The following is a 57,671-nucleotide window of genomic DNA, read 5'->3' as shown; positions in this document are numbered from 1 at the left end:
CTTCCAACTTGGAAGGTAGCATTACCACTTGTTCAGTCAGGCGCAGATAGCACAGTGTTTTACTGGAGAGCCCGCTTTGAGACCTATGCCACTGGGGAGGACACCGTTTGGGCAGAAAGTTCTTTCCGATATATCAAAGGCGGTTCAAACGGTTGGTCGCAGAGCCACGGAGGGCAGTTTGCTAAGAACTCACTGCGCAATATCGAAGTGAAAGAAGAAGGTGTTCAGTGGAATTTTAACAAGATCTTCCTTAACCTAGAGATTCGCACTTTAGGTGGTGGTGGCAATAACCGTTATACACAACCTCCTTATGGCATCTTCATTAATGGTGCATCGGAACTACAGAACGCATGCGGAAACTTTATAGGTACTTCTACAGCCAGGATGTATTTTATTGTGTACAACAATCTTGATCTGACAGCGGTGACTTCCATTCCGGATCAAATTGGCTGTACGGCTCAACCTCATGTATTTGAATTTGGTGATATGAATAACACAATAAATCAGGCAAGGGCACAGAAGTTTCTTGAGTCTATTCCTGATAATTATTATGTTATAGCGGTCTCAGTAAATAAGGTGCCATTCAATACCTTTTTACCGGAATTAAAAGCTGCCTTTAAGGGAATCGGTTCTAGAATCATTGATGATTTACAGACCGGATATCCTTTTGCAATAGTAGGGCAGAAAGGAGCGGCCCCAGGAACTGCTATTGAAGTAACTGCTGTGGCTACTAATGAAACACCTGCTGAGCTTCAAAGTATAGTGCTGAAGAAGACCCTTCAGGCAAATCAGGTGGAAGGCTCTATCACTTCTACTTTGATCGGTCCGGCGCAGAGTTGGGGTACATTGCACCACAACATCGAGCGCCAGGGTAGCGGAAATGATGCTTATACGTTGAGTGTGATCGGTATCAATGCAGAAGGCGAGGAGCAGACGCTGGTGGAGCAGGTATCAGGTAAATCCTACGATCTGTCCGGAGTAGATGCCAAGCAGTATCCGACATTGCAGTTGAAAGCATCTGTTTCTGACACAGAGAACCGCACTGCCCCGCAGCTGAAGCAGTGGATGGTATACTACGAGGCTGTTCCGGAGGGTGTGATCAGACCTGACCTGGTGAAGGTGAGCGAAGAGATTCTCTCGGAGCAGGCCTCAAGAGGAAGTATAACCGTGCCGATGGCATTCCAGAATATTACCTCCATTGCCTTTAAAGATTCTATTGTTGTAGAAGTAACCGTATCAGGCGATGGCCTGCAGCCTACTGTGTCCCGGTTCAAGATTGCGCCATTGCAGGGCAACCAAACGGCTTACTTCAACTACAGCATGCCAACCAGAACGTTTGACGGTAACTACAGGCTAAGCCTCTTTGTGAACCCGCGGGTGCAGGCGGAGCAGCAATACCATAACAACATTTATGAGGTTCCATTCAGGGTAAATGCAAAGCTGCACCCGGTGCTGGACGTAGCCTTTGATGGGGTGCACATCATGGATGGGGAGCTGGTGTCGCCAAGCCCGCTGATCAGCATCACCGTGAAAGACGAGAACAAGCACGACTTCCTGAAAGATCCGTCTACCATGTCTGTTATTCTGATCAATGGGGAAGAAGAACACGAGATTTCCCTGATGGACAATCCGCAGGAGGTGCGTTTCTACCCGGCAGATGAGAAGAATGACTTTAAACTGGAGTATAAACCGGAGCGACTGGAGAATGGTAACTATACATTAGAAGTGAGAGCACGCGATGTGGTTGGCAAAGCATCGGGTATTTCGCCGTACCGGATCAACTTTATGGTGGAAAATGAGTCGAAGATCACCAACTTCTACCCGTTCCCGAATCCGTTCTCTACCAAGACGCAGTTTATCTTTACGCTAACGGGCAGCACCATACCGCAGAACATGAAGATCCAGATCCTGACCATAACAGGTAAGGTGGTGAAGGAGATCATGAAGGAAGAGATGGGGCCGCTGCGCATAGGCAATAACAAAACAGCGTATGCCTGGGATGGTACCGATACCTACGGCGACAAGCTGGCCAACGGCGTGTACCTGTACCGCGTGGTGATGACGCAGGAAGAAGAGAAGATGCAGCACATGTGGAAGAAAGGCGACAAAGCCTTCAAGAACGGCTATGGCAAGCTGTACATCCTGCGCTAGAAGTATAGATAGCAATAAAAAAGGAGCACATACTTGTGCTCCTTTTTTTGTTTACCTTGGCTTGCGTCGAAGCTCTATGAAGGTATAAGGGTACTTATTTTTTTCGTCCGGCTCGTGAGGGGCGGCAGATATTTGCTCCCATTCCGCCTCGTTTAGCTCCGGGAAAAACGTATCGCCATCGAACGTATGGTGCACGCGGGTGAGGTAGATAACATCGACAAACGGAAGCGCCTGCTTGTAGATTTCTGCTCCGCCAATAATGCTTACCTGTGGGTCCAGCTCTTTTGCTTTTTCAAGGGCTTCCTGTATCGAATGTGCCACTAGACAGCCCTCGGCTGTATAATCCTCCTGGCGGGTAACGATGATGGTGGTGCGGCCCGGCAGCGGCTTGCCAATCGAATCAAACGTCTTGCGACCCATGATCATGGGATGGCCCATGGTCTTCTGCTTGAAATGGCGCAGGTCGGCAGGCAGGTGCCAGATCAGTTGGTTGTCTTTCCCGATAACGTTGTTGTCGGCGATGGCTACTACGATAGAGATCATCGGCTTATGCGTTAAAAGTATAACCTCTCAGGAAATCCTGTACCAGCATGCGCTTTTTGCCTTCCATCTGCAGGTCAAGTATGGAAATGACTCCGGCAGCCGTTTGCACGTGCAGGAAGGTTTTGTTGTTGGTCTGCACCTGTCCGGGCTCTAAAGTATAAGCGGCATTATCCAGTGCTTCTACTTTAAAGATCTTAAAGGTCTTGCTTTCGAGACGGGTCCAGGCGGCCGGGTAAGGAGAGAGGCCGCGGATAAAGTTGCGTACCTGCTCCGCTGGCTGGTTCCAGTTGATCTCGCAGGTGTCTTTGAAAATCTTAGGCGCGTGTTTGGTTTCGGCGGTAAGTTGCTGCGGTTGCGGATGTACTTCGTCGCGCTCGATCGCCTGCACCGTTCTTAAAGCAAGCTTAGCGCCTTCATACTTTAGTTTCTCATACAGGCTGCCAAAATCATCCTTCTCCAGAATCGGCACGCGCTCCTGAAAGATCAGATCACCAGTATCGATCTCGTGTTTGAGGAAAAAGGAGGTGACGCCTGTCTCTTTCTCGCCGTTGATGATGGCCCAGTTGATAGGAGCGGCACCGCGGTACTGCGGCAGCAGCGAAGCATGTATGTTGAAAGAGCCAAGCTCCGGCATCGCCCATACTACCTCCGGCAACATGCGGAAGGCCACAATGATCTGCAGGTTGGCCTGATAACTACGCAGCTCTTCCAGAAATGCCTCTGATTTCAGGTTGGTAGGTTGCAGCACCGGAATGTGCTGCGACACGGCATACTCCTTTACCGGCGACTGCTGAATCTTCTGCCCGCGGCCAGCCGGTTTGTCCGGTGCCGTGATCACGGCTACGACATTATACTTATGCTCTACAAGTATCTGCAGGGTAGGCACGGCAAAATCCGGCGTACCCATAAACACGATGCGCAAATCTCTTGGCATGGTCTTATTCAAAATCAGGGTATAGTAAGTACTGCTTGCGAAGCGATTTATACTTGGACAGGGCAGGCTCCCAGCTTGCCCGAATCTCTGTTTCCGTTTTCCCGGCCTTTACCTGCTCGCGCAGTGTAGCGGTACCTGCCAGCTTTTCGAAGAAGCTGTTGAAGAACTTGTCCTGGTTAGTTGAGTTCTGGTACATATCCAGCAGATAAGCCAGGGTAAACGGTTGCGCCGTAGAAGGGTCCGTCAGGTCTTTGCCATAGCATCGCTGTCCTTTGAAGGGCGGGTCGGTGGCTCCAGGCGTGCTTACCGGAACAAAGGAGAAGTCTTTATACTTGTAGTACGGGCTGCCGATCACCTGGAAAGGAGTAGGGGTGCCGCGGCCAACGCTCACAGTAGTACCTTCAAAGAAACAGATGGAAGGGTATAGGGCAATTGCCTGTGCGTTTGGCAAATTAGGAGATGGCTTTACCGGCAGGTCATAAGCGGTCTGGTGCGTGTAGTTGGCAACCGGAATTACGGTAACATCGCACTTGTGCTGGCCTTCCAGCCATTTCTCCCCGTTGATCATGTTGGCCAGTTCACCCACGGTAAGGCCGTGTACGATCGGGATCGGGTGCATGCCTACAAAGGATTTATACTCCGGCTCCAGTACCGGGCCATCTACATAATGCCCGTTCGGGTTAGGCCGGTCCAGGATCAGCAGCGGCTTGTTGTTCTCGGCACAGGCTTCCATCACGTAGTGCATCGTGCTGATGTAGGTATAAAACCGTGTGCCTACATCCTGAATGTCGAATACCAGTATATCGAGGTTCTGGATCTGCTCCGGGAGTGGCTTTTTGTTTTTACCATAAAGGGAAATGATCGGCAGACCGGTCTTAATATCTTTCGAATCCTTTATCTGCGCTCCGGCATCCGCATCGCCCCGGAAACCATGCTCCGGCGCAAATATGGTATGGATCTTTACGCCCAGGCTCACCAGCGAATCCACAAGGTGTGTGTTTTCGATCGTAGAAGTCTGGTTAACAACCAATCCTACACGCTTGCCCTTCAGCATAGGCAAATACTTTTGTATCTGGCTGGCACCGGTCATCAACGGTTTGGCTTCGGATGTCTCGGCCGGTGTTGCAGCAGTTTGTGGAGCAGTAGTTTCTGGCTGAACAGGTGTGGTGGCGGCCTGTTTCGGGGCACAACTGCTCATGCTGAGCAACAAGGCGGAGTAAAGTATAACTAGAGGCTGTGTCATCGTAATAGAGTGGAATTCAAATTTCATACCTATCTTTAAGGCGGTTTAGAAGCAAGCGAGTGAACATCTCCAAGTATATATCACGAAAGATATCCGAAGTACAGTCCGGCTCGTTTACGTCGTCGGTTACAAAAATAGCAATTATAAGCATAGCTGCGGGCATTGCTATCATGATTGTGTCTTTTGCTATCCTGGAAGGCTTCCGCAACGAGATCAGGGCCAAGATTTTCAGTTTTGGGGCGCACCTGCAAATCAGCAAGTACGATACGAACAACTCTTTTGAAGGAGCTCCGATCAGCACGTCTACCGGCATCAACAGCACCGACGATATACCGGGCATTCTGCATATCCAGCCTTTTGCCCGCAAAACAGCCATCATCAAAACAGAGGATGAAGTGCTGGGCGTGGTGCTGAAAGGTGTTTCGAAAGACTACGACCTGAGTGCCATGCAAAAGAACCTGGATGCGGGTAAACTGATCTCTTTCAACGATACGGCATCTTCCAAAGACGTGATGCTGAGCCGCCGCATTGCCAACAAACTCCGGTTAAAAGTAGGCGACGAGGCGATATTTTATTTTATCCAGCAACCGCCCCGGGCACGCAAACTAAAAGTATCAGGTATCTTCAATACCGGGCTGGAGGAGTTTGACGAAGTGTTCGTGATGGGTGATCTGAAGCTCATTCGGGAGCTGAATGGCTGGCCCGATACGCTGGTAGGGGGCGTTGAAGTGGTGCTGAAAGATTTTGACCAGATAGATGTGGTGGCCGACCAGGTGTTCGATAAGATGAACTATGACTTGCAGCTCGAGAAGATCACCGACCGGCACGCGCAGCTGTTCGATTGGCTGAAGCTGCTGCGCAAGAACGTGATCATTTTCCTGGTGCTCATCATCTTTGTGGCAACCTTTAACATGGTATCGACGGTGTTTATCATGATCATCGAGCGCATCAACATGATTGGGGTGCTGAAAGCTATTGGAGCCACCGACCGACAGATACGGCAGGTGTTTTATTTTCGTGGCCTGCGCCTTACCCTGATCGGTATGTTCTGGGGTAACCTGATCGGGCTTGGCTTCTGCGCCGTGCAGTACTACTTCAAACTCATTCCGCTGGACCCGGAGAATTACTACATGAACACCGTACCGATCAGCTGGAATTTCGGGATCATCATTGCACTGAATCTGATCACGCTGGTGCTGACCATGCTGGCTATACTTATACCTGCCGCCATGATTGCCCGCATCAAACCGGTAAAAGCCATCAAGTTCGACTAACAGTTAAATAAGTATATCTTTAAAGCATAAAGCGGCAGCACCTCCATCAGGTGCTGCCGCTTTATGCTTTATACTTGCCAGCGTTACTTTCGGGCAATGTTGTGCTGGTCAAAGGCAGCTTTTACTTTTTCATTCAGGCCCCAGTACAGGTTCCAGTAATCGTCTTTGTTTGCCCACAGGCGCATACTTAGGGTCAGGGAGCTTTCAGCAAGGTTTGTCACTACAATGACAGGCGCGGGGTCCGGCAACACGCGTGCGTCACCGGCTATTTGTTGCTGCAGGATCTGGCGCACCAACCCGATGTCATTGTTTAGCCCTACCGTAAAAAGGAGCTCTACCCTTCTGGTCTTCTCTACCGAGTAATTCACCACCACACTCGAAGCCAGCGGGCCGTTGGGCATGTAGATCGTTTTGTTATCGGCTGTTTTGATCACGGTGTTGAAAATGTTGATCACGCGCACGGTACCCGCCTGCCCCTGTGCTTCAATATAATCGCCCACCCGGAAGGGCTTGATGGTAAGTATGAGCACGCCGCCGGCAAAGTTGGAGAGGCTGCCCTGCAGCGCCAGGCCAATGGCAAGACCGGCAGAACCCAGCACGGCTATGAAAGAGGTCATCTCAACACCCAATTGCGCGATTACCAGTACGATGAGCAGGATGCGGAACACGATGGCCAGCAGGTTGGCCAGGAAAGGGCGCAACGAAATGTCCACCTCCTTTTTCACCATCAGGTTGTAGATGAGCTTGTTGAGGCGGTTGATCACCCAGAGGCCAATAAGCAGGGTGAGCACTGCTGATACCAGCCGCATGCCATACACCATCACAAAGTTGGTAATGGTAGTGCCGTAACGTTCAAAATCAAGGAGATCAAACATGGGGATTGAATAACTGACAAAATTTAAATGGCTCCGGCGCATACTTGCAAGTATGCGCCGGAGCCAAATATGGTCAAAAATCTAAGTATAGACAACTACAGGGGCAGGTGGCGGCTCTGCAAAATCAGGTTCGGGTTCGGGCAAAGGAGCCTGTAACGCTCTTTTTCTGCTGTAGCAGCCACACCCGGAAAGTCGCCGGAGCGTCCTTCCATATCGGCCATCACCTGGAAGTGCAGGTGCGGCGGCCAGTCGCCATTTTCCGGGTACGGCCCTACGGTGGCAATTACTTCCCCTTTACTAATGTACTTTCCAACTGTTAAGCCTTCCAACGAAGTCCGGCTCAGGTGGCCGTACAAGGTATAAAAGGTTACCCCCTCCAACTCGTGTTGCAGGATGATGGTCGGGCCATAGTCGCCGAAGTTTGCGTTATCCTGAAAGCTGTGCACCACTCCATCCAGCGGAGCGTATACTTCCGTTCCCGCCTCAAGCCACACATCCACTCCCAGGTGCAGGCTCCGGTTTTGCGCGGCACCGTTGAAATGGGTACTGCGGCTATAGACAGCGCGGTTCTCCAGGTAACCACCCACGCCAATGGTAGCTTGCTTTTCGGCCAGCATGTGTTGTACGGCCTCATCAAAGGCTGCGGTGTCGCGCAGGTCGGTATGCTGCAGCCTTGTGTTGGCTGCCGTAAAATCCAGGAGGCACACGTTATCGGCACTTAGGTCGGTGTCAAACACCGGCGCAAAGGCATGCGCGTTCCTTCCCAGGATCTCGCTGAGTTTTTTGTCTGTATTCATGAAAAGTCTCGGACGGAAAGTATAGCCGCCCCTGCAAGTATAAGAAGAATCAGGTAAGTTCTTCTACATACTTGGTAAGAGTTTTCAGGCTCTTGGTTTTACCAAAAAGCTCTTCGGACTTTTTGCTGTAGGCAAGCGCTGCTTCCTGCAGTGTTTCGAAGGTACCCAGGTTGATGCGCTGCTTGTTGTGGTGGATGATCGCCCGGTATTTCTGCGCTTCTTTATGCACACCACGCACGCCAAGTTTGTTTTCGGTTTTGGAGGTGTTACGAACAATTTTGCAGAGCGGTGCCCATTCCAGGTTTTCGCGGCGGCAATCGAGTTTGTTGCCATTCTTGAAATGAACGTAGAGACGGATGTTGCTTTCAGGTTTTTCCAGCAACTGCTCCCCAATCATTTTGTGCAGGTAAATAGTTTCGTTGCGGTACTTTCCGTTTTTCAGGGGCCAGTTTTTCTGAAAGAAGGCGTACCCATTGGAGTGGATGCGCAGGTGCTTCAGGAATTCGATCTGCTGCAGGTACGCATTTTTTTGGATGTACTCGTAGGTGTGGTCGTCTACCACTACGGTTTTTTCACAGTTTTTGAGAGTCAGTTTGTAGAGCATTGTTGTTTTCAATGAATGTGATTTCTAAGAACGGAGATACGGGAAAAAGTGCCTTCCCGTTAGGTGTTGTGATTACAACTTGCTGTAAAAATGCAGCTTTTTTTTTAATCTTCGTTTCTCCTCGTTGATTGATTTGTCCGTGTACGTATACTAAGTTCAAAAGCGCTAATTTTTATACGAATCTTTCCGGTAACAGAATAGATTGTCGTAACTTTCAGCCTGGAAATATGGTTAGTAAAAATCCTTGTAGAGCCAAACTATAGAAAAAATGAGTAGCCCTTATATGAATCTGAAAGTAGTGGATATTACCCGCGAAACTTCAGATGCCATTACCATACATTTTGAACACCCCGAGAAGCAAACCATACCTTACAAACCCGGTCAGTTCCTGACCCTGATCTTACCGATTGAAGGCAAAGAAATTCGTCGTTCTTATTCGCTTAGCAGTTCGCCAAACGATACCCGGTTATCAGTTACAGTGAAACGTGTGTCGGGTGGTGTGATGTCTAATTACCTGCTGGAAAATGTGAAAGTAGGGGACGAGATCAAAGTGATGGAACCGCTTGGCAACTTCTGCCTCGAATGCGATGCCGCCAAACAGCGCGACGTCGTACTCCTGGGGGCAGGCAGTGGTATAACGCCGCTCATGTCTATACTTAAAACGGTGCTGCAACAGGAGCCCGGCAGCAGAGTTACGCTGCTGTACGGCAACCGCAACGAAGACACTGTGATCTTTAAAGAGCAACTGCAGCAACTGCAGCAGGCAAACCCGGACAGGCTAAAGGTTGAATACATCTACAGCCAACCCAACCAGGCATGCGACCACCGCGGCCGCATGAACCAAAGCATCGTCCTTAAAATTCTGGAGCGCCTGAAAATTGCCAAGTCAGCAGATGCGCTGTATTATATGTGCGGACCTGAGGGCATGATGGAAGAAGTGCGAAGAGCTCTGAACGTGTTGCATGTTCCGGCTGATCGTATTTTCCGCGAGAGCTTTGTCAGCAACAAATTACTTGAGCAGCAACAGGAGGAACATCACGGGGATGTTTTAGCCACAGACAACGACGGTGAGATAACTACCCAAACGGTTACCATCATTTACGAAGGAGCGGAGTACAGCGTGGAGGTGCAGCCAGACCAGACTATTCTGGAAGCTGCTCTGGACCAGGACGTTGACCTGCCATACTCCTGCCAGGCTGGATTGTGTACCGCCTGCCGGGGCAAGTGCCTGAGCGGTAAAGTGCATCTGGATGAGCGCGAAGGTTTGTCTGATGCCGAGCTTGAGGAAGGATACGTGCTGAACTGCGTAGGGCACCCGCTCACCAGCGATGTGGTGATCGAAATCGGCTAAAGATATATTGTTTGATAAAAAATGCAAGCCATACCTTTAAAAGGTATGGCTTTGTTTTTGCACTTTCAGGAGAAGTAACTAAATTACCCGCTTATTCACCTAGAATTAAGCTATGAACAAATCTGAATCTACTATACAGGTACCCGAGCGTAAGAAGCGCGTGTATTTGTCAGAGGATTTTAAAGTAGATACCTGGGAGACGATTCAGCCATACTTTGAAGAACTAAAAAGCCGCGAGATAAACTCGGTAGAGGAGTTGGAAAAGTGGATGGCTGACCGAAGCGAGCTGGAAAGTGTGCTTTCGGAGGACTTGGGATGGCGCTACATCCGCATGACCTGCGATACCCAAAACGAAGAGATAACAAAAGCCTTCCAATATTTTGTATCCGAAATAGATCCTAAAGTAGCTCCTTATGACCACGAGCTGAACCAGAAACTGATGCATTCACCGTACGTGAATGGCTTGGATCAGGAGAAGTACAGGATCTACCTGCGTGGTGTGGAACGGGCGCTGGAAATCTTCCGTGAAGAGAACATCCCCCTGAACACCGAGATCAGCACCAAACAGCAGCAGTATGCCGCTATAACCGGGGCCATGACCGTGACACTAGATGGGGAGGAGATGACCCTGCAACGGGCTGCCGATCGCCTGAAACTGAACGACCGTAGCAAGCGCGAAGAAGCCTGGAAAGCCGTGCAGGAGCGCCGCATAGAGGACCGCCAGAAGCTGGACGATCTGTTTGATGAGTTGTTGCAGTTGCGCAACCAGGTAGCCAAGAACGCAGACTTCGATAACTTCCGCGACTATATGTTTGCTGCCTTAGGCCGCTTCGATTACACGCCAAAAGACTGCTTCGACTTCCATGCTTCCATCGAGCAAACCATTGTACCGCTGCTCATGCGCATTGACGAAGAGCGAAAAAAAGAACTGCAGGTGGATGAACTTCGCCCCTGGGACCTGGACGTAGACACAAGTGGAAAAAAGCCGCTGGAGCCGTTCAAAACAGGAGAGGAGTTGCTGGAAAAAACCGTGCAGGTGTTCTACAAACTGGATACCTACCTGGGCGACTGCCTGGCAACGATGCGTGCGATGGGCCACCTGGATCTGGAGTCAAGAAAAGGCAAAGCGCCGGGCGGCTACAATTATCCATTGGATGAAATTGGTGTGCCGTTCATCTTTATGAATGCGACTTCCAGCCTGCGCGATGTAGTAACGATGTTGCACGAAGGTGGCCATGCTGTGCACTCCTTCCTGACCCGCGAAATGAGCCTGAACGCGTTCAAGCACCCGCCGTCAGAAGTGGCAGAACTGGCCTCTATGTCAATGGAGCTCATCTCAATGGATTACTGGGATACTTTCTTTGAAAATGAGGATGAGCTACGCCGCGCCAAGAGAACATACCTGGAAAGCGTGCTTGAAACCTTCCCGTGGGTAGCTACCGTGGATAAGTTCCAGCACTGGATCTACGAACATCCGCAGCACACGCAGGAAGAGCGCCATACTGAGTGGGTGAACATCTTTGAGACGTTTAACCACAAGATTGTGAGCTGGAAAGGGCTGGAGAAGTATAAACCCTTTGTCTGGCAGAAACAGCTGCACATCTACGAAGTGCCGTTCTACTACATTGAGTATGCCATGGCTCAGCTTGGCGCCATTGCCGTTTGGAAAAGCTACAAAGAGAATCCTGCGGTAGGACTTGCAGCCTACAAGCGTGCACTTGCTTTAGGTTACTCTGTATCTATTGGCGAAGTATACCAGGCAGCCGGCATCAAATTCGATTTCAGTACCGATTACATCAAGAGCCTTGCTGACTTTGTGCAGGAGGAGATGGAGAAACTGTAGAAAGTATAAAGTAAAGAGCAGAAGCCTTCTCATGTACTTGAGAAGGCTTCTGCTTTTATAAAGTCTTATATACTAGTGTCTAAATTCTAACGTCTCTTATAACGGCTTAAACTGCTCAAACATTTGCCTGCAGTTATTGCAGTAGTGCATGGAGCGGCAAAGGGTAGGGCCGAAAGGTGTTCTGAGGGTTGTATCTTCGCTATCGCAGTAAGGACACTTTACATGCTCCAAAATATCCAGATCCAGGATCAGGTCATACTTGGGTGGCGGGGCCAGGCCAAACTCCTTCAGGTGCTGGCGTCCCTTCTCCGTAAGCTTGTTGCTGTCCCAGGGCTTGTCGAAAGTCATGTTAACAGTATACTTGCTGATGCCATGCTTTTCGAGCGTGCGCTCCACGTCCTTCTTCATGTAATCCATGGCAGGGCAACCGGCAAAGGTAGGCGTCATGTTCACAGTAACGTGGCCTTCATCCGAAATCTCTACGCCCGTGATCACTCCCAGGTCCACCAGTGACAACACCGGTATCTCAGGGTCTTTTACCTCCTCCAGCAGGGTTAATATGTCTTCCTTGGTTAAACTCATGTTATTGTTTCTGGACAAAGGACTTGATGACAAAAGACAAAGGAGATTATTCTTTATTGAATTGTCTTTTGTCCTTTGTCAAACTGTCCTTCATCAAAGAATTACCACTCAGCAGTCGGATCGATCTTGAACACTTCGGCCATCTCATCCAGCAGCGGCTGCAGGTGCTCGGTGTGTTGTCCGTAGCGGCCGCCGAATTTTGGTTCTATACTTTCCAGGTCCGGTAGCTTCAGGTCTGTTTTCTCCAGTACCGCCTGAATGCGTTTCAGCCATTCTGCTTTCACGGCTTCCTCGCCTTCGTATACACCCGCATCGATCAGTTCCTGCTCATACTTTGATGGCTCAAACATGCCCAGTGCGTAAGGTAGCGCTTCATTCAGCGACGACTGCAGGCGAAGGATGGCTTCTTCGGTAGAAGCGCCCAGGTTCTTGATCCAGGTGTTGGCGTGCAGTACGTGGTATTTCACCTCTCCTTTCAGCTTGGTAGCAACCTTGGCAATAGGTTCGTAGCTGGAGCGGCTCAGCATTTCAAAGCGCACGATCTCTGCATTGTCGTACAGGAAGTGGCGGATCAGGCTAAAGTCGTACTCTCCGTTTGGCAGCTCTACCAACTGCGAGTTATGAAACTGCTCCGCGTTGCGTGTGAAAGCTACCGTGTCTGGGTCTGCTTCGCCAAGCTCGTTCAGCAAAGTATAGAATGCTAGGCTGTGGCCGATCTTATCCTGCGCCATCGACGAGAAAGCAATGTCTTCCTCTAGTATCGGGCCAAAGCCGGTCCATTCGGAGTTGCGGTGGCCAAGTATAAGCTCGTCGTCGGCCAGTTTATATAGCAGGTCTTTTATCGCTAACTCGTTCATTATTGCACAGCTGTGGTTTTGTTCTCTTCTTTATACTTCGTGATCTTGTCCATTACCTTATAGGCAACGGCGTCGCGGTACTTCTTGTCCGGTATGGTCAGCCACATGTCTTTATCTTCCTCGTTGTTGCGGAACACATGTTTCGACTTCACCACCCACACATTCACGATCGGGCCTTTGTCACCGAAAGCTTTCTTAGCTTCCTGCAGCGCCTCCTGGTAAGAAGTTGCTTCTACACGACCTGCATGCGTATGAGCTTTGCCTCGCTTCTTCAGGTGGAAGATCTCGTAAGCTTCCGGCTGCTCGCTGCGCTCGGTTGGCTCTTCCGTGCGGATAGCATCGTACACATTTTCGCCATCGCCCACGTAAGGCGTTACCATGATGTGCGAAGTACGGGCAACCCACATGCCGGTGCAGGCAGCACGGCGGCTATACTGCTCTTTCGAAAACAAGAAAGCGACCTCTTCGTTTGGCGCGTGAACCGGGCCTACATAAGTATAAGCAGTGCCTTCCTTTTTCTGATGGAAGGTTTCGTATGTCTCAAACTGATCCAGCACTGGCTTTGCCTCCACAGGGGGCTGCTCGCCTTCCGGCAGGTTCAGTCGGGTTACTCTCGGGTCTAATGATGTCAAAGACATAAGTTATGAGTTAAGAGTGAAGAGTTAAGAGTTATAAGTCAGAAATAAACATTCTGAACTTTTAACTCTTAACTTTTAACTGCCGCTAGGCAAGCGGCTTTACATACTTTGATTTCGGGTTAAGGAGGGCTCTGCGTACCCAGGCACCGCGCTCTTCCGCAGTGCGGCGTACGGCCAGACGCTCCGCGTTACAAGGGCCGTCGCCGTTGATCACGCGCTTGAACTCTTCCCAATCCGGCTCGGTGTAATCCCACTTGCCCGTCTCGGCGTTCTTCTTCAGGTTCGGATCCGGAAGGGTCAGGCCTAGCTCCCAGATCTTCGGCACGTACATGTCCAGGAACTGCTGGCGCATGTCATCATTAGAAGCCATCTTTACCTTCCATTTCATCAAGATCTCGGTATGCGTGCTCATCTTGTCTGGCGGCCCGAAGAAGTGCATGATCGGAGTCCACCAACGGTTAAGAGCTGCTTGGATCATTTCGCGCTGCTTAGCAGATCCAGTAGCCATGTGCACCACGGCGTCGTGACCATACTTCAGGTGGAAAGCTTCTTCCGCGCAAATTCTGTCCAGGGCGCGGCAGTACGGGCCGTAGCTGCCTTTGGCGTTGGCCAGCTGGTTTACGATGGCACCCGCGTCGATCAGCCAGGAAATAATATTGGAGTCTGCCCAAGTAAAGGCCGGGTAGTTGAAAACGTTAGAGTACTTGCTCTTGCCGTTGATCAGGTCGGTCAGCATTTGCTCGCGCGATTTGCCAAGGGTTTCGGCAGCTGAGTAAAGCAACTGCGCGTGGCCTACTTCGTCCTGCACCTTCGCCATCTGCGCCAGCTTTCTTCTGAAACCAGGTGCGCGGGTGATCCAGGTACCTTCCGGCAAAGAGCCAATGATTTCGGAGTGTGCGTGCTGCTCGATCATGCGGATCAGCTGCTTGCGGTATAGCTCCGGCATCCAGTCGTTCGGCTCAATCTTTTCGCCGCGCTCGATGCGTGCTTCAAACTCGGCCATCTTTACAGGATCTTCGTTCTGTAAAGTGTCGAATTTGGTAGCTTCAAAAACGTTTCCTCCTCCGTACATAATATTTTCAGTTTTAAGGTTCAGGTAAAGTGCCGGACTGTTGCCAGCCCGGCATTGTTTGTTTAAGGTGTGGGTAAAGGTTAGGTATAATTTAGTTTTGGTTGTTTTTCATTCCGTTCAGCAGCATAGCCGACAAATTATCAGCAATCTCATCGGCTGTCATTTTACCCTCCGGCTTGTACCAGGTATGCAGCCAGTTAAGGCCGGAAAGTATGGTCAGCACGGCAAATTTCTCGTCCGGCACCTGAAACTCTCCGCTTTCGATACCAGACCGGATGATCTCGCGGAAGCGGTTCTCATACTTGTCGCGCAGCTCCAGAAACGTGCCGTGGAAAGGTTCGCTCAGGTGGCGCCACTCGTGCAGGAAAACTGCAGAAGCCTCCGTGTTATGCGTGAGCACTTTTACGTGTGCCTTGATGGCGTTCTTCAGCTTATCCGAAGCGCTTCCGTCCAGCGCTGCTGCCTTATCCTGTGCTTCGAAGAACTCGTTGGCCATCCGGAAGCAAACCCGCTGTAAGATCTCCTCTTTCGATTTGATATGCGAATAAATGCTTGCCGCCTCAATGCCCAGTGCATTGGCCAGATCACGCATAGAGGTAGCCGAAAACCCTCTTGTTTTAAAGAGAGAGGTGGCTGTTTGCTCTATCTGTTCTTTTCTGCTCAATACTGCTTCCATATAGGGTCAAACAAATATAAGCAACCTAACGTTCGTTAGCAAATTTATTTTTACGAAGTATAAGTGCTTGAGGTTGTGGTGGGGTGGGTGGAATGCTGGTGAAGTCAGAAAGAGTTTTTGAGGATAACGGTGATGTGTCCAAAGTATAAGCCCGTCCTTGCGCCCCTCCCAAGAGGGGAATTCCCTCCTATGATTTAGTTGAAGTTATACTTTCATAGTTGCTGTTGTCCAACCACCCCTGCGCCCCTCCTTGTCTAAGGAGTGAATCTCTGCTTTTGCTATACTTTAAGTATGCATTTCATAGCTGCCAGTCACCGCGGACAGGTCGCGACCTGTCCCTACAATGTAGCCACTTGCTTAGCCGCTAACGAAGTAGTGTTATTTCCAGTCCTTGGGTTGAGCGCCTATGCGAGTTTTTCCGGTATCGCGACAGCGATATTGCGACGATAGGAGCAAAGGAAAAGCTCCCAGCGCTCAAACCAAGGACGAGGCCCCGCGGCCGTGAGCGCACCAAAGTATAAAATGAAAGTATGGGCCAATAAGACTGAGGAATACAAGTAGCTATGAAGCAAAGGTTAGCAAGTGTAAAGTATAGACTTTCGTTATTGAAGAATAGAGCTAAGTTTTATAAAGGGTAAAATTTACGAACTCAGAAGCAGGTGCTAAATTGTATTAGCGGCAAGAACACCAACTTTGTAGGAAAAAACTGGATCGACTTAATTGATTAATTATCAGAAAATAAAGTATAAACTAACTGTTTTGTGATAGCTGGAGCGTTATTTGTGCAGGATAAACTACTCTGCCATCATAAAAGCATAAGTCTTTTATTTATTCCGCTTTTGCTTAAATTTCAAAGCCATAAAGCGCTACATGCGTATATTTAAAAACAGCCATGCTGGCATCATCTACTGATAGAACAAAATCATGACTAATACTGCAAATGCTGCTGAAAAGCAGACCATGGATTATATAAATTACTTTGTAAAGGATCGGGTTGGCTACATAACGCTGGCCAGAGCCGAAAAACGGAACGCCCTGAACTATGAGGTAGTGTCGGAGCTGAAACGGGCCTTTGCTGCTGCCGAGGACGACGATACCTGTAAAGTAATTGTGCTGCGGGCCGAAGGAAAGGTTTTCTGCGCAGGGGCAGACCTGGAGTACCTGCAGCGCCTGCAGCAGTACGATTACCACGAGAACCTGGCTGACTCTACCCACCTGATGGAGCTCTTCCGGATGATCTATACGTTGAAAAAGGTGGTGATCGCGCAGGTGCACGGGCATGCTATAGCCGGCGGCTGCGGGCTGGCTGCCATCTGCGACTTTGTCTTCACGGTACCGGAAGCCAAATTTGGCTACACCGAAGTAAAGATCGGTTTTATACCTGCCATCGTAAAAGTGTTCCTGCTTCGCAAAATTGGAGAGTCCCGGGCCAAGCAACTGCTGCTGACCGGCGATCTGATCTCGGCAGAAGAAGCACAGGCTTACGGGTTGGTGAATTACGTGGTGCCGGCCGCAGAGTTGGAAGACAAAATATATGCTTTTGCCCAGAAGCTTTGCCAGGAAAACTCCCGCCAGTCGATGGAGGTGACCAAGGAGATGATTGCCCGGGTGCAGGAAATGTCGCTGGAAGAAGGCCTGAAGTATGCCGCAGAAATGAATGCCGTGGCACGCGGTAGCGAAGACTGCCAAAAAGGAATTGCTGCTTTCCTGAACAAAGAGTCGCTCACCTGGTAAACTTTGTTTAAGATTTAAAAACTATTCGTTAAACTTGTTGTTTGTTGTGTATGCTGATGGGCATCGGAATCATGCTTTTGACTTTTGTAGCCATGGAGGGCGTGGCCTGGGTCATGCACAAGTATGTGCTGCACGGGTTCCTGTGGTTCCTGCACAAGTCCCATCACACACGCCATAACCATGCTTTTGAGCTGAACGACCTGTTCTTTGCCTATTATGGCACGTTGGCCATGCTGTTTTTTATTTTTGGCAGCGAGCCCATCGATTACAGGTTCTGGGTTGGAGCAGGCATTACGTTGTATGGCGTGGCTTACTTTTTAATACATGACGTGTTCATTCACAGGCGCATCAGGGTTTTCGGTAAAACGTCTAACGTTTACCTCAAAGCCTTGAACATGGCGCACAAAGTACACCATAAGACCGAGGCCAAAGATGGCTCTGAATCTTATGGCATGCTGTGGGTGGCACCAAGGTATTTCAAAGAAGCATACAGAATTGTTAACAAACAACAAGAATTACAGCCGTGGCGCAGTACACCATCAAAGAGTTAGAACATCTTTCCGGGATCAAAGCCCATACGATTCGTATCTGGGAGCAGCGCTACCATATACTTTCTCCGAAGCGCACAGAAACAAACATCCGGTACTACGATGATGCAGACCTGAAAGCATTACTGAACATCTCGCTGCTGAACGAGCGTGGCTATAAGATCTCAAAAATAGCGCAGATGAACCAGGAGCAGATCATGCAAAAGGTGCAGCAACTGTGCGAAACACATTCAGAATGCTCCGCGCAGATCAACACACTTGTGTCAGCGATGGTGGACATGGATGAGGAGAAATTTGACAAAACTCTATCAACTGCCGCGCTTCAGATGGGGTTTATGGATACTATGTCGCAGATCATCTATCCTTTTCTTAACAAGATCGGCATACTTTGGCAAACCGGTAACATAACTCCTGCGCACGAGCATTTTGTCTCGAATCTTGTCCGTCAGAAACTGATTGTAGCCATTGACGGGCAGGTGGTACGCCGCAGAGAAGACGCCCAGACCTTTCTGTTATACCTGCCTGAAGGAGAGTTGCATGAGTTGGCGCTGCTGTACATGAGCTACATCATCCGCTCGCACCACCAGCATGTGATTTACCTGGGGCAGAACCTGCCTTATGCTGACCTGGAGCTGACCTACAAACAATGCAGGCCACACTATATTTGTACTGTACTTACGGCTGTGCCGGAGCGCGACCAGGTGCAGCAATACATAGATAAACTAGCCGTAAACTTCCCGGATTGCCAAACGCTGGTTTACGGGCATCTGGTCCAGTTCGAGAATCTACGTTTCCCTGCCAATGTGCGCCGCCTGAGTTGCATGAGCGAATTTGTATCATTATTCAGGAAAGCCTCTGTCTGAGTAATCTCATACTTTAATTTTTTTAGGAGTGCCCTTGTTAGCCCTTCTGACCATGGTCGGAAGGGCTAAGTACTTTATTGTTTATACTTTTCTATCTTGTGTGTGTTAAATTGTTTAATGATTAAAAAAATTATTTAAACATTCTGTGGCTTTAAATTAAAATGTTGCGTATGTTTGTTTATGGTTTTACACATAAACTATAAACAAAATGACTGCGATAGAATTCAGTGCCCTTGTTCAGAATGCCGCTCAATCGTTAAGGCCTGCGGCAATGAACTTAACACGCGACATAGATGATGCCAAGGACCTGGTACAGGAAACCTTGCTGAAAGCGCTCCGCAACAGGGAGAAGTTTAAGGCAGGGACAAATCTGAAGGCCTGGTTGTACACCATCATGCGCAACACGTTTATCAATAACTATAATAAAGTAATCAAGAGGAGTAGTAATGTAGATAGCGCTGAGTATCTGCAGTACCTCAACACAGATGAAAATTATATCACGCAAAACAAAGGGGCCGCAACTTTCGTCATGAACGATATCAACGCGGCCATTGCCAACCTGAGCGAGGAGCATCGTACCCCTTTTATGATGTACTACGTGGGCTACAAGTACTTGGAAATAGCTGAGAAACTGCAGATCCCGATCGGAACTGTTAAGAACCGGATTCACATTGCCCGTAAAGAGCTGAAGCAAGCACTGAAGGTTTACCGGGTAGACGCATAAAAATCAACTTTATACTTTAAGTATGACTCAAAGAAAGGTTATCATCATTGGTGCAGGATTTTCAGGCATCTCGGCGGCCACCTGTCTGGCACAGCAGGGGTACGAAGTAACGGTACTGGAAAAAAATGCTACTCCTGGCGGTCGTGCCCGAAGCTACACAGCCCAGGGCTTTACCTTTGATATGGGGCCCAGCTGGTACTGGATGCCCGATGTATTTGAATCATACTTTGGCAGGTTTGGCAAGAGCACTTCCGATTATTACGACCTGAAGCGCCTGGACCCTTCCTATACTGTCATATTCGGGGAGAATGATTTTGTGCAGGTGCCGGCTTCCATCGAAGCGTTCCGGAACATGCTGGAACAGTGGGAGGAGGGGAGTGCCGAGCGGTTGGATGATTTCCTGGAACAGGCTGGTTATAAGTATGATGTGGGCATCAACCAGTTGGTGTACAAGCCGGGGCGTTCCATCAGCGAGTTTATGAGCCCGAAGCTTTTGTTCGATGTGCTGCGCATGGATGTGTTCCAGTCGTTTTACAAGCACATCCGACGGTTCTTTTCGCACGAGAAGATCATCAAGCTCATGGAGTTCCCGATCCTGTTCCTGGGAGCATTACCGCAGAACACGCCGGCTTTGTATAGTCTGATGAACTACGCCGACATCAGCCTGGGTACCTGGTATCCGATGGGGGGCATGTACAAGATCATCGAAGGGATGGTGCAGCTGGCAGAAGAGAAGGGGGTAAGTTTCCTGTATAACCAGGATGTGCAGCAGATAGAGGTGCAGCAAGGCGTGGCCAGACGGGTGCAGACGGCAACCGGTACGTTCGAGGCGGATGTAGTAGTGGCCAGCGCCGATTACCACCATGTAGAGAAAAAGCTGCTTTCGCCTGTTCACCAGACCTACTCGGATACCTACTGGCGCAACCGTGTGATGGCGCCTTCCTCGCTTATTTTTTACCTGGGGGTGAACAAGCGGCTGCAAAATTTAAATCACCATAACCTGTTCTTTGACGAAGATTTCGGGCCGCATGCCAACGAGATCTACACCAACCCGAAGTGGCCGAGCAAGCCGCTGTTTTATGTGTCGGCGCCGTCGGTAACCGATGCCAGCGTTGCCCCTGAAGGTTGCGAGAACCTGTTTATACTTATACCCGTGGCGCCGGGGCTGCAGGATACAGAGGAAGTACGGGAGAAGTATTACCACTTGGTGATGGACCGCCTCGAACGGCTGACAAAACAAGAAATTCGTAGTAATGTTATATACAAGCGCAGTTACGCGCACCAGGATTTTATTTCTGATTACAATGCCTTCAAAGGCAATGCCTATGGGCTGGCCAATACGCTGCTGCAGACAGCGCTGCTGAAGCCAAGCATGAAAAGTAAAAAAGTAAAAAACTTATTTTATACCGGGCAGTTAACAGTGCCCGGACCGGGTGTGCCGCCCTCCCTTATTTCGGGGCAGGTAGTGGCAAGTGAAGTGGCGAAGGAATTTGGGTTTGCGGCGTTGCCGGCAAACGTATAGTATAAACACGCAATACCGTAGCCTATGGAGCTTTTTAAAGAAACGTGCCTTAAGTGCAGTAAAATCATAACTGAAGCGTACAGCACCTCGTTTACGCTGGGCATCAAAACCCTGCACAAAAAGTTCCACCTGCCGATCTATGCCATCTACGGCTTCGTGCGCTGTGCCGACGAAATTGTTGATACTTTTCACGAGCATGACAAGCGCAAGCTGCTTGAGGAGTTTAAAAAGCAAACTTACGATGCTATTGAGTCAGGAATCAGCCTGAACCCGGTGTTGCACGCCTTCCAGTGTGTGGTGAATGAGTATGGCATTGACCGGGAATATATCGATGCTTTTTTGAAAAGTATGGAAATGGACCTGGAGGATCATGCCTACGATCGATCGCTTTACGAGGAATATATCTATGGCTCTGCAGAGGTAGTAGGCCTTATGTGCCTGCGGGTGTTCTGCGACGGCGATAAGGAGCAGTTTGAGCAGCTGAAAGGACCAGCCCGCAGTCTCGGAGCAGCCTTTCAGAAAGTGAACTTCCTGCGCGACATGAAGAGCGATTTTCACGAGCGTGGCCGCGTATACTTTCCGAAGGTAGATTTCAGGAACTTCAACAACGCCAGCAAAGCCGAGATCGAAGCCGACATCATGAAAGATTTTAACGATGCCTACAAAGGAATTATGGCCTTGCCGCGCTCTGCACGCATGGGCGTATACCTGGCTTATGTCTATTACCTGAAGCTATTCCGCAAAATCCAGCACCTGCCGGCAACCCGCATCCTGAAAGAGCGCGTAAGAGTACCTGACAACACGAAGCTAGCTCTCCTGCTAAGTTCGTATCTTCGGTACAGACTTAACGCCATCTAACCATGAAAGCCCTATTCTTCTTTTTACTGATGCTGACAACCCTCAGCACCTTTGCAGACAATACTACCCGCTACAAGATAACCGAGCTGCGCGGGCAGTACCTGGAAGCCAGCAAAAGCAGCGAAGCTGCAAAAGAGTTTAACGAAATGATGGGGGAGTACAAGGACCGTCACCCGGTTGTTCTGGCCTACAAAGCAGCCTCGGAAGCAACCATGGCCAAGCACGTCTGGAATCCTTATTTCAAACTGAAGCACCTGCAAAAGGCTGCCGAGCTTTTTGAAGAAGCGGTAAAGCTGGACAATCAGAATCCGGAAATACGCTTCCTGCGCTTTACGGTAGAGCATTATATCCCGCGTTATCTTAACATGAGCGGCCACATACAGGAAGATAAGAAACTTATTATCAATAGCCTGAAAGTATATCCTAGGTCCGGCATCTCAGCTGATTGGGCGCGTACCATGCGGGAATTTATGCTGTCTAAGGACCATTGTACCGAAGAAGAAAAGAAAACGCTACGAAGCATCAACGTCTAAATGTACATCTACCTATACCTCAATATCTTCACCATCCTGTTTCCGCTGTTGCTCTCCTTCGACAGAAAGGTGCACTTTTTCAAAAGCTGGCCCTACCTGTTTCCGGCAATTGCTGTAAATGCAGCGGCGTTCATCTTCTGGGATGTGCAGTTTACCAAAGCAGGGGTATGGGGCTTTAACCCGGAGTACCTGACGGGGATTTACCTGTTTAACCTGCCACTGGAAGAGGTGCTGTTTTTTATAACCGTGCCCTATGCCTGCGTGTTTATTTACGATGTGCTGAATGCCTACATCACCAAAGACCTGCTGCAGCCTTATGCAAAAGCAATAGCGCTGACCTTGATCGTGGTGCTGCCGCTCATCGCGATCTTCAACGTAGAGAAGTGGTATACTTCGATCACGTTCATGCTGTTGGCTTTGCTGCACCTGCTGCATCTGCGCTACTACGGTACAAAGTATCTAGGGCGCTTTTACCTGGCGTACCTGGTGCACCTGGTTCCGTTTCTGCTGGTGAACGGCGTGCTCACGTATTTGCCTGTTGTGTGGTATAACAACGCGTATAACCTGGGGCTGCGCATTGTTTCCATACCTGTGGAAGATACCATGTATTCCATGCTGATGCTGCTGCTAACCATCTCTGTGTATGAAGGGCTGCGTCAGCGTCAGGTAGTTAAACAATATGAGCCTTTAGCTGTATAACACTATATGCTGAGCCTCCGTGTAACGATCGACTCCAATTCCGGCTTTTGCTTTGGCGTGGTGTATGCCATCCAGATGGCCGAAGACCTCCTCGACGAGCAGGGGTACCTGTATTGCCTGGGCGATATCGTGCACAACGACGAAGAGGTGGAGCGCTTGCAAAAACGGGGCCTGCGTATTATCGACCATATGCAGTTGCGGAAGTTACGAAATGAGGCCGTGCTAATACGTGCCCATGGCGAGCCACCCGAAACCTATCAGACGGCGCTGCAAAACAACCTGACGCTGGTGGATGCCTCCTGCCCGGTGGTGCTGAAGCTGCAGAACCGCATCAAAACATCCTACGACAAAGACGAACAAATCTTTATCTATGGCAAGCACGGCCATGCAGAGGTAATGGGCTTATTGGGGCAGACAAACAACAAGGCCGTGGTTTTTGAAAACATGGACGAGCTGCTACAGCACGAGTTGCCAGCTAAGATCACTCTCTACAGCCAGACCACCAAAAGCACTGATAACTTCTATAGTATAAAAAACAGGCTCGAACAGCAGGGCTTTGTGGTAGAAGCCAACGATACCATTTGCCGACAGGTATCCAACCGCGATAAGGAACTGCGTAAGTTTGCAGCACAGTTCGATAAGATCGTATTCGTGTCAGGCACCAAATCATCAAACGGGAAGGTATTGTACCAGGTGTGTAAAAACACCAATCCGTATACTTACTTTATTTCGAAAGTGGAAGAGTTGCAACCGGAGTGGTTTGAGGCAGGCGACACGGTAGGGATTTGTGGAGCTACTTCAACACCCATGTGGCTGATGGAGGAAGTGCGCAACTCGTTACAGGCACTTTGAGCAGAGAAAGTATGAAGCAGCAGGTGCGCTATAAGTATACAGGAGTTGGTATTGCCATTGCGATCGTGGCTTGCTGGCTAGCCTTGCTGATTTACCTGCTGCAGTACAACGTGAATTTTGCTGCACCGCAAACGTACCTGTTCATGCTGCTGCAGACACACCTTTACACCGGTTTGTTTATTACGGCCCATGATGCCATGCACGGTGTGGTGGCTCCGGGCAAACCCAAATTGAACAAGGCCATCGGTACGATAACCGCCTTTTTGTTTGCCTACAACTGGTACCCGCGCTTGCTGCCGCGCCATCACCAGCACCACCGCCACGTTGCTACCGAACACGACCCGGATTACCACCATGGTTCTTTCTGGCCCTGGTACTACTCCTTTCTGAAGAATTACATCACCTGGTGGCAGATCGTGCTGATGGCCATTACCTACAACCTGCTGCAGCTATACTTTCCGTTGGAGAACGTGATCCTTTTCTGGATGCTGCCGGCCATACTTGCTACTTTTCAGTTGTTCTATTTTGGTACCTACCTGCCACACCGGGGCGAGCATGGAGATGATAACAAGCACAAGTCCGGCACACAGGCAAAAAACCATGTATGGGCCTTTGTGAGCTGCTACTTTTTTGGCTACCACTACGAGCACCACGACAAGCCCTGGCTGCCCTGGTGGCAACTGTATAAAACAAAAGAATAAAGTATAAATTAATGAAGAAGAAGCGGTTGGCCGAAAGGCTTGCCGCTTTTGTTTTTTCAGCAGCCGGAGCAGTTGCCAGAGTGGTCTTGGAGAGGTAAGAATTAGTATATGATAAAAAATATATAGCTGTCGCAATAAATTGGATGGTTTTACGATTTAAGATCGCACTGCTGTAACAGCAGGAGGTGGTATGGCGTATGTGCAGCAACTTGCCTGACCGCACTGTGGCTGGCTTTTACGCTTCTTTTATCATCTAATTTCACCCTTTCAAACCCTTTATGAAAACATCTGTGAGCAGATTATTTTTTGCACTGGCCCTTATACTGTTGGCAGTGCCAACTGTGAGTTTTGCAGGCAAAAACAAATACCCGAACACCCTTAAGACGGGCGTTAGCTATGCCTGGCTCTCTGAGTATGACAGCGAAGGTCTGATGTTCTACACCAACTATAACAATTACTTTGGCGACCGCTTTGCGATTGGGTTTAACGTGGGCGCCCTGAATGCCTCGCGCTACGATAAAGCAAAGCAGATCTACACCGTTAAAAACAATTTCTACATGGGGTCGCTGGATGCTACGTACGATTTGCTGCAGAACGACATGATCACGCTGCGTATCGGTGGCGGACCAGCCCTGCGCCATCGGGGCGAGGTAAACGCTAACATAGTGGATGGCACACCTGACGGCTCCGTGCGCCACGTCCGGGCTTCTGATATCGGCGTGAACGGATACATTGAAAACGACTTCAACTTCTCCAGGTTTGGTGTGATGGGTGGAAGAGTGGCCTATCATCATTACTCAGAAGGAACGCCCGTTTTCTCATTGGGCTTTCATGTAGGCTTTAAGTTCTAGAAAGTCCAAGCAAGTATAAAACAGAAAGGGCGCTACATGTAGCGCCCTTTCTGTTTTATACTTGCTTGAACTTAGTGCACGCCCAGTTCTTTTTTGCAGCAATCGTCCAGTTTGTTGTACGCGCGCGGATTGGCCGGTTTGTCGTCGGCATCGTAACCGGTCTCATTTACCGCTTTGCGCACCTTGTCCGCATCTGTCTTCTTGCTGTCGAACACGATCGTTAACATTTGCGATTCCACATCCAGGTTAGAGGATTTCACACCTTTCTCGTAGGCCATGGCTTTCTCGATGGTCTTCTTGCACATATCGCATACCGCTGACGTTTTGATGGTAACAGTTTCGTTTCCTTTTTTGCCTGTCTGCGCTTGTGCGGCCATACTTACACAGGCCATTATTACGGCGAAGAATAGAACTTTCAGGTTTTTCATGATTGGTTGATTTTATAGTTATAGGTTATACTTGTTCTGATTAATCTATTTTAAACCGCAGGCCGGCATAAATAATTCGCCCGGTAATCGGCCCCCAGACCATGCTGCCATCAAAGTTTGCGCCAAACGGGTCCTGAGCACCAACAATAGGGTTTGGTTGTCGGTAATTCAGCAGGTTTTCTCCGCCCAAATATACTTCCCAGCGCTTAAAGGCTCTCGTTACCTGCCCGTTTAAAGTATAAAACCTGTCAGAATTAGTTCTGTTTATACTTGCTCCCTGCTCTTCCATGGCAGCCAGCGGCATCAGGCCAAAATACTGGGCGGTCAGGTCGGCGCGCCACTTGTCGAATGGGGTGGCAAAGCCCAGGTTCACAAAGAAACGGTGCTGTGGAATCATCGGGCGCTGCACCAGCTCTCCGTTGTAAGTCGACTTCACGTCAAAGTATTTGTAAGCTGTTTTGATGTCCAAGCCTTTCAGCACTTCGTACTGCAGCTCTGCCTGAAAGCTTTTGGAAAAGGAACGGCCCTGCAGGTTGTAAAATGCCACCTGGTGCGGGTTGCTGTACATGTCGGCCACGACCTGGTTTTGAAACGTGGTGTAGTAATAGTCGGTGATGAAGGAGCCCGGACGGCCAGCTAACTCAAAATAGTGGGTAAACGAGCCGCCCAGGTTCCACGCCTCTTCTGGTTTTAACTCTTCTCTGAACACGAAAGCGCGCGAGCTTACCAGTGCTGCGGTATTCTCAGCAACCGGGTTGGCTACCCGGAACCCTTTCCCGGCTGCTACCCGGAAGATGGTGTTCTGGGTCAAATCATACTTCACGTTCAGCCTCGGCGTGAACACCGTGCCGTACAAGTTATGAAAGTCGGTGCGGATGCCGGCCACAATAGTCAGGTTTTCGGTGTTGTTGAACACGTACTCTGCAAAAATACCCGGCACACGCTCGGTTCTGCCAAAGGTGGTATCAGCCAAGGTCTCGCTGTAGTTATCGACAAGGAAGCTGGCGCCCACTTTGTAGGTATGGCCCGTGTGCCCGATAATGGACTGGAAAATCAGGCGCAGGTCTGCGTTATTTTGCTCTCCGTTATACTGGCGGCGGCCATACAGTGAGTTGAACTTGTGGTGCGAGCCGGCTGAGATAAAGCCGATACTTTGGTACGGTTTGCCCGGGAAAGTATAAGACGTCTTGTTAAAAGCAGACAAGCGCTCCGCCTCCGATTCGGTGCCGTAGTGCTGGCTGGGGCTCACAGGCTCTCCTTTCTGGTACTCCATCTGGCCACCCAGCTTCGTTTCACGCAACGCGTTCACGCCAAACTCCGACACCCATGTATCGCCGTGTTTATACTTCCATTTGTTATACACGTTGTGGTGTGTGCCCAGTGCCAGGTCCATAAAGCCATCGTGGTTGTGGTCTACGCGATTGCCCAGGTGGTCGGAGTGCAGCATCAGCACGGTACTCCACTTGGGACTTACCTGCGCCGATACGTTCAGGTTCACATCGAATTTGGCCAGGCTGTTGCCGTAGAGGTTGAAGTATAAACGCTCGGTTTTCTCCGGGTCTTTCAGCTTCACGTTCACCTGCCCCGAAATCGACTCATACCCGTTCAGCACCGAACCCATGCCCTTGATGATGTCGATGGACTCGATGTAGGTGCCCGACAGGTAGTTGAGTCGGTAGGGTGTTGCCAGTCCGCGCAGCGTAGGGATGTTGTCGGTGGTGAGCAAGGTATAGGAGCCATCCAGGCCCAACATCTGAATCTGCTTGGCGCCTGATACGGCATCTGTGGTCGATACCTCTACCGAAGCATTAGTCTCAAAGCTTTCAGCCAGGTTGCAGCAGGCAGATTTCTCCAGGTCACGCGTGGTGATGATCTGCGAGTTGGTCGGGGTGAGGCTGGAATACCGCGCCTGTTGCCCTTCCACCACCACCTCTTTGATAGAACTGGTTGGGCTGAGCGATACCGTTATACTTGTTTTACCCGTCACGTCTACGGTGTCAGGCTGGTAGCCAATGTAGCTGACAATGATCTGTGGCGTAACGGCATCAGCCAGCTGCAGCGTGAAAGCGCCAGAGACATCGGTGGCGGTTCCTTTGCCGGTGCCCTTCCAGACCACGTTGGCGCCGATCAGGGGCAGGTTTGGGTTGTTCTGGTCTACCACTCTGCCCGCCAGCTGCTGTGCTGCAGCCGGTAAAAGTATGCTTAGCAGCAGGAGCGCTGTCAGCAAAAAGCGCCGGGAGCTGCTTGATCTTATAATAAAATGCATAGGTTCTTATTCGTTTAATTTTCAGGAGAAGCATAAAGCACAAGCAAGTACAGCCTGTGCTGCAAATCTTGCAGGCTGAAATCTAAACGATAAGGGTATGCAGGTAATGGAGCAGTTGCTTGCCGTGCCGTGGCGGAGAACTATCGGAGTAGGTGAGGGTAACCTGTAGGGGAACCGGCACATGCAACCACGGCAATGGCAGCGGCTTGGAATTTTCAGCGAAGAAAACAGGTATTTCCAGGTGAAAAGCCTTGAGTGTAGATACCGGCTCCAGTTTCTCGAAAGAGACCTTTACAGTACAGCATTCTTCTTTATCAGATCCGGAGTCGGGCTCTGAGCAGCAAGTGTCCGTTTGCTCCTGGCTAGGTAACTGCTTTAGGCCTGTCATCAGGCAAAGCTGTTCGCTCAGGGCAATACCTGCCGAACTAAGCAGTATGCTGAGCGTCAGGAGAAGAGAAAAAGTAGGACGAATCATGCTTTTCACGCCACAAATATAGCAACACTTTTCCACTTTCTCCCACCAGCCCCACTTTCTCCCACTTTTGCCTTGGAAAGCAGTGGGGCAAAGTGGAGGTATAGATGTGTGTGTCTAAAATACTGTATTTCTGGCTGTTATATTTTTAATCCTCGAATATTAGCAAGTTTATATGTTTCATGCAAATAAAGTTATACCCAAAGTGGGGGCTCCGGAATGTGGATAATGTGGATAAGTGGAGTGGATAACCGTAATTTATCCACAAAGTGGTAAAAAGTGGTAGATAGTGGTTGTTGTATTTTGTTGAATCGCTACATTTGTATACTCCGATAGACTACGCGGATGAAACTGAAATTATAGATGAACTTCCTCTCCGGCGAATATGAATGCAAGATAGACCCGAAGGGAAGGTTGGTTTTACCTGCCAAGATAAAAGCCAACCTGCCGGAGGCGTCTGGCAATCATGTAGTTCTGATGAGAGGGTTCGAGCCTTGCCTGGTGTTGTATCCGAAGGCAGAGTGGAAAGTGATCTATGACAAAGTAGCTGGCTTGAACGAGTTTAACGAAGAGTACCGCCACTTTCAGCGTAATTTCTTTCGGGGTAACACCGAAATTGAGCTGGATGGAACCGGACGTTTTATAGTGCCCAGAACCATGGCGCGTTTTGCCGAGCTGGACAAAGATGCGATCGTGGTAGGCTTGGGTAATCGGGTCGAGATCTGGAACCCGGATAAATATGAAGAGTTCCTGATCAAGGACCAGCAGAATTTCTCACAACTCGCCCAGAAGTTCTTGGGCGATAAACCGGGAGAGGAACCGATATTATAATGGCATACCATCGCCCTGTTTTATTGAATGAATGTATAGAAGCCCTGGCTATTAAGCCGGATGGTGTCTATGTGGATGTGACGTTTGGAGGCGGCGGACATTCATCGCTGATCGTGAGCAAACTGGAAACAGGTAAGCTGTACTCGTTTGACCAGGACCGCGACGCCGAAGAGCAGGCAAAAAAGATTGAGAGTCCGGCTTTTCAGTTTGTGAAGGCCAATTTCCGGGATCTGAAAAAGTACCTGCGGCTGTACCGGGTAAAAGAGGTAGATGGCATTCTGGCCGACCTGGGTGTTTCATCGCATCAGTTTGATGTGGCAGAGCGGGGTTTCTCTACCCGCTTTGAAGGCCCGCTGGACATGCGCATGGATCCGCACGCTACGCTGACGGCAAAGGATGTGCTGGAAACATACTCCGAGGAGCAGTTGCACCGCATCTTCGGCATTTACGGAGAAGTGAAAAACGCCCGAACGCTGGCTCGCCTGGTGGTGGAGCAGCGCGCAAGGCAGCCGATCGAAACGATCGGCGATTTTAAAAAGGCAATCAGTTCTTGTACCCCAAAGGGAAAAGAAAATAAATACCTGGCGCAGGTCTTCCAGGCACTGCGCATCGAGGTAAACGACGAGTTAAAGGCGCTGGAGGAGATGTTGGAGCAGGCGGCAGAAGTGCTGAAGCCTGGTGGAAGGTTGGTGGTGATTTCTTACCATTCGCTGGAAGACAGACTGGTGAAGAATTTCATAGCGAAAGGGAAGTTTTTCGGGGAGGTTGAGAAAGACCTGTTCGGGAATGAGAAAAAGCCCCTTGATGCTGTTAACCGCAAACCCATTACACCGACAGAGCAGGAGCTGTTGGAAAACAGCCGCTCCAGGAGCGCCAAACTAAGAATTGCCGAGAAGAGAGCAGAATGATTAAATAAGAACAGCTATACCAACAGCTAAAAGTATACATCAACTATGGCTTCTAACCTTATGACAAAGAAAGCTACCGCACCCAAGGTGAATAGGGTACGTGTGCAGCCGGAGGAGGAGGCGCCAAAACAGCCAAGAAAGCGTTTCAGTCTGTTTGGCCTGGTAGATAAGTATACCAATGTTGATGCGTTGTTTGAAGAAGGGCTTCCCCTGAAGTACCTTCCGTACGTGCTTTTTGTAACCGGCATTACCCTCTTTTATATCGGCAATACCCACTATGCCGAGAAGACCATCCGCAGGATAGACAAGATCAAAGTAGAAACAGAAGATCTGCGGGCTGACTATACTACGCTTAAGTCTGAGTACATGGAAGCCAGCAAGCAATCGGAAGTTGCCCGTAACGTGGCCCCGCTTGGCCTGATTGAAAGTTCATCTCCACCTTATCAAGTAATAGTGCCTGCAGATGAATATTAAGAAGGACATACTGATCCGGGTAAGGCTGGCCTTTCTGGTTGTATGCCTTTTTGCGTGCGCTATCGTTTATAAGGTTGTGCACATTCAGTTTATGGAAGGTGCCAAGTGGAAGAAGATTTCCAAAGAGCGCCGTATCCGCTACCAGCCGGTGTTCGCCACGCGTGGCAATATTTACTCCGACAACGGAAGTATAATGGCTACGTCATTGCCGTTCTACCGGGTGGCTTTCGACCCGACCATTGCAGAAACAAAGACCTTTAATGCAGGCGTAGACTCACTGGCTATGCTGCTTTCGCGTTTTTACGGAGATAAGTCCGAAGATTACTACCGACGCAAGATCAAGAATGCCCGCCATGCCGGCCGGAAGTATATCCGCCTGAACAGCCGCCAGATCAACTACCAGGACAAGAAGATGATGGCGCAGTGGCCTATTTTCAGGTCAGGCAAAAACAAAGGTGGTGTTATTTTCGAGAAGGTAGAAAAGCGCTTCAAGCCATTTGGGTTGCTGGCAGAACGTACCATTGGCTTTATCAACGAAGACAAGAACGGCGCCGGACTGGAGTTCAGCTTCAATAACAACCTGGCAGGCACTGACGGAGAAGCCTTGTTTGAGCGCATCGCCGGCGGCAACAAGCCTATTTACGACGGCACGGAGGTGCAGCCGCAGCACGGCTACGATATCATGACCACTATCGATATCAACCTGCAGGACGTGGCCGAAAACGCACTGTACAAAGCGCTGGTAGAAAAGAATGCCGACTATGGTTGTGTGATCCTAATGGAGGTGAAAACAGGGGAGATCAAGGCCATTGCAAACCTTGGCAAAACCAAAGGCGGCTACATTGAAGATTATAACTACGCTGTTGGTAACCAGGGACGTACAGAGCCGGGTTCTACCTTTAAGCTGGCTTCGATGATGGCGCTATTCGAAGCAACCAACGTGCAGCTTGAAGACACCATCGATACCGGCAACGGCAGCTACCGCATCAAAAACACGACCATGACCGATGCCAAAAACGGAGGGTATGGAAAGCTGTCGGTGCAGGAGGTGTTTGAGAAGTCCTCTAACATTGGGGTAGCCAAACTGATGGAACAGCACTTTAGCAACAATCCGCAGCTGTATGTAGAGTACCTGAACAAGTTTGGTCTTAACAGCACACTGGGTTTTCAGATGGACGGGGAAGCAAGGCCGTTTATCAAGAGCACACAAGACAGAAGCTGGTACGGAACTACGCTTACCTCTATGTCGATCGGCTATGAACTGAAGCTTTCGCCGTTGCAGACCCTTGCTTTTTACAATGCCGTGGCCAACAACGGGGTGAAAGTGCAGCCCATCATTGTAAAGGAAATCCGCAAGGCCGACAACGTAATTCAGTCCTACAGCACGCGGGTTCTGAACGAGAAAATATGCTCTGACGAGACTTTGAAAAAGCTTAAGATCATGCTGGAAGGGGTAGTGCAGAATGGTACAGCCAAGAACATCCGCAGCTCTGATTACAAAGTAGCCGGTAAAACCGGAACCGCCCGGAAAGTAAAAGATGGTAAGTATGTAAAACTATACTCTACTTCGTTTGCAGGTTATTTCCCGGCCGACAATCCAAAGTATAGTTGCATCGTGATCATAGACAGTCCGCGGGGCGTGAACGTGTACGGGGGCGATGTCGCCGCGCCTGTGTTCAAAGAGCTGGCCGACAAAGCTTATGCACGCGACCTGGCCATGCACAAACCGATGCGTGCCCGTGTTGTAGCTAATAAAGACAGCCTGCCGCAGGTAAAAGCCGGCAGCTTTGATGACCTGAGCCTGATCTGTAACAAGATCGGTATCAGCAACCACAATGCCTCCGCTGATGAAGACTGGGTAAAGGTGGAGCCGCACATGCGTTCGTTTAAGTTCATGCCTAACCCGGTGTTGTCTGGCAAAGTGCCGGATGTTACCGGCATGACGCTGCGTGATGCATTGTTTATACTTGGCAACCAGCACCTGCAGGTACAAGTGCAGGGCGAAGGCAAGCGCGTAGAAAAACAGTCGCTGGCACCGGGTGCCAACATTGAAAAAGGAAGTAAAATAACAATCGTATTGAGCTAATGCAGTTGCTGCAAAACATAGTAAAAGATGTAATGGTGCTGAAAAGCATCGGGCCACTTGACGTGCAGATCGAGGCAATCACCTTTGATTCGCGTCAGGTGCGGGAGGGAGTTGCGTTTGTGGCAGTGCGTGGCGTGCAGGCAGATGGGCATGCGTACATCAGCAAGGCAGTAGAAAGCAAGGCAGCCGCCATTGTATGCGAGGTGCTGCCGGAGGAAATAAATGAGGATGTTGCTTATATACAGGTAACAGACTCCGCTCAGGCATTGGGTATGATGGCTTCGGCATTTTATGGCCATCCATCCCGAAAACTCAAACTGGTAGGGGTGACCGGCACCAACGGCAAAACCACTTCGGTTACGCTGTTGCACAAGCTGTTCCGGGAGCTGGGCTACCATGTAGGCATGTTGTCTACGGTGCAGAACCAGATAGATGAAACGGTGATTCCATCTACGCACACCACGCCGGATGCCGTGTCGCTGAATGCGCTGCTGGACCAGATGGTGCAGGCGGGTTGTGCTTACTGTTTTATGGAGGTTAGCTCGCATGCCATGGTGCAAAAGCGCGTGGCAGGTTTGACTTTTGCCGGAGGCGTTTTTACCAACATCACCCACGACCACCTCGATTACCACAATACATTTGAGGAATATATCAAAGCCAAGAAATCGTTCTTTGATATGTTACCGGCCAAGGCTTTTGCTCTTGTTAACGCCGACGACAAGCGAGGATCGGTAATGGTACAGAACACCAAAGCCAGCGTGCATGAATTCTCATTGCGTAAGGCTACTGAGTTCAAAGCACGCATCCTTGATAATACCTTACAAGGATTGCACCTGGAGGTGGATGGGCACGAGATCTGGTGCAGGCTGATCGGCGCCTTCAATGCATACAACCTGTTGGGCGTGTATGCCGCGGCTACATTGCTGGGCGAGGACCCGGTGGAGGTGCTTACAGTACTTTCAAATTTGGAAACGGCGGCAGGGCGCTTCGATTATGTGGTTTCAGAATCGCAGATCACCGGTATTGTGGATTATGCGCATACCCCGGATGCGCTGGAGAATGTGCTGAATACCATCCAGCAGATCCGCAACCCAAACCAGAAGGTAATTACGGTTGTAGGTTGCGGCGGAAACCGCGATGCAACCAAGCGTCCGGTTATGGCTGACCTGGCATGCAAGCTGAGCGATAAGGTTATACTTACCTCCGACAACCCTCGCTTCGAAGAGCCGCAGGCCATACTGGAAGACATGCAGAAAGGTGTAAAACCGCTTGACTACAAGAAAACCTTATCGGTACTGGATCGGAGGGAGGCAATCAGGACGGCCTGCATGCTGGCTGAGCCGAACGATATCATTTTGGTGGCCGGTAAGGGGCATGAAACCTACCAGGAGGTGAAAGGCGTGAAGTACCCGTTTGATGATAAACAGGTGCTGTACGAAACGTTTCAGCAACTGGGTAAATAGCTAAGACAAGTATAAATGGGGAAACCCGCAGGAAAACAGAATACAATACCGACTACATAAGTAAATGCTTTATCACCTCTTTACATACCTCGACCGTGAATACGATCTCTTAGGGGCTGGTGTATTTCAGTACATCTCCTTCAGGGCAGGTATGGCTACCTTAGTGTCGCTCCTGATTGCGATGATTTTCGGGGGCAAACTGATTAAAATGCTGCAGCGCAAACAGGTGGGCGAAAGTATCCGTGACCTGGGACTGGAAGGGCAGATGGAGAAGAAAGGAACCCCAACCATGGGAGGTCTTATTATTCTTTTAGCCATCCTGGTGCCAACGCTGCTTTTTGCGCGACTGGATAATATTTACATTATTCTGATGATCGTATCTACCATCTGGCTGGGCGTGATCGGCTTTTTGGATGATTACATCAAGGTTTTCAGAAAGAACAAGGAAGGCCTGGCGGGCCGCTTCAAGATACTGGGGCAGATCGGTCTTGGCCTGATCGTGGGGCTTACCTTATACTTCAACGATGACGTGGTAGTGCGCCAATACATTTTTTCGGATGGCACGACCTCAGCCGTGAATGCAAGCAAGCAGTACGTGGATGTACACAGCATGATCACCACCATTCCGTTCCGAAAGAACAACGAACTGGATTACTGTAACCTGTTTTCTTTTGCCGGTCCTTTGTTCCAGGGCTGGTCCTGCTATCTGTACATCCCGTTTGTGATCCTGGTGATCACGGCAGTATCAAACGGAGCTAACATTACGGACGGCATCGACGGTCTGGCTGCCGGAACATCGGCTATTATCGGTATGACACTGGCGTTCTTTGCTTACCTGTCGGGTAACACCATTTTTGCCGATTACCTCGACATCATGTTTATACCCAACTCCGGTGAGCTGGCTATTTTCTGTCTGGCCTTTGTGGGGGCATGTGTCGGGTTTTTGTGGTACAACACTTATCCGGCACAGGTGTTCATGGGCGATACAGGCAGTCTGTCAATCGGAGGTATCATCGCGGTGCTGGCCCTGATCGTGCGCAAGGAGCTGCTGATCCCTATCCTTTGCGGTATTTTCCTGGTAGAGAACCTGTCGGTGATGCTGCAGGTGAGTTACTTCAAGTATACCAAAAAGAAGTATGGCGAAGGACGCCGCATTTTCAAGATGTCGCCGCTGCACCATCATTACCAGAAATTGGGCTACCATGAATCCAAGATTGTAGGTCGCTTCTGGATTGTGGGTATTATGCTGGCCATCTTAACACTGGCAACATTGAAGTTGCGCTAACACGAAACACAACCTATGAAAATAGCAATACTTGGAGCAGGAGAGAGTGGCGTAGGAGCGGCTTTGCTGGCAAAAGCAAAGGGGCTGGAGGTGTTTGTGTCGGATATGGGGCAGATAAAGGAGCAGTATAAAGCCAAACTGGCCACTGCTGCAATCCCTTACGAAGAAGGTACGCATACATTTGAACGCATACTGGAGGCAAACGAGATCATCAAAAGCCCAGGCATTCCGGAGAAAGCCGCCATTGTGCAGGAAGCGGTAAAGCGCCAGATCCCGGTCATCTCCGAGATCGAGTTTGCCGGAAGGTATAGCAATGCCAAGTTTATCTGTATCACAGGCACCAATGGTAAGACAACGACTACGTTGCTAACTTACCACCTGCTGAAAAGCGCAGGTATAAACGTTGGGCTAGCCGGGAACATCGGAGAAAGCCTTGCCGAAAAGGTGATCGAGGACAAGCACGAGTACTATGTAGTGGAGCTGAGCAGCTTTCAGCTCGACAACATGTATCAATTCAAAGCGCACATCGGAGTGCTGCTGAACATTACGCCTGACCATCTGGACCGCTACGGGTACAGCATGGAGAAATACGCTGCCTCCAAGCTGCGTATTGCGCAAAACATGAGTGGAACTGACTATTTTATCTATAACGCCGATGATGATAATATTAGTAATGCGTTCAATTCTGCGGCTTTTGGCGGAACAACGATCCCTTTCACCTTACAGGGAAAGGAGAACGCGAAAGTCACCTATGAGGGACAACATATAAATGTACAGGTAAAGTTTTTCGAGGGCCACATTGATACTTCAAAGTCCAGCCTGATCGGAAAACATAACCAGTACAACACCATGGCTGCTGTAGCGGTGGCCAAGCTGTTAGGGATCTCTGATGAAGACATCTCTCAGGCACTGGAAACTTTTGAAAACGCGGAGCACCGCCTACAGCATGTGGGGGTAGCCAAAGAAGTAACCTACATCAACGATTCCAAAGCCACTAACGTGGAAGCGGTGTATTATGCACTGGAAGGCATAAAGCAGCCGATCATCTGGATAGCCGGAGGCGTTGACAAAGGCAATGATTACAGCGTGCTGGAAGAACTGGCGCGGGAAAAGGTAAAAGTACTCATATGTTTGGGTACTGATAATGAAAAGCTCAAGAAGGCATTCGGGCGAATAGTGCCGGTCATAGCAGAGACGACCTCGATAGAGTATGCCGTGCGCCTGAGCCGCTCCCTGGCGGTGCCGGGTGATGTGGTGTTGCTCTCGCCTGCTTGTGCTAGCTTCGATTTGTTTAACAATTACGAGCACCGGGGGCAGCGCTTCAAAGAGGCTGTAGAAAAAATCGTTTTGAAAAGATAAGTATAAAGTATAGCCAAGGGGATTATGGTAAAGCAGTGGTTGCAGCAGAACCTGAAAGGGGATGCCGTACTTTGGGGGATTGTGGTTGCTTTCTCGCTCATAAGCGTGCTGGTAGTCTATTCTGCCACGGGTACCCTTGCCTATAAAAAAATGGAGGGCAACACGGAGTACTTCCTCTTCAAGCACTCGTTCCTGATCATAGTTGGGCTTGCCTTTATGTGGGGCGCTCATAAAGTGAACTACCGCTATTACTCCAAGTTGTCGCTGGTCGCTCTCGTGTTATCAGCGCCACTGCTGGTTATTACCTACATCTACGGCTCCAATATCAACGAAGCTTCCCGCTGGATCACGATCCCGGTTATCAACCAGACGTTCCAGCCTTCTGACTTGGCGAAGCTGGCATTGATCTCTTACCTGGCAAGTATGCTCTCAAAAAAGCAGCAGAAGCTGCACGACCTGAAGCGTACGCTGGCACCTATTTTTGCCTGGACCGTTTTCATCTGCGGCCTGATCGCGATGACCAATACCTCCACAGCGGTGTTGTTGTTCTTGACTTGCCTGTTGCTGATGTTTATTGGTCGTGTGCCGATCAAACACCTAGCAGTGGTGGTGCTGGCGATGGGTATACTAGGTGGCATTGCTCTGGCAGCAGGTCAGCGTCTGAATACGGCCATCAGCCGTGTGGAGGATTTTATGGATCCGACGGAGACAGCTTTCCAGTTGGAGCAATCCTACATTGCAATCGCTACAGGCGGTGTGCTGGGCAAAGGCCCTGGCAACAGCGATCAGCGCGATATCCTGCCTCACCCTTATTCGGATTTTATCTATGCCATTATTCTGGAGGAATATGGCCTGGTAGGTGGGGTAATTGTTCTGTTTTTGTACCTGGCGCTGCTCTACCGGGGCCTTGTGACCGTGAGTAAAAGTAACGGCGCATTCGGGGGGCTGCTTTCCGCGGGCCTTAGTTTTAGCCTGGTGATACAGGGGATGGTGAACATGGGCGTAGCAGTAGGTCTCGGACCAATTACAGGTTTGCCGTTGCCGCTGCTAAGTATGGGTGGAACATCCCTGATTTTTACCGGCATTTCGCTCGGGGTAATCCTGAGCGTGAGCCGCAATGAGAGTGAATTGGAGCGTGCTGCAACCGGTGCAACTCCGGGTGTAGCTTCAAACAAAGTAGTAAATGCCTGATAGCAACAGACCATATCGCGTGATCATCAGTGGGGGCGGCACCGGCGGACACATTTATCCGGCGGTGGCAATTGCTAACCAGATCAAGGCGCTGCATCCTGATGCGGAGATTCTCTTCGTTGGGGCGATCGGGCGCATGGAAATGACGCGGGTGCCGGAAGCTGGATACAAGATCGTAGGCCTCTGGATCAGCGGGTTGCAGCGCCGCCTGACACTGGACAATTTGTCCTTTCCGCTGAAGGTGATCTCCAGTGTGCGTGCGTCTCATAAGATCATCAAAGAGTTTAAGCCAGATGCAGTAGTGGGAGTAGGTGGCTATGCCAGCGGACCTTTGTTGTATGCAGCTACTGCCCGTAAGATACCGGCGCTGATACAGGAACAAAATTCCTATGCCGGCATTACCAACAAGCTGCTGGCCAAACGGGTCAACAAAATCTGTGTGGCTTACCCGAACATGGAAGCTTTCTTCCCGGCAGAAAAGCTGGTGCTGACCGGCAACCCGGTGCGCAGCGATATCATGGACAGTCACCTAAAGCGCAGCGAAGCACTCGAGTTCTTTAACCTGTCGGCTGACAAGAAAACGATACTTGTGATCGGCGGCAGCCTGGGCGCCAGAACCATTAACCAAAGTATAGCAGCGGGGCTGGAGCAGATTACGAAGGCTGGTTACCAGCTGATCTGGCAGACCGGCAGAGCTTACTACCCGCAGGCGCAGGAACTGGAGGCAAAGTATAAGGAAGGTGTTCGCATTTTTGATTTCATCCGCAGGATGGATCTGGCGTATGCGGCAGCCGATGTGGTGATCTCCAGGGCCGGAGCACTATCCATTTCAGAATTATGCCTGGCTGCAAAACCAGCTATACTGGTGCCTTCGCCCAACGTGGCCGAAGACCACCAGACCAAAAATGCAATGGCCTTGGTGCAGCAGCATGCAGCATTGTTGGTACGCGACCAGGAAGCACAGCAGCAACTGATACCTGCAGCACTGCGACTGGCAGAAAATGAGCAGGAGCAACAGCGCTTGGCGCAGAATATCCGCAAAATGGCGCGGCCAAATGCGGCAGCCGATATTGTAAACGAATTATTAAAACTGATCAAGTGAAACTGGAGCAGTATAAATACATCTACTTCTTAGGTATTGGCGGCATTGGTATGAGCGCCATCGCCCGCTGGTTCAGCGCCAAAGGATTTCCGGTGTGGGGTTACGACAGAACCCGCACGCAGCTAACCCAGGCACTGGAGCAGGAAGGAATTGCCGTGCACTACGAAGATGATGTAGCCAAACTTCCACAGGAAATCCTTGATCATAAAACAGAAACGCTGGTTGTGCTGACACCGGCTATACCGGCAGAGCATACCGAGTGGGCGTACCTTAAGGAGCAGGGCTATACCATCAAAAAGCGCTCGGAGGTTTTGGGTATCATTACTTCCTCTGCTTACACGGTGGCAGTGGCAGGTACGCACGGTAAAACTACTACCTCATCTATCGTGGCGCACCTGCTGCATCATGCCGGGGTAAACTGTTCTGCTTTCCTGGGAGGCATCGCTACCAACCTGAATTCTAACCTGCTGATCGGGGAAAGTGGAGCTGAAAAAGAGATCGTAGTAGTAGAGGCAGATGAGTATGACCGCTCTTTCCTGACGCTGTTTCCGGATGTTGCAATTGTAACTTCCGCAGACCCAGATCATTTGGATATTTATGGTGACAGCGAGGAACTGATCCGTACGTTCCAGAAGTTCATAAGCCAGGTAAAACCCGGCGGATATCTTATCCTTCAGGAGGGAACCGATCCCCGGCTTACGGACAAAGTACAGGAAGGCGTGCACGTGATCCGGTATAGTTTAGGGGCTGGAGAAGCACAGGTAAAGCAACTGAAAATCAACGGTCGCTGGTTTGAATTTGATGCTCAGACACCCTTCGGTAACATAGCACATCTTCGTTTGGGAGTGCCTGGTTTTCACAACGTTGAGAATACATTGGCAGCTATAGTAGCAGTGCAGGTACTGGGTCTGAACGGCGATAAGATCAGCGCTGGAGTGGAGACGTATTCGGGCGTGAAGCGGCGCTTTGAGTTTGTGTACGAAGGAGAGGGAAAAGTATACATCGATGACTACGCGCATCACCCGAAAGAGATCGATGCTTTTATGTCGTCGTTGCGTGCTTTGTACCCGGATAAAAAAATAAAAGTGATATTTCAACCGCATCTGTTTACGCGCACGCGCGACTTTGCAAAGGAGTTTGCAGAGAGCCTGAGCAAGGCAGATGAACTGGTGTTGCTGGATATTTATCCGGCCAGGGAAAAACCGATACCGGGTGTCACTTCCGATATCATTCTGGAGCAGGTTTCCTGCCCAAATAAAGTACTTATCCGAAAGCAGGAAGTTGTGTCTTATTTAGCAAAAAACAGCGATTTTGATGTGCTGGCAACAGTTGGTGCCGGAGATATCGATACGCTGGTTAAGCCTATCAAAAATATTTTAGAAAATAAAGGGTATGGGCTTGAATAGTAAAATAAAATCTTTAATTTTTGCAGGTTGTAGCATTATCGCAACCGGGGCTTTGGCTGGCTTTGCTTCATCTCGTCAGGATGAAAAAAGTTGTGAAAAAGTTTCAATAAAAATTGATAATGAGTACAACAATTACTTTATTGGTGATAAGGAAGTAAAAGACCTGCTGACCCGTGAGGGCGAGCGTAAACTGGAAGGACTTCCGAACCGCAGCATCGACCTAAAAAACCTGGAAAAACGCATCGAAGCCCATAGCTTTGTAAAAGAGGCAGAGGTGTTCCGGGGTCTAGATGGAAACATTCATGTAAGTGTAAAACAAAACAGGCCTATTGCAAGAATTATACGACAAGATCAAGATGTGTACATTGATGCAGAGGGAAACATACTTCCCCTCTCCGACAGATATACCGCTCGTGTAATACCTATTACCAAGTCGGCCTCCCTTAAATTAGATAAGGTTTTTTTTCAGGACTCAACTGGCCAGGCCTACCTTTCCCTGCTGAGGTTTGTCGAAGACGACCCTTTCTGGAAAGCGCAGTTAGCCCAGATGCATATCGACGGCAAGGGCAGGGTCTCTTTTATGCCTCAGGTAGGCGAGCATACCATCGAGTTTGGGAAGCCAGCCAGGGTAGAACAGAAGTTCAAGAAGTTAATGATCTTTTATAAAGAAGTACTGCCTGTAATGGGTTGGGAAAAATATAAGAGAGTAAATGTAGAGTACGAAGATCAGATTATTTGTGAATAACTTATACAAGGTATGCAGAACGACAAAATAGTAGTAGGCTTGGACATTGGCACAACCAAAGTTTGCGCACTTGTTGGTCGGAAGAATGAATTTGGAAAGCTCGAGATCCTGGGGATGGGGAAAGCCATATCCGAGGGTGTGGTTCGCGGCATTGTCAGCAACATCGACAAGACGGTAGAAGCTATCAGAAAAGCCATCCGTCAGGCCGAAGAGCAATCGGGCATCAACATTGGTGTGGTAAATGTGGGCATTGCGGGCCAGCACATCAAAAGTCTGCAGCACAATGGCAGCATCACCCGCCAGGTTACAGACCATGAGATCACGGTAGACGATGTAAACCGTCTGACCAACGACATGTACCGTCTGGTTACGCCTCCGGGAAGTGAGATCATACATGTGATGCCGCAGGAGTACAAGGTAGATTACGAAGAAGGCATTGTTGATCCGGTGGGTATGTCGGGTGTGCGCCTGGAAGGTAACTTCCATATCATCACAGCCCAGTCGAATGCCATCAACAACATCAACAAATGCATCAGCCGTGCCGGGCTGGAGATCGATAATCTGATCCTGGAGCCGCTTGCTTCGTGCATGTCGGTTTTGAGCGAAGAAGAGAAGGAAGCCGGAGTAGCGCTTGTAGACATTGGAGGTGGTACGACAGATTTAGCTATCTTTAAAGACAATATCATCCGTCATACTGCAGTTCTACCATTCGGTGGCAATATCATTACTTCCGATATCAAGCAGGGCTGCATGGTAATGCAAAACCAGGCAGAGCAGCTGAAAGTGAAGTTTGGTAAAGCAATTGCGGACGAAGCCTCTGAGAATGAGATTGTTTCGATCCCAGGTTTGAGAGACCGTACGCCAAAAGAAATTTCTCTGAAAAATCTTGCTTATATTATAGAAGCTAGAATGGAGGAGATTGTTGAACTCATCTATGCAGAGATTGTTAGGTCAGGATATGCCAACAGCCTTGCTGCAGGAATTGTGATCACAGGAGGTGGTGCGCAGCTGCAGAATCTGGTTCAGCTGGTAGAGTACATTACAGGTATGGATACCCGTATTGGCTATCCGAACGAGCATCTGGGTAAGTCGAAGATCGATGCGGTGAAGAGCCCAATGTATGCGACAACCGTTGGCCTGGTACTGGCAGGTTACCAGCCGCTTGACCAGCGCACCCATCGCTACGATGAAGTGCCGCAACAAGAACAGTATACTAATAAGTCTGCACCAAAAACTCCTTCGCCAAAAGAAGGAAGCGGCATGGGCCTCTTCCAGAAACTGAAAGGATTTCTGTCAGACGATATAGATAACGATAAGCAAAATTATTAAAAACCCATAATAGAGCAGGAGATTTTAGCATGACTTCAATGTACAGTTTTGACTTGCCGGCTAGCGGAAAGTCCATCATTAAAGTGATTGGTGTAGGGGGCGGTGGAAGTAACGCAGTTAACCACATGTATAGCCAGGGTATTAAGGACGTGGAGTTCGTGATTTGTAACACGGATATGCAGGCCCTTAAAAGCAGCAGTGTACCAAACAAATTACAGATAGGTTTAAACCTTACCGAAGGCCTTGGTGCCGGTGCAAATCCTGAAAAAGGAAAGCATGCTGCACTCGAGAGCAAAGAAGAAATTCGTGAGCTTTTGAGCAACGATACCAAAATGGTGTTCATTACTGCCGGTATGGGCGGTGGTACTGGTACTGGTGCTGCTCCGGTTATTGCTAAAGTTGCCAAAGAGCTTGGCGTCCTGACTGTAGGTATTGTAACAGCTCCGTTTGTTTTCGAAGGCAAGAAAAAGAAGATTGCTGCTGAGAACGGTATCAAAGAGCTGAGCGAGAACTGCGATACGATCCTGGTGATCCTGAATGACAAGCTGCGCGAGATGTTCGGCAACCTGACCATCCGTGAGGCATTTGCCAAAGCCGATAACGTGTTAACGACAGCTGCCAAGTCGATCGCTGAGATCATTACGGTGACTGCTGAAGTAAACGTTGACTTTGAAGACGTGAAGACGGTAATGAAAGACTCTGGTGCTGCAGTTATGGGTTCTGCGACAACAGAAGGCGAAGGCCGTGCGTTGCGTGCTGCTGAAGAAGCACTTTCATCTCCGTTGCTGAACAATACCGATATCCACGGTGCTCAGAAGATCCTGCTTTCTATCATGTCTGGCGAGCAGGCAGAGCTTGAAATGGATGAACTGACTGAGATCACGGAATACATCCAGGACAAAGCCGGCCAAGAAGCTGAAGTTATCTTCGGTCATGGCATCGATTCTTCTCTTGGCCAGAGCATCCGTGTAACAGTTATTGCTACCGGCTTTGCCAGCAGCGCCGAAGAAATTATCGAGGCAAAAAAAACGGTTTTCGACCTGAACAGTGAAAAAAAAATTACTGTTCATGAGCCAGCAAAACCAGAGGCTGTAGAAGTAGTTAATTTCGTGCCGAAACAAGTTGCAGCGCCTGCTCCTGTACCAGTTCCTGCTCCGGCACCTGCGCCAGTACAGCAGGCTGCTCCACAGCAGTACGAGCCGGTACGCAGACCAATTGTTGAGCAGCCGCAGCAACAGCAGTATTCTCAGCAGCCACAGCCGCAAGTACAACCGCAGCCACAAGCACAACCACCACAGCGTATTGTGTTTGAGCTGGACGCTGAAACGCAGGATTCTGTTTATGCATCTGCTCCTACTACGTATACTTCAAACAATGCACATCCTCCGCGTCAGGATGATTATGCTACCCGTGAAGCAGCTCGTATAGCAGAAGAGCGCGAACTGATGCAGCGCAGAGCGGAAGAGAGACGTCAGCGCCTGATGATGTTGAGCTCTGGCATTACTTCTGAAGCAATGAAAGAGAAACTTGAGACGCCTGCTTACCTGCGTCGCAATGTTGCTCTGGACAGAGTAGTGCATTCTTCCGAGCGTAACATCTCCCGCTTCAACCTGAACGACGATAACGAGATCCTAGGCGACAACCGTTTCTTACACGACAATGTTGACTAAGCTCAAGAAGCAAGTATAAAACAGAAGAGCCTGTAGCTTAATTGCTACAGGCTCTTCTGTTTTATGTACTTATACTTCAAACATGCCTACAAAAGCTTTAGGAAGTATAAACCAACGCTTCTGCACATCAATCAAGCGGATGAAGTATAAATGTGTAGAATTAGAGCAATAAGCAGTAACACCTATACCTAAAAAGTGATAAACTGCTCGATCTGCTGGTTGAGGAGCTCAAGGTATAACTCATTGGTGATGGTGCCTTCCTTCAGATTTTTCTCGATCTGGGCCAGCCTTGGCTTTAGAGCCAGCACGTGCATGCCCAGGTAATTAAAGATATCGGTTAAGTGGCTCATGGCAAGACCGCTTCCCTGTACGCCTGAGGAGAGACCTACCAGTGCTGCCTTTTTGTTTTTGAAGGTATTTGGATATTCTAAGCCGTCGATAAAGGCTTTCAACACCCCGGGGAAGGAGCCGTTATACTCTGGTACTATAAATACAAACTTATCAGAAGAGGCAATCAGGCTGCTGAGCTTGTTAAATGCTTCGTTTGTACCGGTATTATCATAAAGTGCAGTCGCAGTAAAATCGGCAGGTAGATCAGCCAGGTCTAGGATCTGTGACGCTACACCGCGTTTGCGCAGCAACTCACTGTAGATGTTTGCTACAGCCCTTGAATTAGAAGAAGGCCTGTTTGTGCCTGTTATGATGGTAATCATACTTAGTTTCGTTCGTTTGTCTGTAACAGCTGACTAAGTTTTTGGTTTACGACTATTTGTCTGGCTGCTATCCGCTAATTTATACTTCTGTAAGTATAGTTGAGGGTGTACTAATTGCTAAAGTAAAATAAAAAAGGCGAGTACAGTAGCTGCCTCGCCTTTTCTTATCTGTTAAGAAGAACTTATGCTACGTTCTCTGAGGTTGCTTTTGCACTGATGTACTCTCGGTTCAGCATCGCAATGTTGTCCAGAGAGATACCTACAGGGCACTCTGCAGCACAGGCACCTATGTTAGAGCAGGCACCGAAACCTTCTGCGTCATGCTGAGCCAGCATGTTCTCTACACGTGTTTTAGCTTCCACCTTACCTTGTGGTAACATCGCCAGCTGAGAAACTTTTGCGCTCAGGAACAGCATAGCAGAGGCGTTCTTACAAGCAGCCACACACGCACCGCACTGGATACAGGTAGCCGCATCAAAGGCCTTGTCAGCAATCGTTTTCGGGATTGGAATGGTATTGGCATCCGGCACACCACCTGTATTCACAGAGATGTAGCCACCGGCCTGCTGAATACGGTCCATCGCAGAACGGTCTACTACCAGGTCTCTGTGTACCGGGAAGGCAGCTGCTCTCCATGGTTCGATGGTGATCGTATCGCCGTCTTTGAAGTGACGCATGTGCAGCTGGCAGGTAGTAGTACCACGCTCCGGGCCATGCGCACGACCATTGATGTACAAGCTACACATACCACAGATACCTTCGCGGCAGTCGTGGTCGAATGCGATCGGCTCATCGCCTCTGAGCAGCAGGTCTTCGTTTAATACGTCCAGCATCTCCAGGAACGACATGTCCGGAGAGATACCTTTAACAGGGTATGTTACCATAGCACCTGCACTGTTTCTATCTTTTTGGCGCCAAATCTTCAATGTGAGATCCATTGGTTTAGCATTTGGATGACTTCCAGCCATTTCTTTTATAATTACGAATTAAGAATTACGAATTAAGAATTTTAAATCGTCTGTTGCCAGGTTCATTACTCATTCTTAATTATTCATTACTTGTAGCTACGCTGTGTTAGCTTCACGTTTTCGAACTTGAGATCTTCCTTGTGCAGCACCGGCTCGTTGCCAACACCTGTAAACTCCCAGGCTGCTACATAAGCAAAGTTCTCGTCGTCACGAAGGGCTTCGTTCTCCGGTGTCTGGTACTCCTCACGGAAGTGACCACCGCACGATTCATTTCTGTGCAGGGCATCGTCTACCATCAGTTCACCTAGCTCCAGGAAGTCGGCTACACGGTTCGCTTTCTCAAGGGTGATGTTCAGTTCCTCGTTCACGCCTGTTACTTTCACATCTCTCCAGAACTCGTCACGCAGCTTACGGATTTCCTGCTTTGCAAATTGCAGACCTTCTGCATTACGTGCCATACCGCAGTAATCCCACATGAGCAGACCAAGCGCTTTGTGGAATTCGTCTACTGTACGAGTACCTTTAATAGAAAGCAGTTGCTGGTTTTTAGCAATTACAGCCTCTTCAGCCTCTTTAAAGGCAGGATGGTCGGTGCTAACCTTAGCGTAAGGCATCTGCGCCAGGTAGTCGCCGATAGTATAAGGAATAACGAAATAGCCGTCTGCCAGACCTTGCATCAGGGCAGAAGCACCCAGGCGGTTGGCACCGTGGTCAGAGAAGTTACACTCGCCGGTGGCATACAGTCCAGGGATGTTGGTCATCAGGTTGTAGTCTACCCAAAGGCCACCCATGGTATAGTGAACGGCAGGATAAATACGCATTGGCTTTTCGTACGGGTTCTCGTCTGTGATCTTGGCATACATCTCAAACAGGTTACCATACTTGGCGGCAATAGCCGGCTGGCCGTCGCGTTTAATCGCATCGGCAAAGTCAAGGTATACAGCAAGGCCGGAACCACCTACACCACGACCTTCGTCGCACACCAGCTTCGCGTTACGGGATGCCACGTCGCGCGGCACCAGGTTACCGAAAGCAGGGTATTTACGCTCCAGGTAATAATCACGATCCTCTTCGGCAATGTCGTTGATAGCGATTTCGCCTCTTCTCAGTCGCTGAGCCAACTCTACTGTTTTAGGCACCCAAACACGACCGTCGTTACGAAGCGACTCAGACATCAGCGTTAGCTTAGACTGGTACTCGCCTGACACCGGGATACAGGTAGGGTGGATCTGTGTAAAGCATGGGTTAGCGAACAGAGCACCTTTCTTGTGTGCTCTCCAGGCTGCTGTAGCGTTAGAGCCCATTGCGTTGGTAGAAAGGAAGAACACGTTGCCGTAACCACCGGTTGCCAGTACCACAGCATGTGCACTGTGCGACTCGATCTTACCTGTGATCAGGTTGCGTACCACAATACCACGCGCTTTGCCGTCTACCATTACCAGGTCCAGCATTTCGGTACGTGGGTACATTTTTACTTTACCGTAAGCGATCTGACGATTAAGCGCAGAGTATGCACCCAGAAGCAGCTGCTGTCCGGTCTGGCCGCGGGCGTAGAACGTACGCGATACCTGCGCACCACCGAACGAACGGTTGGCAAGCAAGCCACCGTACTCACGTGCGAAAGGAACACCCTGCGCCACGCACTGGTCGATGATGTCGACAGACACCTGTGCCAGGCGGTACACGTTTGCCTCACGGGCACGGTAGTCACCACCTTTAATGGTATCGTAAAACAGACGGAAAACAGAGTCGCCGTCGTTCTGGTAATTTTTAGCAGCGTTGATACCACCCTGTGCCGCAATAGAGTGGGCACGGCGTGGAGAATCCTGGAAGCAGAAAGCTTTTACGTTGTAGCCAAGCTCGCCAAGGGTTGCTGCGGCAGAGGCACCGGCAAGGCCCGTACCTACTACTATAACTTCGTATTTTCGTTTGTTAGCCGGGTTTACCAGCTTCACATTAAATTTATGCTTGTCCCATTTCTCCGCTAAAGGGCCTTCCGGGATTTTAGAATCTAATATCATATCAACTATAGAAGCTTTATATTATTCAAAGAAGAAGAAGTACAGTGGCATGGCTGCAAAACCAAGGCACACAAGTACTGAGAATGCATAGCCAAACGACTTGATGAATGGAGTATACTTCTTGTGCGTAAGGCCCAGTGTCTGGAAAGCGCTCTGGAAACCGTGGATCAGGTGGTAAGCCAAGGCAATCATGGCGATCACATAGATGGCCACATACCACCACAGCCCGAACGACTCCTTCACTACAATGTACAGGTCCGGGTTGCCTCCGGCATCGATGCTAAGCTCGCCGAAGCGGGCACGCCAGAAGAAGTTATAAAGGTGGATGATGAGGAAAACCAGGATAACTGTACCCAGCAGACCCATGTTGCGGGACGACCAGTTGCTGTTCTCTTCCGGGTGGCTGTTTGCATACCCGATAGGGCGGGCAGACTGGTTACGGCGTGTAAGTACAAAGGCGTCGTAGATGTGGAACAGGAAGCCGAGTACCAGCACGATCTCCATGGTCCGGATAATCGGGTTGTGGCCCATGAACTCTGAGTAGACATTAAATGCAAGGCCACCATCGTCTTTGAAAAGCTGCAGGTTACCAATCAGGTGAACTACCAGAAAGGAGCACAGAAAAAGACCGGTGATCGACATAACGAGTTTACGGCCGATTGTACTGGAAAACGTTTTAGTAAACCAATTCATCTGTATTTGTTAAGGTTTTAGAAATTAAGCGGTTTTTAATGCCCAAAGGTACATTCAGACCTTATATAAACCAATTTTAATATCATATTTTGAATCAATCTAAATTGCTCTGCGTAGGACTGAAAACCATACTTGTGATAACCTGCTATTCCTCCTTTTGTTAAAAATAAAAAAGGAAAATATCTGTTTTCATTATACCTTTGTTTACCGCCAAACCCTACGCTTATGCCAAATAGTTTACGCTTGAGGTATCTGCTGCCCTACAGTTTCGTGCTGGGAGTGTTGATATTGTTGTTGGGATCTATTACTGAGGCACAGGCTACACACATCAGAGCAGGAGACATTACCGCCCAGCGGGATACCACCCCGAACCCCGATCCCCGACGGTTCTTCTTTACCATGGTAATGTATACGAACGATCAGTCGCCGGCTGACGACCCACAGGTAACGATTTCAATGGGCGATGGGCGTACCATTGTGGTAAACAGGCTCTCCGTAACTCCTGTTGGCAACAACACCGACCGGGAAGAATATAAATGGACCTATACGTATGCTGCTGCAGGTACTTACACGGTGTCTTGGAACGGTATTTACCGGAACGGCGGCATCGTTAACATCGCACCTCCTTCCGACCAGGTTTCTTTCTTTATCTCCACTACCATTACCATTAACCCGCTGCGGGGCTTTAACAGCACCCCGGTACTGACTGTAGCGCCGATCGACCTGGCTGCCGTTGGCCGCAAGTGGGTGCACAACCCTGGTGCCTTTGATCCTGATGGCGACAGCTTGGCATTTAAGCTACGCGTACCCCAGCACATTGGGGGAGGCGGCAACATCACCAACGTGCCCGGTTATGTTTTCCCGGAAAGGGTAAGCAACTGCCAGAACTCTACAGCCTCAGGCGGATCCGTTTTTGTAATAGACCCGAGAACGGGACAGCTGACCTGGGATGCGCCCTGTCTGAAAGGGGAGTATAACGTGGCCTTTGTGGTAGAGGAGTGGCGTGTGGCCCCGGGTGGGGGAGCGGCGCTACTGAGCCAGGTGGTGCGCGACATGCAGATCATTGTGAAGGAGTCGGATAACCGGCCGCCGGTGCTGGTGCCCAAAGATACCTGTATCATAGCTGGAACAACCTTAAATACCGTGATATCTGCCACAGACCCGGATGGCGACCTGATCGATCTGACCGCACCGGGTACAGGCGGCATCTTCCCGCCGGCCACTTTCCAGCAGACTGTACGTGTAGCAGGCCGTGCAGCCGGCACTTTCAACTGGCCAACTCAGTGCACCGACGTGCGTGAGCAGCCTTACCAGGTAATTTTCCGGGCCGAGGACGTGCGTCCGCCGTTGCCTGACCGTGCCACAGGCCGCCTCGTGGACCTGCAACCGTACCGCATCAAAGTAGTAGGGCCGCCGCCGCAAAACCTGGCAGTCACAGCCGAAGACCGAACAGCCACCGTTACCTGGGACAAGTATATCTGCCAGAATGCCTCCACAATCCGGATATACCGTCGTGAAGGACGCGCTAACTTTGTGCCGGATAAGTGCCAGACAGGGGTACCGCCAGAAACAGGCTACGTGCTGGTAGGCGAGGTGCCGAAAGACCAAACATCGTTTACAGATAATAACAAAGGGGCTGGATTAACAGCTGGGGTGTCTTATTGCTACATCATTTATGCTGAGTTCCCGCTGCCCGGAGGTGGTAAAAGTATAGCTTCTCAGGAGGCCTGCCTTCAGATCGACCAGGATATCCCTTACCTGACCAACGTAACCGTAGACAGAACCAGTACCACGGCAGGCCAGATCACGGTAAAATGGACCAAACCGAACAAACTGGATGTGCAGAAGGAGCCGTACCGCTATCGCCTGTATCGTAAGGAAGGCCAGGGAGCAGGAGGTACTTTCACGTTGGTGAAAAATACCACGAACCTGAACGATACCACTTTTGTTGATACCGGACTGAATACCGAAGAACTTGCTTACCGTTACCGGCTGGAGTTCTACCGCTCAGCGCAGCGGGGAGGCAATGCCGATGTGCTGCGCGACAGCACCGAGGCATCGAGTGTGCGCCTGCAGGTTGATGCTGCACCAAACGACGAAAAGGCCTTTGTGCTGAACTGGACCTACAGTGTGCCCTGGAAGAACGAGGTGTTTAGGCACAGGATCTACCGCAAGCTGGAGAACGAACTCAGGTATGTGCTGATCGATAGTGTGACCGCAACTGCTGCAAGCGGCACGTATACCGATCGGGGCACCTTCGGAAACAAGGAACTGCAACGTGGATTGACTTACTGCTACTACGTGCAGACTGTAGGCACTTACCAGGTAGAAGGCGTGCCGGAGCCACTGCTCAACAACAGCCAGGAAATGTGCATGATGCTTCCGAAGGTGGTTTGTGCGCCGGAGCTAAGTATAGATCCACTGGATTGTAACCAATTCCTGAATAACCCGACCGAGCCGCCGTACCAGAACGTGCTGACCTGGGTGCCGCAGGTAACCGGCGACTGCACCGATCAGATCGAATTTTACACGGTATACTTCAGGCCAACGATGGAGGGCGAGTATGTAAAGCTGGGTACTACTACAGAAACCACGTTTACGCACAGCGGGCTCCAGTCTTTTGCAGGTTGCTACGTGGTAACGGCCACCGACACGGCCGGCCGGGAAAGTGCCTTCAGCAACGAGGTATGCAAAGACAACTGTATCTCGTTCATGCTGCCGAACATCATCACACCAAATGGCGATGGTAAGAACGATGTTTTCCGTCCGGACAGGAAGTCGAAGTTTATCAAATCAATGAAATTTAGCGTGTTTAACCGCTGGGGCGTGAAAGTATACGATAAGAGTGCAACCGAAGGAGGCGATGCGCTGTACATCAACTGGCCAGGTGTAGGTAACGACGGCAACCAACTGACGGACGGCATTTACTACTACGAGGCAGAAGTTGAATTCTATACCATAGACCCAAGCAAGGCAAGAGCCAAGTATAAAGGCTGGGTTGAGATCGTACGCTGATGAAACATGAAAATCTGGAGCGGCTGCAGGGGTTACCCATCGTGTTTTACGATGGCACCTGCGGCTTTTGCCAGGCAAGCATACAGGTAGCCTTAAAGTATAACAAAAGGCAAAACCTGCACTTTGCAGCCCTGCAATCGGGGCTGGCAGAAAAGCTGGTGCCACAGGAGCAGCTGCCTGATCCGCTGCCTGATTCCATCCTTTTTTACGAAAACGGCCGGCTCTACACCGAGTCCGAAGCCGCCCTCCGCATTGCCCGTCACCTCAACTTTCCGTGGGCGGTGCTTTACTATTTCAGGTTTATTCCCTTATCTTTCCGCAACTTTGTGTACCGCTTTATCGCGAAGCACCGCTACCGCATAGCCGGCCGCACCGAGGCCTGCATGCTGCCAAGCCCTGAGGAACGGGCCCGGTTTGTAGCGTTTTAAGGTAAATTGTTTGATTGTTGATTGTATAATTGTTCGTGGGGTTTAGTAGTCTCATCGGCAATTGGCCATGTTCCGGCTTTCCTGTTTTAAGAGCAGGTTTGAGGTATAGGTATGTACAGTAAAATGGTTCAGCCATACTTTTGAAACTACTCAAACAGGTATAGGCTGATGTTAGTCTTTCAACAACCAACAATTTAACTATTTAACAATGCAGCAATTAAGTTGAGGATAAAAGAAACGAATAACTAATAACGAACAACGAATGAAGGCATACGTTTTCCCGGGACAGGGTTCTCAGTTTGTGGGTATGGGCAAAGACCTGTACGAGCAACACGAAGTGGCACGTCAGCTGTTTGATAAGGCAAATGAGATCCTGGGTTTCAACATCACCGAGATCATGTTCAACGGCACCGAAGAGGAGCTGAAGCAGACAAAAGTAACACAACCGGCTATTTTCCTGCACTCTGTGGCGCAGGCAGCGGTAGCCAAGGATTTCAATCCGGATATGGTAGCCGGTCACTCACTAGGCGAGTTTTCAGCGCTGGTGGCCAGCAAAGTATTGAGCTTTGAGGATGGTCTTAGACTGGTGTCCAAAAGAGCGCTGGCGATGCAGGCAGCCTGTGAAGCCAACCCATCCACGATGGCGGCTATACTTGGCCTGGAAGATGCAAAAGTAGAAGAAGTATGTGCTTCGGTAGAAGGCGAAATTGTAGTGGCGGCTAACTATAACTGCCCGGGCCAGCTGGTAATTTCAGGCTCTAACAAAGGCATCGAAATTGCCTGCGAGAAAATGAAAGAAGCCGGTGCCAAGCGTGCCTTGCCGCTTCCGGTTGGTGGCGCGTTCCACTCACCGCTGATGAAGCCGGCTGAAGAAGAATTGGCAAAAGCCATCAACGAAACAACCTTCAGTAAGGGCATTTGCCCGATCTACCAGAACGTGGATGCCAAACCGCATACCGATCCGGCTGAGATAAAAGAAAACCTGATCAAGCAGCTTACGGCTCCGGTACGCTGGACACAGTCGGTGCAGCAGATGGTGGCCGATGGTGCCACGCATTTTGTGGAGTGTGGCCCGGGTAAAGTGTTGCAGGGTCTTGTTAAAAAGATCGAGCGCACCGCTGAAGTTAGCTCTGTAGAGTAAGGTTTAAGCAGAAGTATAAAGTATAAAGTATAAACGCCCTCTCTGGCTTAAAGACCGGAGAGGGCGTTGCTTTTAATAACTGATGCTTTCTGATGATCAGCCAAAAGGTTTAATCAACTTCCTTGGCTTCTTTGTATGTCTTTTGTATCCTGCCTGCCGGGTGCTGTGCAGGAGCATAGATGGTGTATAATTTGAGCTCCTCTTTGCCTATGTTCTTTATATGGTGCCAATGGCCGGAGGGGATAAGTATTGCCCAGTTCTCAGACACCTTTTTGTCAAAGCTCAGGTTATCTTTTGTTTTCCCTACGCGTACCTGCGCCTGGCCTTGCTCAATTCGTAGAAACTGGTCCACATCTCCATGTAACTCCAGGTCTATTTCCTCACCTGCCTTTAGCGACATAAGCACCATTTGCAAGTGTTCGCCTGTCCACTGTACCTGGCGGTAGTTCGGGTTGTTTAAAGTTGCCTGTTCTATGTCAATTACCCAGGGCTTTTTCCCCATATCCCCGCCTTGCTGCGATGCTGTTGGAGTGGCCTGTTTTGTTTGGACTATGTTTGCCTCCGTAACTGCCCCACTCGTCCTGGCCTCGTCACAACCACATAGGAGTGCTAAAAGTAGTAGGCCTGCCGCATAAATTATATTTCCCCTTTCCATAGACAGATATTTTTATACATAGAAAGATTCCCTATAAATAATAACGAAAGTTTATAGATTATGTTAAAAAAGTTATAGTATTTTGCACGTTTCCTGATATACTATGGAAGACTATGAAAAATAAGATTGCCCTTATCCTGTGGATATCCGGGTTTATACATTTGAACCTGTACGCCAACCTGATCCCGAAACTGTTTCAACTGAGTCCGCTTCCCTGGCTGGGCTGGGCAGTCGGTTTCTTTGTAGTGGCTTTTTTGCTGGGCAGGTATGTGCTCCGGCTGAAAGGGCTGCAGTCGTTTGGGATGCAGTTGCACCGGGGCTGGGGCTGGAATCTGTTGATCGGTTTTATACTTGGCTTTGGCATCTGGGGCCTCAAGAACCTGGTGTTTTACAGTATGGGTAAGTTTGAGGTAGCAGGCATGATGGATGCCGGTTTCATATACCCAATGCTTGCGCTGGCACTGCTCGGTATGTTCTTTTCATCGGCTATAAACGACCTGATGATCCGGGGATACAGCTTTGCTTTCTGTAAAAAAGAAAACCTGTTGCGCTGGTACCTTATACTTGCCACGGTGCTTTATGCTTTGGACGATTCCTGGAACGAAGGTATAGATGTGATGAACCTGGTTTTTTCAGCTGTGTTGGGCATTTCGCTGGCTTACACGGTGCTGAAGACGGGCTCTATCTGGATGACGATTGGCATACACTGGGGCAGTAATGTGATGTACCGTATGATGTCCGGTTTCGACGGGCAGGGAATCTGGAAGCTGGAGAATGTAACCGAAGGGGTGCAATATGAATACATCAGCCTGCTGGTTACAGCGCTCCTTTTCCCGATCGTGTTCCTGTTGCTGCGCAATAAGAACTGGCAGACTGAAGAGAAGCCAATGCAGGAGAGTACGCCACCGCAAGTATTAGCTTAAGCCTGAAGTATGAATAGCCACAACCGAAAAGAGGTGCTGAAGCTGGTAGATGCGGCACACACGAAAGTAGAGACTTTTTACCCTGAAACACCGGTATACAAAGGCACACCGGAATGGGAAGAGAAGCGGAGGCTGCTCCTGGCAGACCTATCGCTGCACCTGGCACAGGACGCGCTGAAAGGAGAAAGTATAAACGAAGCCTCTCTGAAAAACCACCTCTTTGCCATACTTAAGATCAGCAGCGAGTTTTTTCCGGAAAGCAGCTTTGAGCAGGCGTCTGCGCTGCTAAACCAGCAACAGGAGGTATAGCTTCAGTTGTATTACGCCCCTTGCCCCAGATGTAGCGATAAGCCGCCATCCATAAAGTAGCTGGAGCCGGTCACGTAATCTGAGTCGGAAGATGCCAGGAACACAGCAACATTGGCGATCTCTTCCGGCTTGCCGGGCCGCTTCATGGGTATGTGTTCGGATTTTTCTTCCCGTACTTCTTTGTCATCCACAGCCTCCTGGTTCATGGGCGTCAGTATCATGCCGGGGCAGATGTTGTTGACGTTAATGCCGTCTTCGGCCAGTTCCAGCGCCAGCGTGCGGGTAAGGTTGCGGATGCCGGCTTTTGATGCGCAGTAATCAGCTGTGCCCGCCGATACGATCTCTTCGTGCACAGAAGATACATTGATGATCTTGCCCTTGCCACCAGCCTTCCGGCGATCCCTGATAAAGCGGCGCGAGCAGAAGAACGTGCCGTACAGATTGGTGCGGATGGTTCTGTCGAAGGTTTCCGTATTCATATCGGCTACGTTTATACCCGAGCCATTTACTGCAGCATTGTTTACCAGTATATCTATAGTTTTGAATTCGCTAAGGGCCTGATTGAACATCTTTTCCACTGATTGCTCATCACTTACGTCTACCTGCAGCACAATGCCCTTTCGGTTAAGTTTTTCTACTTCCTGGCGTGTTTTTTCGGCTCCCTCCTTATCGGAGTGGTAGGTAACCACAACATCTGCGCCCTCCCTGGCAAATGCGATTGCCGTTGCCTGCCCGATACCGGAATCTGAACCGGTGATCAGTGCTACTTTCCCGTTTAATTTAGCCATAAACCCTGTGCTTTTAGATGAATGAAGTATGTTATCGGCCTGCCATACTTTCAGGTATAACAAAAGCCTCTACTTCATACTTGTGAAGCCGTGCGAATGTTCGGGGAGAGGAGAGAAGTATAAGTTGGAGGTGCAAAAGAAAATTTTTAAATATAACCAACTTGCTACGTAGTGGCCGGAGGGTGATCCCTAGGAGGCATTCCATGAGACAGAGCGACCGGAAGAAATGCGATTTCGGCAGCAGAAAATTTGGCTACTGTTTAGCTGTGGTTCGAGCTGGTTTGTTGCTGCAGTAATGGCTAGCTTTGCACTACTAACTTATTGGTTGTTAGATTTTTTGCCGTAAAAGGCTTTCATATACTTTATCAAAAATCATTTCTACCAGTTCAGAATTCTGGTGATTAGATAAAACGACAATACCTATTTTGTTTGCTTTATCAAATACTAACAAAGAAGAGTTGCCAAAAGTATCTCCACTCTTGCCATAGAACTTATTGGTGCCTTTTTGTATTATACTCCACCCCAAGCCAAGCTCCATGTCGCTGTCTTTATAGTATTGCTGATGAGTCAGCTTGATTGCTTCTCCCATTTTGTTGTTGGTTGGTTGGATGTGCCGCTTCAGGTATTTCATTAAATCAACAGCGTTTGACTTTAAGGCACCCGCAGGTGCTATCGCGTTAGTGATTATATAATCTTTAGGATGTCCTTTGCTGTCATACCTCCCTGCCGTATTTGAAGATCTGACTTTCCCTACGGTAGTGTGTCTCATTTTTAAGGGAGTTAAAATCCTTTTTTTCAATACCGTTTCGTAGTCAGACTTCTCTTTATTTGCTATAAGTAAGCCTAATAAGGAGAATGCATAGTTATTGTATTTATACTTCCCATGGTTCTCTAATTTGGTTGTTTTGGTCAGCACGTCATACATATAGGCCTTGTCCACTAGGCTGAATGGCTGGAGGCTGTCTTTCTTAAACAGTTCAGCTATGTAACTATCGCTACTGATGTTGGGCAATCCTGATTGTTGTGAGGCGAGGTCTGTAAGCCTGACTTTGTTTTTGATAGCATCATCTAGTTTTATGTTTTTGGGCACCAGTGTGTCCATAAAATCATCTGCAGCGACACGGCCACTCGCAATTTCATATGCCAGGAGTAATGCTGTAAATGTTTTAGTCGCAGAACCGATTTCAAATACAGTGTTACTGTCTACAGGTGTTCCTCCATTTACATATCTGTCACCAAAAGAAAAGTAACGAGTCTCGTTTCCCTGAGTAACACCAATACTGATGCCTACTGTTGGCAACTTAGCTTTTAACCCATCTTTACCATAAAAAAGCGGGTCAATCTCTTGTTGAAGACTCTGTCCAAAGCCTTGAAATGCCAAGAGTACAAAAAGGAAGATGAGTTTTGTAGATTTCATATAGTGTTTAGGCGCCTAAAGTATGCTACTCCTGGTATGGCTAAGGCTTACTATTTAGATATGCAGTAACGGTTGGGCTTTGCGGTGGCGCAGCTGCCGTAAAGGTGTGGTTAGCGCAAGTACTTTTTATAAATTATTAAATTTTACTATTTGCCTTCAATCAGGTGTTCTTCCCATGTAGTTACTAAAGGTTCATGCATTTCATGCCACCTTTCGACAAAGTGTTCAATATTATCTAAATCTTTCTCTATGATTTTTCT

General features: G+C 49.4%; 54 protein-coding genes (1 of these 54 running past the window's edge). 33 read left to right on the top strand and 21 right to left on the bottom strand.

Features of this window, described 5'->3' with window-relative positions:
- Positions 1–2,151: the 3' end of a putative type IX secretion system sortase PorU2 gene (porU2, locus tag MJ611_RS00270; protein ID WP_377495392.1), read on the top strand. It extends 2,868 nt beyond the left edge of the window; the window shows 2,151 of its 5,019 coding nt (coding positions 2,869–5,019); the start codon falls outside the window, past its left edge; the stop codon is at positions 2,149–2,151.
- Positions 2,152–2,202: 51 nt separating this feature from the next.
- Here the strand turns inward: porU2 and MJ611_RS00265 are convergent, their stop codons facing one another.
- Genes MJ611_RS00265 through MJ611_RS00255 form a run of 3 tightly spaced genes read right to left on the bottom strand, consistent with a single transcriptional unit; the run spans position 2,203 to position 4,898 of the window.
- Positions 2,203–2,694, bottom strand: a complete 492-nt coding sequence (locus MJ611_RS00265; protein WP_250427346.1) for a dihydrofolate reductase — start codon at positions 2,692–2,694, stop codon at positions 2,203–2,205.
- A gap of 4 nt (positions 2,695–2,698) precedes the next feature.
- Entirely contained in the window at positions 2,699–3,628 is a 930-nt protein-coding gene (fmt, locus tag MJ611_RS00260; RefSeq protein ID WP_250427345.1) for a methionyl-tRNA formyltransferase, read from the bottom strand.
- A gap of 4 nt (positions 3,629–3,632) precedes the next feature.
- A complete protein-coding gene (locus MJ611_RS00255; RefSeq protein WP_250427344.1) occupies positions 3,633–4,898 on the bottom strand; it encodes an exo-beta-N-acetylmuramidase NamZ family protein in 1,266 nt (421 codons plus the stop codon).
- A gap of 32 nt (positions 4,899–4,930) precedes the next feature.
- On the opposite strand from MJ611_RS00255, the gene MJ611_RS20595 reads away from it, so the two are divergent.
- On the top strand, positions 4,931–6,145 hold the full coding sequence (locus tag MJ611_RS20595; RefSeq protein ID WP_250427343.1) for an ABC transporter permease: 1,215 nt from the start codon (positions 4,931–4,933) through the stop codon (positions 6,143–6,145).
- An 83-nt stretch (positions 6,146–6,228) separates the two neighbouring features.
- On the opposite strand, the gene MJ611_RS00245 is transcribed toward MJ611_RS20595, so the two are convergent.
- The 3 genes from MJ611_RS00245 to MJ611_RS00235 form a co-directional block, all read right to left on the bottom strand.
- Positions 6,229–7,020: a mechanosensitive ion channel family protein gene (locus tag MJ611_RS00245; protein ID WP_250427342.1), complete on the bottom strand. Its 792-nt coding sequence runs from the start codon at positions 7,018–7,020 to the stop codon at positions 6,229–6,231.
- Positions 7,021–7,115: 95 nt separating this feature from the next.
- Positions 7,116–7,817 (bottom strand): peptidoglycan DD-metalloendopeptidase family protein, encoded by a 702-nt coding sequence (locus tag MJ611_RS00240; RefSeq protein WP_250427341.1) that lies wholly within the window; start codon positions 7,815–7,817, stop codon positions 7,116–7,118.
- 49 nt (positions 7,818–7,866) lie between these two features.
- Positions 7,867–8,421 carry an HNH endonuclease gene (locus tag MJ611_RS00235; RefSeq protein ID WP_250427340.1) on the bottom strand — a complete coding sequence of 185 codons (555 nt, stop codon included), beginning with the start codon at positions 8,419–8,421 and terminating at the stop codon, positions 7,867–7,869.
- A 268-nt stretch (positions 8,422–8,689) separates the two neighbouring features.
- Between MJ611_RS00235 and MJ611_RS00230 the strand changes: the two genes are divergently transcribed.
- Complete coding sequence (locus MJ611_RS00230) at positions 8,690–9,772, top strand: ferredoxin--NADP reductase (protein ID WP_250427339.1); 1,083 nt, start codon at positions 8,690–8,692, stop codon at positions 9,770–9,772.
- A 112-nt stretch (positions 9,773–9,884) separates the two neighbouring features.
- Positions 9,885–11,615 carry a M3 family oligoendopeptidase gene (locus MJ611_RS00225; RefSeq protein ID WP_250427338.1) on the top strand — a complete coding sequence of 577 codons (1,731 nt, stop codon included), beginning with the start codon at positions 9,885–9,887 and terminating at the stop codon, positions 11,613–11,615.
- Positions 11,616–11,711: 96 nt separating this feature from the next.
- Here the strand turns inward: MJ611_RS00225 and paaD are convergent, their stop codons facing one another.
- The 5 genes from paaD to MJ611_RS00200 form a co-directional block, all read right to left on the bottom strand.
- Positions 11,712–12,197 (bottom strand): 1,2-phenylacetyl-CoA epoxidase subunit PaaD, encoded by a 486-nt coding sequence (paaD, locus tag MJ611_RS00220; protein ID WP_250427337.1) that lies wholly within the window; start codon positions 12,195–12,197, stop codon positions 11,712–11,714.
- A gap of 101 nt (positions 12,198–12,298) precedes the next feature.
- Complete coding sequence (gene paaC / locus MJ611_RS00215) at positions 12,299–13,054, bottom strand: 1,2-phenylacetyl-CoA epoxidase subunit PaaC (RefSeq protein ID WP_250427336.1); 756 nt, start codon at positions 13,052–13,054, stop codon at positions 12,299–12,301.
- Entirely contained in the window at positions 13,054–13,692 is a 639-nt protein-coding gene (locus MJ611_RS00210; RefSeq protein WP_250427335.1) for a phenylacetic acid degradation b, read from the bottom strand. Before MJ611_RS00210 ends, paaC begins: the two co-directional genes overlap by 1 nt.
- An 85-nt stretch (positions 13,693–13,777) precedes the next feature.
- The gene (gene paaA, locus MJ611_RS00205) at positions 13,778–14,764 is read right to left on the bottom strand and encodes a 1,2-phenylacetyl-CoA epoxidase subunit PaaA (RefSeq protein ID WP_250427334.1); all 987 of its coding nucleotides are present in this window, start codon (positions 14,762–14,764) and stop codon (positions 13,778–13,780) included.
- 91 nt (positions 14,765–14,855) lie between these two features.
- Positions 14,856–15,440 (bottom strand): TetR/AcrR family transcriptional regulator, encoded by a 585-nt coding sequence (locus MJ611_RS00200; RefSeq protein WP_250427333.1) that lies wholly within the window; start codon positions 15,438–15,440, stop codon positions 14,856–14,858.
- Between the two features lie 960 nt (positions 15,441–16,400).
- Here MJ611_RS00200 and MJ611_RS00195 point away from each other — a divergent pair.
- The 11 genes from MJ611_RS00195 (at position 16,401) to MJ611_RS00145 (ending at position 25,325) form a co-directional block, all read left to right on the top strand.
- A complete protein-coding gene (locus tag MJ611_RS00195) occupies positions 16,401–17,174 on the top strand; it encodes an enoyl-CoA hydratase/isomerase family protein (protein ID WP_250428750.1) in 774 nt (257 codons plus the stop codon).
- 56 nt (positions 17,175–17,230) lie between these two features.
- Positions 17,231–17,725 (top strand): sterol desaturase family protein, encoded by a 495-nt coding sequence (locus MJ611_RS00190; RefSeq protein ID WP_250427332.1) that lies wholly within the window; start codon positions 17,231–17,233, stop codon positions 17,723–17,725.
- Positions 17,698–18,585: a MerR family transcriptional regulator gene (locus MJ611_RS00185; protein WP_250427331.1), complete on the top strand. Its 888-nt coding sequence runs from the start codon at positions 17,698–17,700 to the stop codon at positions 18,583–18,585. Before MJ611_RS00190 ends, MJ611_RS00185 begins: the two co-directional genes overlap by 28 nt.
- A gap of 208 nt (positions 18,586–18,793) precedes the next feature.
- Positions 18,794–19,309: an RNA polymerase sigma factor gene (locus MJ611_RS00180; protein ID WP_250427330.1), complete on the top strand. Its 516-nt coding sequence runs from the start codon at positions 18,794–18,796 to the stop codon at positions 19,307–19,309.
- A gap of 22 nt (positions 19,310–19,331) precedes the next feature.
- Complete coding sequence (locus MJ611_RS00175; protein WP_250427329.1) at positions 19,332–20,831, top strand: phytoene desaturase family protein; 1,500 nt, start codon at positions 19,332–19,334, stop codon at positions 20,829–20,831.
- A 24-nt stretch (positions 20,832–20,855) separates the two neighbouring features.
- Positions 20,856–21,689, top strand: coding sequence for a phytoene/squalene synthase family protein (locus tag MJ611_RS00170; RefSeq protein WP_250427328.1), 834 nt, complete (start codon positions 20,856–20,858; stop codon positions 21,687–21,689).
- Between the two features lie 2 nt (positions 21,690–21,691).
- Entirely contained in the window at positions 21,692–22,222 is a 531-nt protein-coding gene (locus MJ611_RS00165) for a tetratricopeptide repeat protein (RefSeq protein WP_250427327.1), read from the top strand.
- Complete coding sequence (locus MJ611_RS00160) at positions 22,223–22,921, top strand: lycopene cyclase domain-containing protein (protein ID WP_250427326.1); 699 nt, start codon at positions 22,223–22,225, stop codon at positions 22,919–22,921.
- A gap of 6 nt (positions 22,922–22,927) precedes the next feature.
- Complete coding sequence (locus MJ611_RS00155) at positions 22,928–23,773, top strand: 4-hydroxy-3-methylbut-2-enyl diphosphate reductase (protein WP_250427325.1); 846 nt, start codon at positions 22,928–22,930, stop codon at positions 23,771–23,773.
- Positions 23,774–23,784: 11 nt separating this feature from the next.
- Positions 23,785–24,474: a fatty acid desaturase gene (locus MJ611_RS00150; RefSeq protein ID WP_250427324.1), complete on the top strand. Its 690-nt coding sequence runs from the start codon at positions 23,785–23,787 to the stop codon at positions 24,472–24,474.
- Positions 24,475–24,764: 290 nt separating this feature from the next.
- A complete protein-coding gene (locus MJ611_RS00145; RefSeq protein ID WP_250427323.1) occupies positions 24,765–25,325 on the top strand; it encodes a hypothetical protein in 561 nt (186 codons plus the stop codon).
- A 71-nt stretch (positions 25,326–25,396) separates the two neighbouring features.
- On the opposite strand, the gene MJ611_RS00140 is transcribed toward MJ611_RS00145, so the two are convergent.
- From MJ611_RS00140 to MJ611_RS00130, 3 genes are all read right to left on the bottom strand, one after another.
- A complete protein-coding gene (locus tag MJ611_RS00140; protein ID WP_250427322.1) occupies positions 25,397–25,753 on the bottom strand; it encodes a heavy-metal-associated domain-containing protein in 357 nt (118 codons plus the stop codon).
- 40 nt (positions 25,754–25,793) lie between these two features.
- Positions 25,794–28,019, bottom strand: coding sequence for a TonB-dependent receptor (locus MJ611_RS00135; protein WP_250427321.1), 2,226 nt, complete (start codon positions 28,017–28,019; stop codon positions 25,794–25,796).
- A gap of 82 nt (positions 28,020–28,101) precedes the next feature.
- The gene (locus MJ611_RS00130; RefSeq protein WP_250427320.1) at positions 28,102–28,494 is read right to left on the bottom strand and encodes a hypothetical protein; all 393 of its coding nucleotides are present in this window, start codon (positions 28,492–28,494) and stop codon (positions 28,102–28,104) included.
- Positions 28,495–28,854: 360 nt separating this feature from the next.
- Between MJ611_RS00130 and mraZ the strand changes: the two genes are divergently transcribed.
- The 13 genes from mraZ (at position 28,855) to ftsZ (ending at position 44,340) form a co-directional block, all read left to right on the top strand.
- Complete coding sequence (gene mraZ / locus MJ611_RS00125; RefSeq protein WP_250427319.1) at positions 28,855–29,322, top strand: division/cell wall cluster transcriptional repressor MraZ; 468 nt, start codon at positions 28,855–28,857, stop codon at positions 29,320–29,322.
- Positions 29,322–30,230 (top strand): 16S rRNA (cytosine(1402)-N(4))-methyltransferase RsmH, encoded by a 909-nt coding sequence (gene rsmH, locus MJ611_RS00120; RefSeq protein ID WP_250427318.1) that lies wholly within the window; start codon positions 29,322–29,324, stop codon positions 30,228–30,230. Before mraZ ends, rsmH begins: the two co-directional genes overlap by 1 nt.
- 45 nt (positions 30,231–30,275) lie before the next feature.
- Complete coding sequence (locus MJ611_RS00115; RefSeq protein WP_250427317.1) at positions 30,276–30,704, top strand: FtsL-like putative cell division protein; 429 nt, start codon at positions 30,276–30,278, stop codon at positions 30,702–30,704.
- Positions 30,694–32,790, top strand: coding sequence for a penicillin-binding protein (locus MJ611_RS00110; RefSeq protein ID WP_250427316.1), 2,097 nt, complete (start codon positions 30,694–30,696; stop codon positions 32,788–32,790). Before MJ611_RS00115 ends, MJ611_RS00110 begins: the two co-directional genes overlap by 11 nt.
- Complete coding sequence (locus tag MJ611_RS00105) at positions 32,790–34,253, top strand: UDP-N-acetylmuramoyl-L-alanyl-D-glutamate--2,6-diaminopimelate ligase (RefSeq protein WP_250427315.1); 1,464 nt, start codon at positions 32,790–32,792, stop codon at positions 34,251–34,253. The genes MJ611_RS00110 and MJ611_RS00105 overlap by 1 nt, the downstream gene beginning before the upstream one ends.
- 64 nt (positions 34,254–34,317) lie before the next feature.
- Positions 34,318–35,538, top strand: a complete 1,221-nt coding sequence (gene mraY, locus MJ611_RS00100; protein ID WP_250427314.1) for a phospho-N-acetylmuramoyl-pentapeptide-transferase — start codon at positions 34,318–34,320, stop codon at positions 35,536–35,538.
- Between the two features lie 15 nt (positions 35,539–35,553).
- Positions 35,554–36,897: a UDP-N-acetylmuramoyl-L-alanine--D-glutamate ligase gene (gene murD / locus MJ611_RS00095; RefSeq protein ID WP_250427313.1), complete on the top strand. Its 1,344-nt coding sequence runs from the start codon at positions 35,554–35,556 to the stop codon at positions 36,895–36,897.
- 24 nt (positions 36,898–36,921) lie between these two features.
- Positions 36,922–38,088: an FtsW/RodA/SpoVE family cell cycle protein gene (locus tag MJ611_RS00090; RefSeq protein WP_250427312.1), complete on the top strand. Its 1,167-nt coding sequence runs from the start codon at positions 36,922–36,924 to the stop codon at positions 38,086–38,088.
- A complete protein-coding gene (gene murG / locus MJ611_RS00085; protein ID WP_250427311.1) occupies positions 38,081–39,190 on the top strand; it encodes an undecaprenyldiphospho-muramoylpentapeptide beta-N-acetylglucosaminyltransferase in 1,110 nt (369 codons plus the stop codon). The genes MJ611_RS00090 and murG overlap by 8 nt, the downstream gene beginning before the upstream one ends.
- A complete protein-coding gene (gene murC / locus MJ611_RS00080) occupies positions 39,187–40,596 on the top strand; it encodes a UDP-N-acetylmuramate--L-alanine ligase (protein ID WP_250427310.1) in 1,410 nt (469 codons plus the stop codon). Before murG ends, murC begins: the two co-directional genes overlap by 4 nt.
- The gene (locus MJ611_RS00075) at positions 40,583–41,341 is read left to right on the top strand and encodes a cell division protein FtsQ/DivIB (protein WP_250427309.1); all 759 of its coding nucleotides are present in this window, start codon (positions 40,583–40,585) and stop codon (positions 41,339–41,341) included. The genes murC and MJ611_RS00075 overlap by 14 nt, the downstream gene beginning before the upstream one ends.
- A gap of 12 nt (positions 41,342–41,353) precedes the next feature.
- Positions 41,354–42,670 (top strand): cell division protein FtsA, encoded by a 1,317-nt coding sequence (gene ftsA / locus MJ611_RS00070; RefSeq protein WP_250427308.1) that lies wholly within the window; start codon positions 41,354–41,356, stop codon positions 42,668–42,670.
- Positions 42,671–42,699: 29 nt separating this feature from the next.
- Positions 42,700–44,340: a cell division protein FtsZ gene (gene ftsZ / locus MJ611_RS00065; protein WP_250427307.1), complete on the top strand. Its 1,641-nt coding sequence runs from the start codon at positions 42,700–42,702 to the stop codon at positions 44,338–44,340.
- Positions 44,341–44,528: 188 nt separating this feature from the next.
- Here the strand turns inward: ftsZ and MJ611_RS00060 are convergent, their stop codons facing one another.
- From MJ611_RS00060 to MJ611_RS00045, 4 genes are all read right to left on the bottom strand, one after another.
- Complete coding sequence (locus MJ611_RS00060) at positions 44,529–45,053, bottom strand: NADPH-dependent FMN reductase (RefSeq protein ID WP_250427306.1); 525 nt, start codon at positions 45,051–45,053, stop codon at positions 44,529–44,531.
- Between the two features lie 182 nt (positions 45,054–45,235).
- Positions 45,236–45,991: a succinate dehydrogenase/fumarate reductase iron-sulfur subunit gene (locus MJ611_RS00055; protein ID WP_250427305.1), complete on the bottom strand. Its 756-nt coding sequence runs from the start codon at positions 45,989–45,991 to the stop codon at positions 45,236–45,238.
- Between the two features lie 116 nt (positions 45,992–46,107).
- Entirely contained in the window at positions 46,108–48,042 is a 1,935-nt protein-coding gene (locus MJ611_RS00050) for a fumarate reductase/succinate dehydrogenase flavoprotein subunit (RefSeq protein ID WP_250427304.1), read from the bottom strand.
- 21 nt (positions 48,043–48,063) lie between these two features.
- Entirely contained in the window at positions 48,064–48,735 is a 672-nt protein-coding gene (locus MJ611_RS00045) for a succinate dehydrogenase cytochrome b subunit (protein ID WP_250427303.1), read from the bottom strand.
- Between the two features lie 225 nt (positions 48,736–48,960).
- Here MJ611_RS00045 and MJ611_RS00040 point away from each other — a divergent pair, with 225 nt between their 5' ends.
- The 3 genes from MJ611_RS00040 (at position 48,961) to fabD (ending at position 53,319) form a co-directional block, all read left to right on the top strand.
- Complete coding sequence (locus MJ611_RS00040) at positions 48,961–51,750, top strand: T9SS type B sorting domain-containing protein (RefSeq protein WP_250427302.1); 2,790 nt, start codon at positions 48,961–48,963, stop codon at positions 51,748–51,750.
- Complete coding sequence (locus MJ611_RS00035) at positions 51,750–52,178, top strand: thiol-disulfide oxidoreductase DCC family protein (RefSeq protein WP_250427301.1); 429 nt, start codon at positions 51,750–51,752, stop codon at positions 52,176–52,178. Before MJ611_RS00040 ends, MJ611_RS00035 begins: the two co-directional genes overlap by 1 nt.
- 262 nt (positions 52,179–52,440) lie before the next feature.
- On the top strand, positions 52,441–53,319 hold the full coding sequence (gene fabD / locus MJ611_RS00030) for an ACP S-malonyltransferase (protein ID WP_250427300.1): 879 nt from the start codon (positions 52,441–52,443) through the stop codon (positions 53,317–53,319).
- 109 nt (positions 53,320–53,428) lie between these two features.
- On the opposite strand, the gene MJ611_RS00025 is transcribed toward fabD, so the two are convergent.
- Positions 53,429–53,821 carry a cupin domain-containing protein gene (locus tag MJ611_RS00025; protein ID WP_250427299.1) on the bottom strand — a complete coding sequence of 131 codons (393 nt, stop codon included), beginning with the start codon at positions 53,819–53,821 and terminating at the stop codon, positions 53,429–53,431.
- 266 nt (positions 53,822–54,087) lie between these two features.
- On the opposite strand from MJ611_RS00025, the gene MJ611_RS00020 reads away from it, so the two are divergent.
- Positions 54,088–54,897 carry a CPBP family intramembrane glutamic endopeptidase gene (locus MJ611_RS00020; protein WP_250427298.1) on the top strand — a complete coding sequence of 270 codons (810 nt, stop codon included), beginning with the start codon at positions 54,088–54,090 and terminating at the stop codon, positions 54,895–54,897.
- A gap of 9 nt (positions 54,898–54,906) precedes the next feature.
- On the top strand, positions 54,907–55,206 hold the full coding sequence (locus tag MJ611_RS00015; RefSeq protein WP_250427297.1) for a hypothetical protein: 300 nt from the start codon (positions 54,907–54,909) through the stop codon (positions 55,204–55,206).
- An 11-nt stretch (positions 55,207–55,217) separates the two neighbouring features.
- Here MJ611_RS00015 and MJ611_RS00010 read toward each other — a convergent pair whose 3' ends face one another.
- Positions 55,218–55,994 carry an SDR family NAD(P)-dependent oxidoreductase gene (locus tag MJ611_RS00010; RefSeq protein WP_250427296.1) on the bottom strand — a complete coding sequence of 259 codons (777 nt, stop codon included), beginning with the start codon at positions 55,992–55,994 and terminating at the stop codon, positions 55,218–55,220.
- Between the two features lie 328 nt (positions 55,995–56,322).
- Positions 56,323–57,411 carry a serine hydrolase domain-containing protein gene (locus MJ611_RS00005; RefSeq protein WP_250427295.1) on the bottom strand — a complete coding sequence of 363 codons (1,089 nt, stop codon included), beginning with the start codon at positions 57,409–57,411 and terminating at the stop codon, positions 56,323–56,325.
- Positions 57,412–57,671 lie beyond the last annotated feature (260 nt).

The sequence above is a fragment of the Pontibacter ruber genome, assembly GCF_023630205.1.
Classification (GTDB): domain Bacteria; phylum Bacteroidota; class Bacteroidia; order Cytophagales; family Hymenobacteraceae; genus Pontibacter; species Pontibacter ruber.
Note: the sequence above shows the minus strand (reverse complement) of the source record. Positions and strands in the feature narration are given on the sequence as shown.

Coding starts and splice junctions, on each gene's coding strand:
- MJ611_RS00265 (WP_250427346.1), bottom strand. CDS start 2,694: ATGATCTCTATCGTAGTAGCCATCGCCGACAACAACGTTATCGGGAAA.
- fmt (WP_250427345.1), bottom strand. CDS start 3,628: ATGCCAAGAGATTTGCGCATCGTGTTTATGGGTACGCCGGATTTTGCC.
- MJ611_RS00255 (WP_250427344.1), bottom strand. CDS start 4,898: ATGAAATTTGAATTCCACTCTATTACGATGACACAGCCTCTAGTTATA.
- MJ611_RS00245 (WP_250427342.1), bottom strand. CDS start 7,020: ATGTTTGATCTCCTTGATTTTGAACGTTACGGCACTACCATTACCAAC.
- MJ611_RS00240 (WP_250427341.1), bottom strand. CDS start 7,817: ATGAATACAGACAAAAAACTCAGCGAGATCCTGGGAAGGAACGCGCAT.
- MJ611_RS00235 (WP_250427340.1), bottom strand. CDS start 8,421: ATGCTCTACAAACTGACTCTCAAAAACTGTGAAAAAACCGTAGTGGTA.
- MJ611_RS00230 (WP_250427339.1), top strand. CDS start 8,690: ATGAGTAGCCCTTATATGAATCTGAAAGTAGTGGATATTACCCGCGAA.
- MJ611_RS00225 (WP_250427338.1), top strand. CDS start 9,885: ATGAACAAATCTGAATCTACTATACAGGTACCCGAGCGTAAGAAGCGC.
- paaD (WP_250427337.1), bottom strand. CDS start 12,197: ATGAGTTTAACCAAGGAAGACATATTAACCCTGCTGGAGGAGGTAAAA.
- paaC (WP_250427336.1), bottom strand. CDS start 13,054: ATGAACGAGTTAGCGATAAAAGACCTGCTATATAAACTGGCCGACGAC.
- MJ611_RS00210 (WP_250427335.1), bottom strand. CDS start 13,692: ATGTCTTTGACATCATTAGACCCGAGAGTAACCCGACTGAACCTGCCG.
- paaA (WP_250427334.1), bottom strand. CDS start 14,764: ATGTACGGAGGAGGAAACGTTTTTGAAGCTACCAAATTCGACACTTTA.
- MJ611_RS00200 (WP_250427333.1), bottom strand. CDS start 15,440: ATGGAAGCAGTATTGAGCAGAAAAGAACAGATAGAGCAAACAGCCACC.
- MJ611_RS00195 (WP_250428750.1), top strand. CDS start 16,401: ATGGATTATATAAATTACTTTGTAAAGGATCGGGTTGGCTACATAACG.
- MJ611_RS00190 (WP_250427332.1), top strand. CDS start 17,231: ATGGGCATCGGAATCATGCTTTTGACTTTTGTAGCCATGGAGGGCGTG.
- MJ611_RS00180 (WP_250427330.1), top strand. CDS start 18,794: ATGACTGCGATAGAATTCAGTGCCCTTGTTCAGAATGCCGCTCAATCG.
- MJ611_RS00175 (WP_250427329.1), top strand. CDS start 19,332: ATGACTCAAAGAAAGGTTATCATCATTGGTGCAGGATTTTCAGGCATC.
- MJ611_RS00170 (WP_250427328.1), top strand. CDS start 20,856: ATGGAGCTTTTTAAAGAAACGTGCCTTAAGTGCAGTAAAATCATAACT.
- MJ611_RS00165 (WP_250427327.1), top strand. CDS start 21,692: ATGAAAGCCCTATTCTTCTTTTTACTGATGCTGACAACCCTCAGCACC.
- MJ611_RS00160 (WP_250427326.1), top strand. CDS start 22,223: ATGTACATCTACCTATACCTCAATATCTTCACCATCCTGTTTCCGCTG.
- MJ611_RS00155 (WP_250427325.1), top strand. CDS start 22,928: ATGCTGAGCCTCCGTGTAACGATCGACTCCAATTCCGGCTTTTGCTTT.
- MJ611_RS00150 (WP_250427324.1), top strand. CDS start 23,785: ATGAAGCAGCAGGTGCGCTATAAGTATACAGGAGTTGGTATTGCCATT.
- MJ611_RS00140 (WP_250427322.1), bottom strand. CDS start 25,753: ATGAAAAACCTGAAAGTTCTATTCTTCGCCGTAATAATGGCCTGTGTA.
- MJ611_RS00135 (WP_250427321.1), bottom strand. CDS start 28,019: ATGCATTTTATTATAAGATCAAGCAGCTCCCGGCGCTTTTTGCTGACA.
- MJ611_RS00130 (WP_250427320.1), bottom strand. CDS start 28,494: ATGATTCGTCCTACTTTTTCTCTTCTCCTGACGCTCAGCATACTGCTT.
- mraZ (WP_250427319.1), top strand. CDS start 28,855: ATGAACTTCCTCTCCGGCGAATATGAATGCAAGATAGACCCGAAGGGA.
- rsmH (WP_250427318.1), top strand. CDS start 29,322: ATGGCATACCATCGCCCTGTTTTATTGAATGAATGTATAGAAGCCCTG.
- MJ611_RS00115 (WP_250427317.1), top strand. CDS start 30,276: ATGGCTTCTAACCTTATGACAAAGAAAGCTACCGCACCCAAGGTGAAT.
- MJ611_RS00110 (WP_250427316.1), top strand. CDS start 30,694: ATGAATATTAAGAAGGACATACTGATCCGGGTAAGGCTGGCCTTTCTG.
- MJ611_RS00105 (WP_250427315.1), top strand. CDS start 32,790: ATGCAGTTGCTGCAAAACATAGTAAAAGATGTAATGGTGCTGAAAAGC.
- mraY (WP_250427314.1), top strand. CDS start 34,318: ATGCTTTATCACCTCTTTACATACCTCGACCGTGAATACGATCTCTTA.
- murD (WP_250427313.1), top strand. CDS start 35,554: ATGAAAATAGCAATACTTGGAGCAGGAGAGAGTGGCGTAGGAGCGGCT.
- MJ611_RS00090 (WP_250427312.1), top strand. CDS start 36,922: ATGGTAAAGCAGTGGTTGCAGCAGAACCTGAAAGGGGATGCCGTACTT.
- murG (WP_250427311.1), top strand. CDS start 38,081: ATGCCTGATAGCAACAGACCATATCGCGTGATCATCAGTGGGGGCGGC.
- MJ611_RS00075 (WP_250427309.1), top strand. CDS start 40,583: ATGGGCTTGAATAGTAAAATAAAATCTTTAATTTTTGCAGGTTGTAGC.
- ftsA (WP_250427308.1), top strand. CDS start 41,354: ATGCAGAACGACAAAATAGTAGTAGGCTTGGACATTGGCACAACCAAA.
- ftsZ (WP_250427307.1), top strand. CDS start 42,700: ATGACTTCAATGTACAGTTTTGACTTGCCGGCTAGCGGAAAGTCCATC.
- MJ611_RS00060 (WP_250427306.1), bottom strand. CDS start 45,053: ATGATTACCATCATAACAGGCACAAACAGGCCTTCTTCTAATTCAAGG.
- MJ611_RS00055 (WP_250427305.1), bottom strand. CDS start 45,991: ATGGATCTCACATTGAAGATTTGGCGCCAAAAAGATAGAAACAGTGCA.
- MJ611_RS00050 (WP_250427304.1), bottom strand. CDS start 48,042: ATGATATTAGATTCTAAAATCCCGGAAGGCCCTTTAGCGGAGAAATGG.
- MJ611_RS00045 (WP_250427303.1), bottom strand. CDS start 48,735: ATGAATTGGTTTACTAAAACGTTTTCCAGTACAATCGGCCGTAAACTC.
- MJ611_RS00040 (WP_250427302.1), top strand. CDS start 48,961: ATGCCAAATAGTTTACGCTTGAGGTATCTGCTGCCCTACAGTTTCGTG.
- MJ611_RS00035 (WP_250427301.1), top strand. CDS start 51,750: ATGAAACATGAAAATCTGGAGCGGCTGCAGGGGTTACCCATCGTGTTT.
- fabD (WP_250427300.1), top strand. CDS start 52,441: ATGAAGGCATACGTTTTCCCGGGACAGGGTTCTCAGTTTGTGGGTATG.
- MJ611_RS00025 (WP_250427299.1), bottom strand. CDS start 53,821: ATGGGGAAAAAGCCCTGGGTAATTGACATAGAACAGGCAACTTTAAAC.
- MJ611_RS00020 (WP_250427298.1), top strand. CDS start 54,088: ATGAAAAATAAGATTGCCCTTATCCTGTGGATATCCGGGTTTATACAT.
- MJ611_RS00015 (WP_250427297.1), top strand. CDS start 54,907: ATGAATAGCCACAACCGAAAAGAGGTGCTGAAGCTGGTAGATGCGGCA.
- MJ611_RS00010 (WP_250427296.1), bottom strand. CDS start 55,994: ATGGCTAAATTAAACGGGAAAGTAGCACTGATCACCGGTTCAGATTCC.
- MJ611_RS00005 (WP_250427295.1), bottom strand. CDS start 57,411: ATGAAATCTACAAAACTCATCTTCCTTTTTGTACTCTTGGCATTTCAA.